Raw genomic sequence first — 47,777 nt, forward strand, 5'->3', positions numbered from 1 at the left:
GCGGCCGGTGTCGGTGCGGGTCATGGTGTGGTCCTCTCAGCGGTTCAGGAACGGGGCGACGCGGCGGATCGCTGCGCGGCGGGCGTGGGCGACGCAGTGGCGGAACGAGCCGCTGGTGATGCCGTGCAGCTGGTCGGAGTGCCACGCCTCCCAGACGCCGGACTTGCGGCGGGTGACGTGCACCGAGGGCATCGTCTTGGGGTCGGTGCCCACGACGCGGACGTCGACCGCGCGGGTGCCTCCGAGCGTGAGGTAGGTCTTCGTGGTGGTCTGCAAGTCGGTGGTGGTCTGCATGGGGTGGGTGCTCCCTCTGGCTGATCGTTTTTCTTTGCCTCTCCGGCGGGGAAAACCGTTTGAGTGGAGGCGGCGCAGTGACACCGATAGCGGGCGAAATAAGCCCGCAGGGCGCGTCCGCTATCGGTGGCACGGAGCCGGTGGAGCGAAATAGGTTGAAACCGCGGAGAGGTGAAGAATCTCAATCAGGTTGTCAACAGCGCCGAAGGCTCCTCCGGCCGGCTCCGTCCGGCTGCGACCGGTTGCTCAATGAGGGGAATCACCGGAGGGCGACCGTCACGTTCGATGGATGGCCGACCCGGAACGCATCGATCCGCTGACGACGATCGACGTGTAGATGCTTCCGTCAGCCATGCCACTACTGGATGCCCGCTGCGAGCGAAGCCAGAGTGAATTTCGGCGGGTCGGGAACCTTCGCGACGTCAGCGGACACTTCTCAGTGTGGACAGCATCAGTGACGAGGCGTATTGGGGCCAGGCCCTCGCTGGCGACGGGGGCGCGTTTGGGGTGATCTTCGACCGCCACCGGGATCGTCTGTACCGGCACTCGCGGGGGCTGGCTCCGAACTTGTCGGACGCCGACGACGTGGTGGCGATCACGTTGTTCGAGGCGTGGCGAAAACGTTCCGAGGTGCGATTCGTCGACGGATCGATTCTGCCGTGGCTTCTGCGCACGGCGACGTACACCGCCCGCAACCACACACGATCAGCGCACCGTTACCGGGCCGCTCTGAGCCGGCTTCCCGCGCAGGAGCATCAACCCGACCACGCTGAGGTCGGCGGAGACGGCGACGCGATGGTGGCGCTACGCGACCTGCCTCTCTCCGACCAGCAGGTGATCACCCTCTGCGTACTGGAAGGACTCGGCACCGACGAGGCTGCGCGCGTGCTCGACGTACGGCCCGGAACAGTGAAATCGCGGCTGTCCCGTGCGAAGACGAAGCTGCGCGCACGCCTCGACCACCCTTCGAACCCACTCCTGGAAGGAGTTCCCGATGTCCTCTGACACCGAGTACAGCCCTCGCGACGCGGAGTTGCGCCGCATGCTCGTCGCCTCTGCCACCGCCCCCCAGCCGGCTCCGCGGAAGCGTGGGGCACTGCTCGGACTCCTAGGAGCATTCGTCGCGGCGGGCGCACTCACGGGTGGCGCCGTCTCCGCTGCCGCCCTCAACGGTGGGGACCAGACGACAACGGTGAGTATCGAGGAAATGACGGAGCAGGTCGTCTACGACGACGCTCAGCTCTTCGGCACGCCGTTCGTGCTCAGCGGAGCCGGGAACACCGTGGTCGAGCTCGGCGCGATTCCGGAGGGCGCGGAGCAGATCGCGGTCGCCTTCCACTGCGTCGACCCCGGCAGCTTCGTCATCAACGTCGACGGGCAGCCGTACACCCAGGGCTGTGGCCGCCAGGCAACTACCGGCGCCAATGGCGGCGCCTACTTCTCCCCTGGCGCCGCGGGAGACCACTCGATCTCGGTGACGACCGGCCGTGACACCAGATACCTGCTGTGGGCCTCGTGGGCCACGCCGGCGGCTGCGCCCGAAGCGTCCGCAGAGCAACAAGCCGCGCTCGAGGATGGCACGGTGACGGAAGACGAGTACCGCGCCGGCTTCACCCGCTACGCCGCGTGCATGCTCGCCGCCGACTACCCCCTCTCCATAATCGACGAGAGCGGACCGATCATCGACTACACCAACAACGTCGACGCCGTCACCTCCGGCGTAGAGGGAAGCTGCTACGCAAAGGAATTTGGGCAGCTCGACATGGGCTGGCAAATCCAGCAGGAACCGCAAGGCGACCAGTAGACAATCCCCATACGGGAAAACGCTCATCTCGAAGCACTCACGCTGCGAGGAGAGGTGGCGCCGTGGTCGTCGCATGAGGGGCTTTCGGGGCGGTGTGCACTGTTGCAGGTTCCTCAAAGTTGGCCCCAAAAGGGGCCGGGGGTGTGTAGGTGCGGTCGTCTCGGAACATCGCCCAGATGACGTCGAGGCGGCGCCGCGCGAGGGCGAGGATGGCTTGCTTGTGCGACTTCCCCTCGCCGCATTTACGGTCATAGAAGACTCGTGATTCGGTCTTCTGCTGCACGCTGACCATCGCTGCGAGGTAGCAGGCACGGAGCAGCCGCCTGTCGTAGCGATGTGGCCGGTGGTGATTGCTGCTGATCTTGCCCGAGTCACGCGGCGCCGGAGCAAGGCCGGCAACGCCGGCGAGCGGTCGGCGCTGACGTAGATGCTGAGGTCAGCGCCGGTCGATGCGAGAAACTCGGCCGCGAGCAGCGGCCCGAAGCCTGGCATCGAGCGCAAGAGCTCGGCGGCGCGGCTGGTTTCGACCCGTGCGGCGATGAGCTGGTCGATCTCCGCGATACGGCTTTCGAGAGCGATGACACCGAGTGCGAGACGGCGGGCGAGTTCCGCCGCGATCGCCTGGCCAGGGAGCACGCTCTGCTGGCTCTTTGCGGCGGCGACGGCAGTGGCGGCGGTCGCGACCGCAGTCCGGCAGCCTTGCGCGCGAAGCCACCGTGCCAGGCGAGACTCCCCGTCACAGCGGCGAAAACACGGAAGCCATACCCGCCGTCCTCGGACGATCGACACACTACGACTGCGCCGAAACCGCCCGAGCAACAAGGTAAGGAAAACAGGTGGAACGGGCCGCATCGCGGCCTCCGACCCGCGGCGCTCCGTCGCCGCTGCGCGAGCCGGCTTGTGCCCGACGGAGGCTGGGAGCCGGCTACAGGACGGTGTCGGCGCCGAGGATGCGGCGGAGTCGCTGGCCGCTGTCGCGGATGCGTGTCTTGACCGTTCCCAGCGGCAGCTGAAGCGCGTGGGCTATCTCGGTGTGGCTGAAGCCCTGCACGTAGGCGAGGAACAGGATCTCGTGATGGATCAAGGGAAGCGCGCGGATCGCTGCGACTGCGGCGGCGTAGTCCAGTCGGACTTGAGCCCGCGCTTCCACGTCGGCCTCCGGCTCGGTGGAGAGTGCTGCGTACTCGTGGTCCCGCTGGCGGGACGCCTCCGCGGAGCGGACTCTGTCGATCGCTCGTCGTCGGGCCATGCGCATGAGGAGGTGACCCGAGGCTTGAGCGGGGTCAAAGGTCGCCGCTCGCTGCCACACCTCCAGGAACACCTCTTGCGTCACCTCGCGGGACTGCTCGGGGTCGCGAAGGACGCCTCTGATGACCCTGTACACATCGCGGGCAATCAGGTCGTGAAGGTCTGAGAATGCACGGGTGTCGCCCTCGGCGATCCTCGCTATGAGGAGACGAACGGCCGCCTCGACGTCGTCCTTCATGCTGCGCTCCGGCGGTACGGCGAGCTCGCCAGGCGAGGTCGAGCGATTGGCAGCACGTCTTCTGTTCGAAGCGGACAGGGACGACGGATGTTTCTCTGCCCTATGAAGGCAGACCGAGGGCGTCGCCCTCGGCTCACGGCGGACGGTGGTCGCGCCTTGACGGGATCCGGAGGCTGGCCGTCGTCGCTACCTCAAGTAAGGCAAGAGCTGAAGGAAGACGGTCCGCGCGATGACCTGGCGCAACTCGTTGAGGAGTTGCACGATGTCCTGCCCGTGTGCTGGCGAGTCGGGCTCATCGACAACGAAGTGAGATTCGGTCGAAATGGCGACGGAACCGAGGTCGGAGTCGTTTCTCCAGGCCATGATGACGTCCGTACCGATGCCGTCCACGCGCGCCATGCTGATCGTCATCTCGGACACATAGGGCATGTAGCCCGGTGAGACGCTGCGTGTACCGGAGGCAGCGGTTGAGAGGACATCGGAGCGGTGTCGGGTTGTGCGCGACAGGTCATCGAACCGAGCGAGCAGGTGCTGATCGGGGTTGCTCGGAGCCATTGCCCAAGGCTGAATTCTCATGATCTCGGCTTGCGCACCGGCAGGCAACAGGCTGATGCCGACGACCGGGCCCTTCGGCTGCCTTGTGGAGGTCGGGAACGTCACGCTCTTCTTCTGCGCTGCGGTCAACTGGCCCTGCTCGTGCAGAGCCAGGGCCTGCGCGAGCTGCTCGAGCACGGCGCTGAAGTGTTGAAGAACGTCCTGCACGAGGTCGCGCGCTCTGTCGGGCACACCTTCGGTGACACGAAGCTGGATCTCGGTCCACGCTCCCTTCTCCACACGATGGACCGTGACCGCGCGTGCATGCCACGCGTGGAACACCTCGACGAGCTCTTCGTACGCCTTCACCGCTCGGCCGTACCGGCGCATGAAACTCGCGTCTGCGAACTCCAGCTGCTGCGCGGCGAGCACTGCCTTCCAATCCGACCCACTCTTGACCATCGAAGCCCCCTGGACATGACCTCTCGATCCGAGAGTGGGCAAGACGATACAACGTCTGTGTGCACAGGCTGACGGTGACGTACTCAGCGCGCAGGGAAGGAAGGGGACAACCGCGGCAGCGCTGAGGACCCTGTCTGTGAGGAAACTGGCACACCGGACGCGCGCGGATTCGGCATCAACGATGGTGTGCAGCAGCGCGGTGACGAGCGCCGCGGCGATCGCGGAAGTGCGCGCAGCGATCCCGGAGGATCACGTCATCCTCTACGTGCTAAGGATCGCGGACGGCTCGGAGTAGGGGCTCAGACCGTTCCGGCGAGGAGTGCGACGGCCGCTGCGGAGAAGAGAACAACGGCCGCCAGGAGAGCGCCGCGGGCCCGGGCGCGCTTGTCCACCGCGACCTCGGAGACCTGCGCGGAGTGGAGCTCGGAGTCGCGATAAAGCGGCACGACACCGGCGACGACGAGCGCGGCACCCGTCACGGCCAGCAGCAGAGCGATCCCGTCCCACATGCCGACCAACTTACTCAGCCGCAGGGGCGGCACTGCGGCGGGCTACGCGCTGGGTGGTTGTGGTGACGACGGCGGTCGCGCGGGTGAGGTTGGGGCCGATGGCGTCGGCTTCGAGGACGCGGCCGGTGCGGCGGTTCTCGCCTTCGCCCCAGGCGACGGTGCGCTCGTAGCCGACGACGATCACGGCGTCTCCCTTGTGGAGGGAGGCGAGCACGTGCTCGCCGAGTTCGAACTTCGCTTCCACGTAGTGCGTGGTCGGGGCGTCGTGCGGGGTCCACTCCCCCGCGCGGTATTCGCCGGTGTTCTCGATGACGCGCAGCTTCACGATCTGTACGCGGCCCGCCTGCACGGCCTCGGGGTCGGCGGCGAGGTTGCCGGTGATGGTCCTGGTACTCATTTGCCTTCTCCTGCTGGTTCGGTTCGTGGGTCGTCCCGTCGACGTCGGCGGGATCTCGTCTGTGGCGTCAGCCGCGGGGTTGTCAGTGGGGCGCGGCTCTATGCCCCAGGACGCGAGAGCGTCGCGTCGGGTGACCTCGACGGGCGGCTCGGACAGCGCCCTGCGCTGTTCGAGCTCGGCGCGCGTCACGGCGTAGGCCGGGAGACGCCGCTCGTCGCCGTAGGCGAGGCGGTAGTACCGATCGGCCTCGTTCTCCGCCCAGTCGACCTCGCCCTGCCGGTCCGCGCGCCCGGCGAGATACCCTGCCCGGTACTCGTCGCTCTCGACGTTCGGGCCGGTCACGCTGCGTGCTTCTCGATGAGGTCAGGGCGGAACCCCGACCAGTGATCCTCGTCGCTCGCGACGACCACCGGGGCGGCGGAGTAGCCCAGCTCCTCCGTGACGTAGGCGAGCGCTGCGGGGTTCGTCGTGACGTCGACAGTCGTGTACTCGATGCCCTTCGCGTCGAGGGCTCGGTAGGTCGCGGTGCACTGCACGCACGACGGCTTCGAGTAGACGGTCAGAGCCATGAGGAATCCTCCAGATAGAACTCCATGTGCGCTTCGAACTCCTCGCGCTTCTCCTCGGCGCAGTGCGCGTGGATCCACCACCCGGCCGCGTCGCGGTCACCGGCCTTGTCGAGCATCTGCGCGATCACGTTGACCTTCTCGCAGGAGAGAGTGGGCGAGACGGTCATCGCCACGCGGAAATTCGCGAGGGCCGCGGTGTAGGTAGCGCCCGCGGTGAGGAACGCGGTCACCGCCTCGTCGTAGGCGTCCGCCGCCGCGAGATAGATCGTCACTGCGTCGGCCTTCGGCTGCTCGGTCATCGCTTCGCTCCTTCCGGGGTGTGCGCGTCGCCCTCGTCGTCGTCGGTCGCGTGCTCCGCGATCCACAGGTCGGCGGCCTCGTCTCGTCCGAATGCTCGCAGGAGTCCGGCCAACGCGTCGACCTCGCAGCAGCTCATCCGGACGGCCAGATCGTCGGCGGTGTCCCCGTGGGAGAACACGGACACGAACTCGGCCACCGCCTCCGGGAGGGTCGGTGTCTGCGGTTCGGTGGTGGCGGTGTCGGTCATGGTGAAGTCCTCTCGTCGTCGGGTCCCGGGCGGTAGTCCTGCCCTGCCCCTCCCCCTCGTTTTTTTGCCGTGATTCTCAATCAGATTTGTCAAGCCAGCGGGGGTGGTCTGGCCGGATCGTTCTTCCTTCTCTCCCAGCGTTTTTTTGCCTGGAAGGCACGTAGTGCCGAGCAGGGTCGGAGGTGGGAGCGCAACCCGGAGGGCGGAGGAGGAGAGGTTGTCGGCGCGATGGGAGGGAGCGCAGCGACCGCGTGCCGAGAAGCTCGGAGGAGCCGGCCGCGCAGCGGCTTGCGTGGACGCCGGAGGCCCGTACGCTGCCGAAGGCTTCCAGGCAAAAATTCGCGCAGCGCACGACACCGCGCCGGCCTGAGGTCGGCGTCCGCTTGTTCGCGATCTGATGCGCGGAATTGCGGCCGCTCGAAACGGTCCCGACGCTGGACGTCCTAGCGACCGCTCTGCAATGCAGAGTACAGTTGCTCTACACCACAGAGTGATCGGAGCATCATGTCGCTGACTCGCACGCCCTTAGAAGAACGGGTCCGAGACGCGCGGCACGTGTCATCACTTCCGCTGATCGTCTCCGGCGTCGGAGTGGTAACAGCCGGACTGCTGCCCCTGGCCGGTTCGACGCTCTTCACCGTCGGCTTCCTGATACCTGCCTTCACGAGCATCGCTCTCTGGCTCGTGTTGAGGGCTACTGCTGCTCACGCAGGTGTGGGAATGGGGCGCGAGCGCATGGGGCCGGTCGCGGCTGTCATCGCCACTATCTCGATCTTGACGTTTCTGCCCACGATGTTCGCCGGTCCGGCCTTCCTCGTTGAGTTCGTCGGTCCGGCATTCCTTGTCGGGGTGCTCCTGTTCGCGATCGGTTGGCGACTCGAGAATCGCAGCCAGTGGCTTGCTGGCCTCGGGGTGGCAGTAGTTTCCCCCTTCCTCTTCAACAGTTTCTTGCAGGGCGCCGCCGCCGAGAGCGGGTTGACCCCGGGTGATTCCTACGGTTCCACGCCTCTGTCGATCGATGGCGTCGTTCTCGCGATCGCCGGCATCACCGTCGTCGTTCTGGGTATTACTGCTTTCCGGCAGGAGACGGGACGTGCCCGTGACACCAGGCGCTGAGGAGTCGACCGACGACGAGTTCGCGTCCTTGGACGATGCCGTCCACCAACGAACACGTCTTGCGATTTTGACCATCCTTCACGAGGCTGGCGAAGCCGACTTCCGGTTCCTGCGCGCGACCCTCGACCTCACCGACGGCAACCTTGGGCGACACCTCGAAGTCCTACTCAGGGCCGGTCACATCACCACACGACGGGGCTACGACGGCCGCCGAGCCAAGAACTGGGTCGCTCTCACTCCTCAGGGCACCGCCGCCCTCAGCATCGAAGTCGAAGCACTGCGCGCGATTGTCGCGCGCGTCGATCGCGCGCAGAATCCCTGACCAGGATTACCCCGCAGCGAGGTGGTTCACCACGAGTGACGGTTGCCGATGCCCTCCCACGGATTCCCGCCAGCACCGAGACCACGAGCCGCCGACCCATCTGCGATCGTCCCTGACGCGAACGCGGCGGGCTCTGCGCCTGTGGGGTGATAGCTGGTCTGGTCGCGGAAAATTGCCCAGATGACGTTGATGCGGCGTCGGGCGAGTGCGATCAGTGCCTGCTTGTGCGACTTGCCCTCGCCACGTTTTCGCTCGTAGAACGAGCGAGAGACCGGGCAGTTCCTCGACGCGATGAACGCCGCTTGGAAGCAGGCGTTCAACAGCCGCCGGTCGTAGCGCCGTGGCCGGTGGTGGTTGCCGGAGATCTTCCCGGAGTCGCGCGGCACGGGAGCGAGGCCCGCGAAGCTGGCCAGCCGGTCGGGCGTCTCGAATGCGGCGAGGTCAGTACCGGTTGCGGCGAGGAAGTCCGCGGCGAGCCTGCGCCCAAATCCGGGGAGCGACACGAGCAGATCCGCAGAACTGCTGTCCTGTAGAACGGCGTCGATCTCGGCCTCGAGCTCGGCGAGTTCGTCGCGGATGCGGAGCAGATCGCGGGCGGACCGGCTCACCAGCCGGGCCGCGGCATCCTCCCCCGCGACGACCGAGGTCTGCTCGCGCGCGGCTTCCACCGCCGTCTTAGCGACGGCCGCGGACTTCCAACAGCCCTGCCCCTTCAACCACGACGCCAGACGGCTCTCCCCCGTCTGCCTGATCGCGGACGGCGTCGCGTACCGGGTGAGCAGCACCAGAGGTCCCCTGGTCGTCGCGTAGTTGAACGCTCCCTCGAGTGACGGGAAGTAGTGGACCAGGATGGCGCGTAGCCGATTTACGGCGCGGGTGCGGTCGTGCACCAGGTCCTCGCGCCGGGCTGAGAGCAGGCGCAGCTCCGCGGTGACGTCGTCGGCCTGCCGCATCAGCGTCACGTCTCGTCGGGTCCGGGCCTGGTCGGCGATGATGACCGCGTCCTTCGCGTCCGTCTTTGCCTCGCCTCGGTAGGCGCCCGAGGCGTGATGAACGACCCGGCCCGAGATGTAGAACAGCGGCTGCGCGTGGGAGCTGAGCAGCGTCTGCAGCAGCCCCGTTCCGCCGTGGTTGAGGTCCGTCGCCCACGCGACGTCGGTGCCACCCGGCAAGGAGGCGACGTCGCCCATCAGGGTCAGGATCGCTGACTCTCGGTTCTTGAAGCGCTGCGAGAGCAGCTTGGTTCCGTTGCCGTCGATGACGACGCAGTGGTGTTCGGTCTTGCCGGCGTCGATACCGGCCCAGAGTTGTGGCATGCAGGGTCCTTCCGTTGAGGGGTGCGGTGCGCGATGAACGACCTTGCCGGCATGTCCTTACGGGGCGATCTGGTCGCGTTTCTCAATGAGCGGTCCTGCCGTTGCGGGGTCCCGGGCGGCTAATCACGGCGTGCCATCAGTCGGCTGAAGGCGGTCAGCCATACCCGGGATCCCTGGCGCGTTCCGGAGCCTACAACTGCCCCGGATCCACGGAAATAACGGTAAGGAAGGCGGTTTTCCGCCTTAGCAACCGGAGGGCGCAGTGCAATCCGCAGGGCGAGGGGGGAGAGAGTTTCGGCGCGAAATAAGGGAGCGCCGCGACCGCGTGCCGAAAGTCTCGGAGGAGTCGGTGGCGCAGCCACTTGAACGGAGCCCGTAGGTAGCTACGAGCGCAGCGAAGCGGAGGGAGCCGCCGAAGGCTTCACGGCAAAGAAGCGTGAGCCCAACGGGCGAACATCAGCGGCCGGCACCGCCGGCCGAACCTCTGGGCGGCGCTCCGTCGCTGCTGCGCGAGTGCAGCTCGCGCCCCGGAACGGGATACCGGGGAGCGTGAGGGGTTACCCCTCATGGGGCGGCAACGCCGACCCTCCCCCACCGTCGACCGCGACATGCTGACTTGTAAACATGCCTACAAGTCAGCACGTGCTGTGGGGACTCGAACGTCCGTCACCACAGTTGCCGAGCCGTGGGTTCGAACAGCGCCGCCGCCACCGCGCAGGTCCCCCGGAAGATAGCGGCGCCGACGCGCAGTAGCTCGTGGGTCATCCGATCCCGCGTCTGCCGGCTGCTCCCAATCACGGGGTCACCGCGGATGGCGAGTGACGGCCTGGGAGGGCCGGACGGCCCGGTAGGCATGTAGGGAAGTTGACTTGATTACATGCTTACTTGTCATCAGCTTTGTGTCCCTCGTACTGGGCGAGGAGGAGTTGAAAGGCTTCCGCAGCGAGCACCTGTACGGGGACGCCCTGCTCGGCCGCCAGGATCTTCACCGCTCGGATCGAGTCCTGGGGGAGTCGGACGGAGAACACGGCGAGCTGGGTCGGCGGCACGAAGGTGCCTTCGCCCGCCTGGGCTCTCTTCGGTCGAGCTGCGCGGCCCGCGGCCGCAAAGCGGTTCTCGCTCACTTGACGATTCCCTTCAACTCCGCGAGCACGTTTCGGTACTGGCCAGGATCGGTGATCGGCAGGCCGTACGCCATCGCGAGAGCCTGCGCCTGCGGGATCTCGCTCGTCAGGACGGGGACGCCGAACGGTTCGAGCGCGTCGCGGATCTGCCCAGCGGCGACCGTGCGCTTGACCACTCGGGTGAGGAGGGTGAAGGCCGGCGCGTCCGTGAGGGCTTGAACCTGCTCGATGAGGTTGACCGTCTCCGCGTACTGGGAGAAGTCGCCGCTGGTGGGTTGGATCGGGATCAGGATCAGGTCAGCGGCTCGAGCTGCTGACGTCGTGATACCCAGGTCGCCCGGGGGAGTGTCGATGAGCACGTTCTGGTGGCTGCTGCTCAACCAGGGCTGCTTGTGGATCGTGTTGCGAGGCAGCCCGGTCGCGTCCCAACCGAGGGTGTTGGCCCAGTCGAGCGCGCTGCCCTGCGGGTCGCCGTCGACAATGAGCACGCTCTCCCCGGTCTCGCGAAGCGCTGCTGCGAGATGGATGACGGTCGAGGTCTTGCCCGACCCGCCTTTCAGGTTCACTACCGCTGTAATCATGATGACAAGACTACCAGTCTGCATGCTGACATGTAAACATGCTGACGTGCTGACTTGGGGGATGCGCGGTTACTGGGGCCGTCGCTCGACGGCGGACGCCCAGACCCACAGTCGGCGGCTGGCGTCGCGGTCCTGCCACTCGACCATGACGGCTCGGGCGGTCCAGGCGATAGCGAAGCCCTCAACGCGAACGGGGGTGCCGGGGTAGCGGACCCAAGCCCAGACGGGCAGGGGAGTGGCGGCCCAGGTGGGCCGCTGCCGGGTCTTGTCTAGCTCGTCGTCGGTCAGGCCGATGGGGTGGCCGCGGCCGGCTGTCTCTTCGATGCGTCGATCGATCTGTGCGCCGACGTGGCGCTCGTAGCGTCGGTTCGTTCCCACGCCGCCAGTAGAACATATGTTCGAACGCGTGCGGTCGACGTCATGCGGCGGTCGAGGACCACCAGAGCGAGCCGGGGGCGAGCATGCCGGTGCGTCCCCAGTGCAGCGCCTCGCGGTGATCGCCGCGGCCGGCGGCGTCGCGGGGGTAGAGCGGCCAGACGCGCTCGCCAGCGGTGCTGTCCTCGAACAGGGGACGGCTCGACACGTGTCGGCGTCGCGGGCGTTGCCTGGGGGAGGAGGAGCGGTGCGCGAGCTCGGCTTGCCACCAGGCCCACACTTCGCGCTCGACGTCGTAGCGGTGCGCTCGATCCGTCAACGCTCCGTCGACCCCGATCGCACGAGCGGCGGCGGTTCGGCGGTCACGCTTGGCCTGGGTCCAGCCGTTGGTGTGCTTGACGATGAGCCGGTGTGTGCGCAGGCGGGAGAGGGCGGTGGCGGCGGTGCGGGTGGTCACTCCCAGCAGGGTGGCTGCGGCGTCGAGAGCGAGGGTCCCTTCTCGGCGCAAGAGCGCGTACGCCTTGCCTGCCAGGTGTCCGAGGCCGGCGCGAGTGAAGAGGTCGTGCCGAGTGTCCGTGAGGTCCGCCTCGAGCGTGGTGAGCAGCATGGCTCGTTCGGTGAAAAGCGGCCCGGGGGGGCGGGGGTTATTAGTGGTTGTGACCGGACTTTGCAGGGAGCCTGTGGAAAAGTGCTCGGACAGTCGCCATTCGCTGGCGTTGGATCCGTCCGCGCGGACGACGAGCTGCACGTAGCCGTCCTCGCGCAGCGTCCGCAGGGCGCTTGCCGCGGTGGTGCGGCCCAGGCCGGCCAGGAGGGCCAGGTCGCGGATGGACGCGGCCACGGTGCGCTTGCCGGTGTGCAAGGTGAGGTAGGCCAGGGCGGTGAGGATCGTCTTCTCCGACGTCGCCCGCTCGGTCCTGCCCCACCGGCCCGGGCTCACCCGGAACCGGTCGAGGAGGGCGCTGACGGCGCCGACGAGGCTGTCCAGCTCCGCTAGGTCGCCCGGTTCGCGCTCGGGCGGGAGAACGGCGTGCAGCGCCGCGTACTGGCGGGCCCTCTCCCACTGCCGCGCCAGGCGCTCCGCAGCCTCGTCGCGGGCGCGGGGCCGGCGGTGGCCGCGCCCGGTGTTCTTGGTCCGGTAGTGCTCCATCCCGGGAGCGGTCCGGGCGGCGTGCTCGACGTCGGTGTCAGACCAGCCGGCGTGCGCAGCGGAGAGCAGGCACATGAACGCGGTCCACGAGGGATTCGCGCCGCCGCCGGGCGTGGCCATGTGCGCGGCGCCGGCAGCGCTGAGCGTCCGGTGCGTTTGGTGTGCGGTGGCGGTGGGTACTGGGGGAGTGGCGTCGACGCGCAGCGGCGGCCGGGACTCTTCCAGCGCGACCGTGACGGCATCGATGGCGGCCGCGGTGACGTTCGTATCCAGCAGCTCCTCCGCGCGGCCTCGGAGGACGGTCGAGAAGCTGCCGTCGCGGTGCGGGGAGAGCGGCGGACGGGCGGCGCCGGTGCGCGGGTTGCGGAGCATCCCGTGATCGAGGGTGCGGAAGTTTGCTCGAGCGGCGATCGCCAATCGGGCCACCTGCTCGGCTGGGGCGGCTTCCGCGAGAGCGACCCACAGGTGGCGGCCTCCGGTGCCGGAGGACTGACAGACGATGTGAGCGACCTGGTGGGCGTCGAGGACAGCGGAAAGCGCGTCGCAGTCGTCCGCGGCCTGCTCCATGAGCTCGGCGTCGACGCCGTGGGAGTCTTTGCCGTCGAAGTCGAAGCACAGCAGCCGGAACGCTCCAGCGTCATCGGTGAGGTAGATCGCCCACGGCGCGGCCGGCGCGACGGGGGAGACGGGGAACGCGGCCGGATAGGCGTTCTCGTCCAGGCGCCCGTAGGCGTCCGGGCGCATCGTGCGCACCGCGGCACGGGGGCTCAGCCGGCGCGTCAGCGTCCACGGCGCCGAGAAGAGGTCAACTTCGGCGTTTTGGGCGTGCGCAGACACAGCAATGTGGCTTACGATGAGGTCACTTCTCCTCCCTCGGGTGGGGATGACGAAGGCCCGGCCTGAGAAACCGGTACTTCTGGAACTGCTTCACACCTGTTAGCCCTGGTAAGCGAGGGTGTGAAGCGAGAGCTTCTAGGCCCGTCGCGTGAGCGGCGGGCCTAATGCGTTAAGTCGTGGTGATCGGCAACTCCTCGTTCGGCTCGGTCTCGGAGGTCCACCACACCGGCAGCCCTCGAGAATCGACCTCGATGCTCTCTACCAGGCGTTCGAAGAACACAGCCGACGACACATTGGCGTGACGCGCGAGCTGATCGAAACGGTCCTTCGCCGCGCGCTCGACCTTCCAGCCGGTCGCTACGGCGTCATTGAGCGAGCCGCGAGGTCGCCTGGGAGTAGCCATGCCTGAAAACATACCGCTGTCGCTAGCGATCGCGAGACGCGCTGCCCGGTGTGTCGCCGTCACAGGTCGAGCGAGCGTCGCGCGGCGACCACGAACGACGCGATCGAGTTGGGGTCGACGCGGAGATCTTCGCCCAGATGGATCAGGAGCCCCAACCGGTCGAGCGCTTCGACTTTGAGGCGCACCGCGGACGGCCGCAGGCGAGTAGCGCGCGCCAGCAGCTCCGGCGATGCCGCCGTGTCCGCGAGGAAGCTCAGCACACGGGTCATGTCCGGCTCGACAAGCGTCTGAATAGCTCCAAGCGCATCAGTGCCGTTCCCGGGGCCAAAGGCTTTAGTGCTCATCATCGATGCGCCCCCAAATCTGTCAACGAATATCCGTGCGGGTACTGGGCCGACCCCGTTACGCCTTGAACAAATCGCGGACTTGCGGGACGAGGGGCGCGCGCCGTGAGGCGATTCCGCACGCTCATTGCAGCAGCGGAAAGCGCCGAGACAAAGGCGTTGGTTCGAGGAAGTCCCAGCGCCTGACTCACACGCTTATCGCCAATCCATGTGCTGAGGATCAGCCGCGCGAAGGGGCGGACAGGCGTCGGCATAGTTGAGCGGATGACTCCGACTGTCCAGTCGGTCAACTCTTGCCCCTCACGCGACCAGGCAATCCGATCCTCCTCATAGGAGCGATAGAAGGAGTTTGCGGCATCTACGTCCTCTGGAACATTACTGAGCCCCATTGCGCGGCCAAGATTCGCGTAGAAGTCGATTGTTGCAACTTGCTCCGCCGACGTCAGCTCACGCCACCCATGCTTCTCTATCCACCGCATCGGTACTATTGCAAGACTGAAGAGAACATAGAGGAAATCTTCGCTGGGCGCTTTCACGTGGCGATGAGCCGAGACAAGTAGGTCGATCATTTCGAGCGCGCGATCTGACTGAAGTTCTCCGTCGATGAGTTCGTAGAGAATGAGCGCAGTGTCTACTGAGCGTTTTCTGGGTTCCGACTTGATAGCACCTGAACGGTGAAGCGTCCGAGCGATCGACGGGACAGCGAAGGACCGGTAGTAACTGAGCATCAGACCGATCTGCGCGTCGCGAGGCAGATCGAACATCACGAGCTGACGGTAGGTGTCGGCCCATGCCTCCCGCGGCGCAGCCGCGAGCGCACGGAGCCGTGCGGCGTGCGACGCGTGCATGAAACCACCCCCCGTCTGGCCGCTAACGACCAGTGTTGTACGTGTTCAATGAACCATAATGTGTCCGTGTGGTCAAAACCGGTACGCGCCCTCGTGTCGAGGGTGATGCTCGCTGCGAAGCTTCCGCGACCCCTGACCGCGGAGAGCCTGCTCGCCTACATGGAGGACCTTTGCGGAAGAGACATCGTGTTTCGTGACACGCCTCCCGCTCTCCTGCACGGGGGAGTGGTGAGCTACTGGCAGCGGACAAGTAGCAATAAGAACGTCATGTACATTCCCCACGACACGACGCGTCTACACCGCAAGCACAACCTGCAACATGAATACGGACACGTGCTGATGTGGTTCTTCCTCGATCAACAGGGGGTAACGATTGGAGTCGATCGGGAGGATCTAGCGGAGGCCATCGCAGACGCCCTCGCGAAAATTCAAGCGGCTGACGCGCTGGACCAGTCGATGCAACGCAACATAGGTTTCGGCGGAACGCTATGGTGATGATTCTCGAGTGGGTCATCGTTGCAGCAAGCGCTCTTCCAGTCATCGCCCTAATTGCGACACGAAATGCCTTCAAATATCCTTTGTTGACGATAGGGTGCGTGGGCTTTGCGATACTCCTTGCCCTAAAGAACACGCTTCTCTACACAGTCATCGATCAGGCTGTAGGCGGCCACAACCGGGCCGTTCTGCTAATGCACATGGCTGGACTCGTCGCAACCATCATCTTCGATGACATAATTATTCGTTCCGCCACTTCAACAAAAATCCGGACGCGCTTGCGGTTCACCGTCTACTTGCTTGGTCTGACGGGCGCGTGCCTACAGGTGGCGGTCTTTATGGCCAGCAGCTGGCCTATTACCGATGTCGAGCTTATCTACTATGACCGCGAAACGTCGGCGCTCGCGTTCAAATCGGTGCTTTGGCTTTCTCTCATCACGACAGCAAGTATGGGGCTTGTTGCCTGCCGTAGGAACATCCGTGTTCACTTCGGTTTTCATCGACGGCTGCCTATCTACTTGATCGCCATCGGTTGTTTCGGAGTGCTGCTAGTGACTCTGCTCGTTGCTAGGGGCTGGGTAGATTCGGTCCACATCTCCAAAGGGATGGATCTGGCCCTGTCGCTGGCGGGCGGGGCTTTCCTCGCGGCCGGCTTCAGCTACGCACCGATTACTGACCGGTGGCGGGCTCGTCAGCAGCACCAGCGCGAGCGATACCATCTGGTCAGACTGAGGCCGATCTGGACGGACCTCATGACGCAAATTCCGGCGGCGCGACGCCGGAACGGTGGCCGTGATGATGATGATTACAGCGAGCTGTATGGCTACCTCTCCGAGTGCGAGGACGCCCTATTACTTCATGCGAATCTCTCTGGCGACCAGTACAGAGTGTTAGAAGAAGCCCGCGCCTACGTGCACGAACGACAGGGAGTACCTCATGACTGATTCCGAGTCAGGAGCGGGCACCCCAACGAGCCCCGGTGGGATCACCGTCTCGAAGGAGGAGCTGGCGCAGCGTCTGCGACTCGCAACCGACCGGTACGAAACCATGCACGGGCGTCAGCCGTCCTGGGCCGTGGTGGAGGAACACGTCAAGGCCGCGGGGGTCGACCTCTCTCGCACCAAATGGCACTACATGCTGTCCGGCTCTCACGTCCTCGCAAAGGACATTAGCGTGTTCGAGGCGCTGGGCGATCTGTTTGACGTCCCCTCCACCTTTTTCTATCGGGCCGAAGAAAATGTGCCGCCGCAGCTTCAAGAGGCTATGCCGGCCGTCCTCGACCTTCGGAGAAATCGAGTCCGAAGAGAAATGCGCTCTATCGGGGAGATTTCACCCGAAGCAGAGGCGGCAATGGAACGCATCCTTGCGGAGCTTGAAGCGGAATAAATGTGCTAGGGCGTGTGACTGCTTTTGATCCACGATGTGAAGCCGTCGAGTACTTCATCGAATCGCTCGGTGTCTATCGAGTACATGACCGATACCCCGCGACGTCCACCGGGTGGAAGATGAGTACTCACGCGGACGATACCGGCACTTTCGAGCGTTGAGAGACAGCGCGAGAGCGATGCGTCGGTCATATCGACGGAACGTTTTAAATCTCCGAAGTACATTCCGGTTTCGCCCCACAATGCGCGGATGACTTCGCCGTTTTTCTTCGCCAGAACGGCTTGAGTCAACAGAACCTCCGGTGGCAAGGCAGGCACATCGGGGGTGCCGGGCTCGGAGGTCATCACAACATCATGGCGTATGGGGTCCCCGCCGAGACATCTTCGGGTATCGATGCGCAAGTAAGACTGCACCGGCTGAGTTCCGGATGTCAACTCATGCAATCATGACCCCAAAAAGTGATATCTTCGAGGTGTGGGGGTGGCTGTCGCTCCTGCTCATCTCGCAGGGGGCACAACTTGAGTGCAGTTCACCAGCGGACCGTAAGCGAGCGGTGCGCACGCGCATGGCTGCTTGGGGTGTCCGTTTCGATCGCAGGACTCCTCTCGGCCTGCTCACCACCCGCTGCCCCTCCGACTGCTGAGAACTCGCAAGCTCAGACGCCGGCCGTCTCGACCAGTTCTGATGCCGCCGAGGGTTCGCCGGCGCCGGCCGCATCAGCGACCGAGGCGGCGCCGGTCGACGCCGAGCCGGCTCCGGCTCCGAGTGTCGAGGCCGACACTCTTGCGACCGCCACGGCCGCTGTCACGGCGTTCTGCCGGCCCTCCCTGGATTACGACACGTGGATCGCTGAGCTGTACCCGTTCCTCAGCCAGCAAGCGGCGGTCGCCTACGAAACGGTCGACCCTGCCAACGTGCCCTGCACGACCGTCATTGGTGCCGCGTCGGTCCGGGACGGGGACGGCGCCTTCACGATGCGGATCCGGGTTCCCACGGATGCGGGGGAGTACTCCGTGTACGTCCACCGCACCGTCGAGACCGGTCCGTGGGCTGTCGAGCAGATCACCCCCTTGGCGTCGGAGTAGCCCGGTGGCGAAGGGGGGAATGGGGGTTCTCGCGGCGGTCCTGGCACCGCTTCTCGCGATTGCACTGCTGTTGTGGCTGCTGTTCTTCGGCGCCGCTGAGGATGCGGCCGCAGCATGCCTGCCTGGCGGCGGACCGGTGAACGTGTCCGCGATCCCCGCGGACGCGAAGGTCGGGGCCTACGGGCACGACCAGCTCGTGAACGCTGCGCTGATCGTCAACGCGGGCGCCGCGAAGGGCCTCGGCGCCGATGGGCAGACGCTCGGCGTGCAGACGGCGATCGGGGAGTCCTCCCTGGTGAACATCAACTACGGGGACGGAGCGATCAACCCGGACGGTTCGGTCGCTGACTCGATCGGCCTGTTCCAGCAGCAGTCGAGCTGGGGCACCGTCGAGCAGCGCATGGACCCGACGACCTCGGCGGGCTTCTTCTACGACCGCCTCGTGGCTGTCGAGGGCTGGCAGGCGATGGAGCCGTCCATCGCGATCAACAGGGTGCAGCGCAACGCCGACCCGAACCACTACACGAAGTACCGCGCCGACGCCGTGGCGATCATGACCTACCTCATCGGCCTCGGCAGCAGCACGACCGCGACGACGACGGTGGCACCGGTGAGTGCCCCGTCGACGCCGATCGGCACCGCGCCCGCCTCACCGGCGCCGGTCGGTGGATGCGTCGCCGTGTCCGGCGATGCGCAGGCTCTCGCAGCGAACCTCGTCGTGGCCATGGACGCTGGCAACCTGACCCTTCTCGAGGACCGCTACGCGCAGCAGATCCGCGACATGGCTGCGGGCACCCCCAAGGAGAACTGCGCGATCGATGTCCGCATTCTCCAGATCATCACGATCGCCCTGAACACGTTCGGGAAGATCGGCGTCTCCGACCTCAACCGCCAGTGCACCGGGAGCCTGCTCGGCGCAGGCACCGGTTCCTCCCACTGGATGAACGGCGGCGGGAACGCCGTGGATTTTTACAGCTTCGCCGGCACCGCCACAACCGGCTGCGACCCCAACGCCCTCCAGCTCCTCGACGTCCTCGACCCTCAGGTGCCCCAGGGCTCTCGAGCCGGCCAGATCCAGTGCCGCTCGACCACGTATCAGCACATCACCCAGTTCGGTGACACCCCGAACCACCTGCACTTCGACGTCGCCTACGCCGACGGCCCGCTCACCACCGGATAACCGGACCCTTTCGACGTCGCACCCGCGGCGCCGATCACCCCGCACCACCCAACACAGAAAACGGAGCACACCATGTCTGCCCTGCTCGCAGCAACCACCGACATCCTCACCACCGCGGGCGCGCTCGGCGCGGTCGTGCCGGACCCGGGTCCCGGCGGCATGCCGCCCGGGTTCGAGGCCTTCACCACGGTCATGGGCTGGGCCAAGTGGGTCGGCCTCGGCGTCGCCGTCGTCGGCCTGATCATCCTCGGCGTCACCATGACCGTCTCCGCCCGCCGCGGCGAAGGCGGCGAAATCGGCGGCTGGCTCGGCCGCCTGCTCATCGGCGTGATCATCATCTCCGCCGCCTTCACCGTCGTCGGCTTCCTGATGGGCGCGTAGCGTCCCGGGAAACCACCACGACACCACCAACAGGAAGGCAAGGGACGTCATGAACGACTCCGAACCGCGCAACCCGTTCACCACGAAGGGCTTCATCATCGGAGCAACCGTCGTCGGAGTACTCGCCCTCTCAGGCATCGTGCTCGGCGTGACGTCCCTGGACGCCGGGGGAGGCGGAACCACTACCGCCGACCCCGGCGTCTCCACCCCCAACCCCAGCTCCACCCTCTCGGCGGAGGCCGAAAGCGTTTGTGGGCTCCCCGGCTACGAGGAGACCGGAACGCTTACCGCCGCCCCGACAACTGAGTGGACCATCGTCGGCACGATGGCCGCTCCTGAGTCAGCGGTCGTCGGTCCCGGAATTACCGGCACCGATGGGGTGCGCTCCTGTTACGCCCACACGCCTGAGGGAGCCCTGTTCGCGATTGCCAACGTCTGGGCAATGGGAACTGACGCCCGCCTGTCCTCGTTGGTGACCGCACAGCTCACGGTGCCAGGTGCCGGGCGAGACGCAGCATTGGCCAAAGACACAACCCAGAGCAACACGGGTTTGAGCGCGCAGATCGCCGGGTTCAAGCTGCTGTCCTATTCGGGTACAGATGCGACAGTCGACACTGCTTTCCAGGTAAGCAACGGCTCTCTCCTCAGCTTCGCCTACGCGTTGAAGTGGGTAGAAGGCGACTGGAAGATCGTCCTCACCGATGAAGGCGATCCCACCTTTCGCCCTGTCGCCCTGCAAAGCCTGGGCGGTTATGTGACGTGGAGTGGCGTCTCGTGACCCCCGCACCTACTGGCGAGCCTTGCAGCCCCGCGGACGTCTTCTGCTGGACCGGCGCAGCTATCGGCAACGTCGTCTCGAAGGCGTCGAACGACGCCCTGCAGCAGTTCGTCAACAACATACTGGAGGGCTACGGCAAGGCCATCGCCTCGCTCGGCACCGTCTGGATGAACGTGCCCTCCCCGGTCACGGTCGTGGACCAGGGCGGCGGCGTCAACGGCGGCGGCACACCGCCGCTACCGGAGGCGTTCGAGACGATCCTCGGCTACGTGACGTGGGTCTCCGCGGGCCTGGCCGTCATGTCCCTGATCGTCGCTGGCGTGATGATGGCGAGCCGTCGCCGGCACGGCGACGGCGAAGCTCACATGGGCCGCATCGGCGTCATCCTCCTGGCCGTACTGCTGCTGTCCTCGGCGTCGGCGCTCGTGACCGGGTTCCTGCCGCTGGCGATGCACCTGAACGAGTCCTCCTCGGTCGTCGGCTGGGTGCAGGGGCAGTTGCAGTGGTACACCGGGGGCCTCGCGATCCTCGCGATCCTCGTCGCGGCGGGCCGCATGGTGTGGACGCAGCGCGCTCTGCCGCTGCGCGAGCTGGCTGGGTCCGTCATCACGCTGATCGCTGTGGCCGGCGCGGGCCTGGTCGTCATCCGCCTGGCGACGCAAGCGGGGGATGAGTTCTCGATCTGGATTCTCAACAACTCGACCGACTGCGACGTGTCGCAGCAGGGCGAGAGCAACTGCTTCGGCACCAACGTCTTCGCGATGATCGCACTCACCGCGACCTCCGGAATCGGTCTGATCGGCCTGTTCTTGCTGGGGATGCTCGCGGTGTTCATGACCTACGTGCAGATCGCGCTGATGGTGTTCCGTGGCGCGATGCTCGTCGTCCTGGCCGGGATCTTCCCGCTCGCCGCCTCGTTCACGAACACCGAGATCGGTCGGCAGTGGTTCAAGAAGGCGATGGCCTGGACCCTCGCCTTCATCCTCTACAAGCCCGCCGCGGCGATCGTGTACGCGATCGCCTTCCGGATGACCGGCACCGACCTGTTCAAGTCAGACGGCACGGGGCTCTTCCAGATCGTGACGGGCCTGGCCCTGATGCTGATCGCGCTCGTGGCCCTGCCCGCGCTGATGCGCTTCCTCGTGCCGGCCGTTGCGTCGGTCGGCGGGGGCGGTGCCGCGGGCCTGCTGCTGGGAGCTGCGGCCCTTTCGGCCGCGGGTGACGTCGCGACGGGCGCGATCCGTGCCAGCAACAACGGCGGCGGGGGAGGCGGTGGCGGTGGCGGCAACAGCTCGTCTACGGACGGACCGACCGGCAGCACATCGTCACCGGGCTCTCCCGCGTCATCCCCGGGCGCTGACCCTTCCGGGTCGGCGGCAACGGCGGGTAGCGGCGCGGGTGCGGGTGCGGGAAGTGCCGCGACCAGTGGTGCAGGAGCCGGAGCGTCGAGCGGCGCCGGGGCAGGCGCAGCAGCGGGCGGGGCGGCGGCTGCCGCCGGTCCGATCGGCGCCGGGATTGCCGTCGCGACGAAGGCGGCGGAGGGCGCGAAGCATGCCGCGCAGGCGGTCAAGGCGGGCACCGAAGAGGCGACCGGTAGCAACGAGAACGGGAGCTAACCCATGAGCAACGCAACTGCCACCGATCCGGTGAAGGCCCGCACCTACGGCAACTGGCGAAAGCCGCAGACCGCCGGTCTCGGCGGGCTGGGGCAGCTCGCCACCCTCGTGATGTTCGTGGGCATCGTGTCCTCGATCATCGCGTCCATGTTCTCCGGCCTGGGGCCGGCTCTAGTCGTCGCCGGGATCTTCGGCGGCATCCTCCTGAGCGTCTCGGTCAAGGACAAGCACGGGCAGTCAGCCCTGGGAAGGACGGTGGTCCGCGTGAACTGGTGGCGCACCAAGAGCAAGGGAGCGAACATCTACCGCTCCGGACCCATCGGCCGCGCGAAGTGGGGAACGTTCCAGCTCCCCGGGCTCGCGGCGGCGTCGCAGCTCACGGAGCACGAGGACTCCCACGGCCGCCGGTTCGCGCTGATCAGCACGCCCGCCACGCGCCACTTCACGATCGTGCTCGCGACCGAGCCGGACGGCGCCGCGCTGGTGGATCAGGAGCAGATCAACAACCAGGTCGCGGAGTACGGCATCTGGCTCGCGAACCTCGGAGACGAACCGGGCATCGAGGCCGCGTCGGTCACGGTCGAGACGGCGCCCGACACGGGTACGCGCCTGCGCGGTGAGGTCGAGGGGTCGATGGACCCGGACGCCCCGCTATTTGCTCGAGCGATGCTCTCGGAGGTCGTGGAGACCTACCCGGTGGGCTCCGCAACGATCCGCGCGTACATCGCGCTCACCTTTACCGCGAATGCTCGGATTAATGGGAAGCGCCGCAACGCACAGGAAGTCGCCTCCGACCTCTCCGCCCGCATCCCCGGTTTGACGTCTTCCCTCGCCGCCACCGGGGCCGGCGCAGCCCGCCCGCTCGGCGCGCAGGAAATCTGCGAGGTCATTCGCACCGCCTACGATCCCGACGCGGCCGTGCTGATCGATCAGGCGCGCGCGGAAGGGGAGACGGCCGATCTGTCGTGGACGGATGTCGGCCCTGCCGCCGCAGAGGCGCACTGGGACTCGTACCGGCACGACGGTGCGGTGTCGACGTCGTGGACGATGACGGCGCCCCCGCGTGGCGTGGTTCAGGCGGGCATCCTCGCTCGTCTGCTGGCACCGCACCGGGATATTGCTCGCAAGCGCGTCACACTGCTCTACCGCCCCATCGACCCCGCCCGCGCCGCGGCGCTGGTGGAAGCGGACCTCAACGCGGCGCAGTTCAACTCCTCCGCGTCCACCAAGCCCACGGCGCGCTCCACCCTCTCGACGCGCTCTGCGCAGGCCACGGCCGCGGAAGAAGCCGCCGGAGCCGGACTGATGAACTTCGGCCTCATCGTCACGGCCACGACCATGCAGCGCACACAGGAGCCGGAGGCTCGCGCGGCAGTCGACTCGCTGACCTCGGCCGCCCGGCTGCGGATGCGGCCGGCGTTCGGGTCGCAGGACTCCGCGTTCGCCGCGGCGCTGCCGCTGGGGCTCGTTCTGCCGCGGCATCTGCGCATCCCGAACGAGGTCCGGGAAGCCCTGTGACGATCGCCACCGCATCCGGGACGGCACTGGACGAGTGTCCGGTGCCGTCCCCGGTTAAGCCCCTTTTTCCCGCCTCGATCACTGCCGGAGGTTCCCAGTGAGCATCACCACCAAGCTCTTCTCCCGCCACCGCGACGAGCCCGACCCCGTCGACGTCCCCGCTGCTGTCGACGGGGACGAGCTGCCCACCGGCGCCGTTGACGTCGACCAGGACGCGGAGGCTGTGGACGTCGACGCGATCGACACGGCCGTGCCCACGGGCGCGGTCGGTGCCCCGTCGACGGCGCAGGCCGCGGCGGCGTCGACGGACAGCCGCGCCGGGTCTCGCCGCGCGCGACGGGTGCAGGAAGAGGCCGCGGCCGCACGTGCGGCCGCGTCACCGCTGGCGCGCGAGAAGCCCTCGAAGCGGTCGCGGAAGAAGCGGGCGATTCCGCACCAGGGCGGGAAGCAGAAGATCGAGAAGGAGCCGACGCCTAAGCGCCCGCTGCGGCCGACGTCGACGGGATGGCTCGGCCGCGGGGGAGGGCAGGCCGTGTCGGTCCAGCCCGCCGATGAGTTCCGCGCGACCACCGTGCAGGTGTGCGGGCTGTACCCGTTCTCGGTCGGCACCGGAACACCCATGATCGGCGTCCCGCTCGGGAAGAACCTCGCCACCGGCGCGTCGGTGCTGTGTGACCCGATTTCGTGGTTTCAGCGGGCGCAGCTCATCTCCAACCCCTCGATGTTCGTCCTCGGCAAGCCGGGCCTGGGGAAATCTTCGCTGACCCGCCGCATGGCGACCGGCCTCGCCGGCTACGGGACTCTGCCGCTGGTCCTGGGGGATTTGAAGCCTGACTACGTGGACCTGATTCGCGCGATGGATGGGCAGGTCATTACCCTCGGCCGCGGCCGGGGGTATCTGAACATCCTCGATCCGGGAGAGGCGACGACGGCGGCGCAGCGTCTCCGCGAGGACGCTGACCGGGCGCTCGCGCGCGCGGCGGAGCTCGACGCCCGCGGGGAGGACTCGAAGGAGGAGCGCAAGCACGCGGTGAAGTCGCAGCGCCTCGCATCTCAGGTGCTCGCGGACGCGCACGGCCGCCGGCACACGATGATCGCAGCGCTACTGACGATCCTCCGCTCCGAGCCGCCCTCGGACCGCGAAGAAACGATCATCGACCGGGCGCTGAAGTACCTGGACGAGACGCACGAGGGCATCCCCGTCCTCGCGGACCTCCTGGCCGTGATCCAGGCGGCGCCGGAGGAGATTCGTCAGGTCGCGCTCGACCGCAACGACCTCAACCGGTACAAGGCGATCACGGAGAATCTCGAAGCCTCGCTGATCGGTCTGACGACCGGTGGCCGGCTGGGGGAGATCTTCTCCCGCCAGACCACTACCCCGATGCGGCGGGACCGGCCCGTGGTCTACGACGTGTCCTCGATCGATGACTCTGAGGGCGATCTGCAGGCCAGCATCCTCCTGGCGTGCTGGTCCGCCGGGTTCGGAACCGTCAACGTCGCGTCCGCTCTCGCAGAGGCGGGGTTGGAGCCGCGCCGGCACTACTTCGTCATCCTGGACGAGCTGTGGCGGGCGCTGCGCGCAGGCCGCGGCATGGTCGATCGCGTCGACGCGCTCACCCGCCTCAACCGTGCCCGCGGTGTCGGCCTGGCGATGATCAGCCACACCATGAGCGACCTCCTCGCCCTGGCCTCGCAGGAGGACCAGATGAAAGCCCGCGGGTTCGTGGAGCGCTCCGGCATGGTCATCTGCGGAGGCCTGCCCGGTGCGGAGATGCCGCTCCTGACCTCCGCCGTCCCTCTGTCGAACGCGGAACAGAACATGCTCACGTCCTGGCAGGACCCGCCCGCGTGGGACCCGGTATCCGGACACGAGTCGGAGCCTCCCGGCCGGGGCCGGTTCCTGATCAAGGTGGGCGGCCGGCCCGGCATCCCGATCCGGGTGCAGCTCACCGCCGCCGAGCTGGACGTCAACGACACCAACAAGCTCTGGCACACCACCTCCCGCGCGGGACGGGCGAACGAGCCTCTGGCGACCGATCCGGTGGTCGTGGAGATTCTGCCGTGAACATCCTCACTGAGTCTTTCGCGATCCCCGCGGCGATCGGGGGGACATGCATGTTCGTGGGCTCGGCCGGGAATGTGATCCTTGACGTGATCAACCTCCGCGAAGAGGTCACGAGGGAGCATCTGCTGCACGGGGCATCCGCGCTGCTGCTGGCCGCCGCGTCAGGCTGGATGGCTTTCGCCGCCTGGATGGTGATCACCGGATGACCTGTCCCTCAACGGTCGTCTACGACGGTTACCTCTGGGGCTGCTCGATGACGACGATGCGCCCGCACAGGGACCACATGACGGACCTTCCGTGCGAGTACGCCGACAACGGCCAGGCCGTCCTCACCTGGGGTACTAGCTGGCAGGCGGCACCCGCCGACACGACGCCCCGCTATGACGGGCCGATCTATGAATGCTGCGAGCCGCGCCGGTTTCTGCCTGCGCCCGTTCCGCTGGCGGAGCTGGTGACGTCGTGACCATGCCCCGCACCATCGCCGCTCTCCTGCGGGGGCCGCTCGGTCAGGTCGGCGCGATCGCCGGGCTCCTGGCCGTCGCGGTCCTCGTGGCCACCGCCGCCTCGTTCGCGTTCACCGCGGCCGTGGAGCACGCGATCCCCGCTCGCGCCCCTCTCACTACAGCACCGACCGAAGGAGTCACGCCATGAGCCCGTCGAACAATCGCAAGCGCGAGCCGGGGCGATCCGGCACCCCGTGGTGGACATACCCGGTGGCGGTGGTGTTCGTGGGAGCGATCGCTCTCTTCGTTGCCGTCCGGTACGGGTCCGAGAAGGACGGCGTGAATCCCGATATCGGGACGTTGGAGCCGCTGGGCGTCATCGTGGGCCTGTTTGACGGAACGGTGGTGTGGCCGCCCACCGCAATACTGATCTGCGCAGTGGTGGGCGCCGTGGTGGCCCTGTTCGGGACGCTGTTCCTGTGGGCACGCCTGTCGGGCCGGAAGGAGCGCCGGGCGCGAGCTGTCGCCAACCGTGCCGCTAGTCACATGGCCACGGAGGGCGACCTGGAGCACCTGCGGGTGAAGGAGGCGACCGCGAAATCTCGACGGTTGGGCGTGAAGAACAGCCCCGGCATCCCATTGGGGACGATCGCTCCGGCGAACAGGAAGCAGGTGTTCGCGTCGTTCGAGGACATGACCACCCTCATCGCGGGTCCTCGCGTGGGGAAGTCGACCAGCTTCGTCATCCCCGCGGTGATGGCAGCTCCTGGCGCGATGGTGACCACCTCGAACAAGCGCGACGTGCTCGATGCGACTCGCGACGTGCGGGCCGCGTTCGGTCAGGTGTGGGTGTTCGATCCTCAGCGCGTCGCGCGGGAGGAACCGACCTGGTGGTGGAATCCGCTCACCTACGTGACGGATGACACTCGGGCGGCGAAGCTCGCCGGCTACTTCGCGGCCGGCAGCCGCAAGGCCGGCTCGTCCGGTGGCGACAACGCGCACTTCGAGGCCAACGGGAAGCTGCTGCTGGCGAGCTTCCTGCTCGCCGCGGCCGTCTCGGGCCGGCCAATCCGGGACGTGTACACGTGGACCACGGAGCCCACCAACGAGGAGACGGTGCGCATTCTCCGCAAGGGCGGCTACCCGTTGCAGGCGGACGGGCTGCTGGGCCTGTTGCAGTCGGACCCCAAGCCGCGCAGCGGCTACTTCGTCACCGCGCAGGAGATGGCGTCGAGCTTGCAGAACACGTTCGTGTCCGACTGGATCAATCCTCGAGAAAATGAGACGCGACCGGAATTCAAGGCCGCCGATTTCGTGCGTGGCCGGAACACCCTCTACAGCCTCTCCAAGGAAGGAGCTGGCACCGCCGGCCCCCTGGTCACCGCGCTCACCGCGGCGACGCTGGAAGCGGCGACGGACCTCGCGGACGTGTCCGCGGGCGGGCGGATGCAGACTCCGTTGGTCGCGATCCTGGACGAGGCCGCGAACGTGTGCCGGTGGCCGGACCTGCCCGACCTGTACTCGCACTTCGGGTCCCGGGGCATTCCGATCATGTCGGTGTTCCAGTCCTACTCGCAGGGCGTGGCCGTGTTCGGGAAGGAAGGCATGGAGAAGCTGCGCAGCGCGTCGAACGTGTTCATCTATGCCGGCGGTGTCCGGGAGAACGACTTCTTGAAGAACCTCTCTGAGCTGGTCGGCACCTATGACCGGGAGGCGTCCACGGAGAGCTTCAACAAGGGCGTGCGGTCCACGTCGACGTCGTTGAAGCGTGAGCCAATCCTGGAAGTGGACGAGCTGGCGAACCTGCCTCGCGGCTACGCGGTCATGCTCTCTTCCGGCGCGCGCGCGGCGATGCTGCGCACGATCCCGTGGTTCAGGGGACCGAAGAAGCAAGTTGCCGCGATCAAGGCCTCTATCGCCGCGCACGACCCCTCCAAGCAGCCTGCCGTGGTCGAGGAAACCGCCCCGGCTGCGGCGGCCGGCCCCACGGCAACCGAGCCCACCGTGGAGGACACCGCAACCGCCGTGGTCGAGGACTCGACGGTCACGGCCGCGGGCGAGGACACGTCGGCCGCGGCCGACAGCGAGAACGTCGCTCCGGCAACCGCGGCGGCGGCGGGCGCTCCGGCCGCGGAGGGCGCAGCGCTGCGGGACCTTCTGCGGACGAAGGACGCGGACACGGCGAAGGACCGCGCTGATGCCCCTGCCTGACCCGTTCGATGAGGAAGACCCGTTCGCCGGAGGCGAGACGCCCTCGACCACCGAACCGGACCCGGCACCCACTGAACCGGCGCCGACCGTCGCCGCTCCGGTGCCGACGACGAGCGACGTGTCGGCACCGGCAGAGGAGCCGGGGGCGGAGCGGGTGTACGGATCGGTGGATGAGTGGCTGCGGAAGTACTGGCGGTTCTCCTACCGCCGCCGCGTGTCCGCGAAAGGTCCCGCTACCGGACGGTGGAAAGCCGAGTGGTGGAACAGTGACGAGGCCGTGCAGCGGTTGGAGACGTTGTGGCTGAGTTGGGAGGACGCACGCCGGGAACCCGGTCTGCCGTTGAGCGCCTGGTGGCTGAACCACGCTGGCCCGCACATGGCCGTGCTGCTGTCTCACGATGGGCCGTTCGCCGGGTCCACGGACGAGAACGAGCCTGGCGAAGCACTGCCGTACAGCCGGCCGCCGGATCACCTGTTCCCGCCGGACCGACAACCCGACTGACCCGGGGCAAAATGAGAGGGAGGGCAGCGCATGATGCGCTGCCCTCCCTCTCGTATGTGCAGCCGCCTATCGGGGCTGTGGACGCTGCTTCGCCGCCTACCGCCACCGGCTTACCGCTGTTCTCTCCGCACAACCGACGAGCTGGACAACTTGAACCGGAGTGAGGGTGCGCCCTACGCGTCGTCTTCTCCTGCTGGTCGCGCTCGGCGCTAGGCTCCGAGGCATGGAAGCAGCCCGTCATTTCCGAGTACTGGCCTCAGCGGTAGGAGTGGCAGTGGCGCTGTTCTTGTCTGGCTGCGCTACCGCCGAGGATCCCATTGCAAGCTCTGCTTCCGCGACCGCGAGTCCTACTCGGTCTGCGACTCTGACTCCGACACCAACACCAACGCCGACGCCGACGCATGTGCTGACCGAGTCGATGGTCGGCGGCTTTATCTATCAGTTCAAGTGCTCGGGTGCGTCGACGATCTTCAATTCGCTTGAGGAGGTTTGGGCCGCTGGGACAGAGTTTTCATACTGTGAGACTATTCGCGTGAGCGGCGTAGCGCCGTCCGAGGCACAAAAGAGCATCTTCACATATGACTTCGATAATGCGGCATACGACAAGCTTTTAAAGGATTACTACAAATACTGCACCTCTTCGACACTCGGATCGACTGATCCGGCCGCTTTGAGCAAAAGCGAGTACGCTAATCGGCTTATTGCAGTGAAACTTTGCCCCAATAATCCAGGAGCTGCTCCGTACGCGCAGATTGTTGCCGGCGAAGAGCAGGCCGAGAGAGACGCAGCCTCGGCGGCGGCTGATGATGCTCGCTTGCGAGCCGAAGGAAGGCGAGTCGGAGACGGCACGTACCGGGTGGGGGAACCTGTGCTTCCAGGGACTTATGTGAGCGAGGGAAGCATTAGCAACTGCTATTGGGAGCTCCTCGACAGCGCCGGAAATATCATTGACAACAACTTCGTGTCTTCAGCGCTTCGCCTGGAAGTGGTCGTAGTAAGTGACGCCTATTCCTTCAGCTCCAATGGATGCGGCACATGGGATTTACAAGAATAGTGAACTAAAAGCAGTTCAATAGAAGTAGGGCGCCGCCATGGTGCATGTGGCGTGCTCGAACAAGCAGAATTGCCTATGGACACTCACCAAAATCGCCACGGCGAGACATGGTATCCCGTCGAGATTTGACCCCCGAATGAGGATTTGATCCAGGATGCAGATGTGCCTACAGTGCGAGGAACTCATGACTGTGAGCACTCGAAATTAGGGGATTTCCATGCACGCACGACGTAAAGCCGCTTCACTACTCGGAGTGGCCCTCTTCCTGGCGACAAGCCTGATCGCATCAGGGCCTGCGCAAGCCGAGACAAGCGCCACCACTAGCACGCTCTCGCCCGAAGTACTACATGACACGAAGATCGGTGATTCTCTGATCTTTTCCGACCCGGCCGCGACACCTGCTCAAGCGACGCCCTCATCCTCGGGGCAAACGTCACTGCGCGCTGCGTCCTTCACCATCACCTGCACGGTCGACGCGCAGAACCCGCACATCTCCGAAGGCGCCCGCAAGAAGGGCCAAATCTATGTGATCTACAAGACCAACGTGAAGTGCACCGGCACCGGCTCCTACCCCCCTACGGCCTCAGTCAGAGTGAGAAGTGGCCTGATGTGGGACAGCGCTTCCTACAACGGAGACACCAGCAACGGTGTGAACTGGCAGCAGGTAAAATCGAACGACGAACCGCGCACCGTCAAGGTGAATGGCTCCGGAAACGTCTTCTACACGCCTGCAGCCGATAAAGCCGGCTCCACCTTGACGGGCCACTATCAGGGTTCATCGACCATCGAGATCATTACCCCCACAGGTCAGAAAACTGGATCCGACATATCGTCTCCTGTTTTTTGCAAGCCGACGACTCAGACGGCAGTCTGCTCTTAGCCGATCCGCTCCATAACAACTTCCGGGGGCGGCGTCAACCAGATCAACGTGACGCCGCCCCCATCCTCATCAAAGCGAGCCGCAACCGAAAATCCGCCGTCTGACGCATTTTTCTTTGCCCACTCTAAAGCCTCTGAAGCCGATCCTCCATCGAGATTGAAGGCGCTGATGCGCCGCCCCGGATTTACAATCATAATCCGGTAACCACTTGCTGTCATTTCCGTCGAAGAATCTCTTTCATCTACTGAATAAACATTCATTTTAGATAAACTGTTTCCAATCGCTAATAGCAAGATATTTGGGCGTGCGCTTCAAGATGCCTTGCGGCATATCGGTGTTAGTAGTATCAGCCCGAATGGTAGCAACCTCATCAGCTGGGACCACGCGGGTTTCGTTCATCAGACCGGCGAAGTATTAGAAGACCTTTCCTTCTGACGTGTCGGGCTGCGTACAGCTCCTAGAAACTCTGCTCCGGTGTCTGCCGGGAGCGGTTTGCCGTGCGACTCGGAGTGGTCTGCGGGACGTTCACCTTGTGCGCTCCGGGCGTCGCGGGAACCGCTTCGGACACGGGCTTGCCCTGTGCGATCGTCGCGCGCATGCGCACGTCGATGGCCTCTTGCGGGATGCCGTGGGCTTTGAGTTCAGCGGCCATTGCGGTGCGGTGCTCGGCGCTGTCGTACGCTGCGGCGCCGTGGTTGCGCTCAGCGCTCGCGCGTCCCTGATCGGACGCGGCGGACGTCTCAGCGGCGCTCCTAGCGGCCGGCGCGGCCATAGCCGGCTCTGCGGTCGGGGTGGGGGCTTCGTCGCGGTAGAGCTGCGCCTGGGAGCGGGCATCGGTAGCCAGCTCTCGCAGCTCGTCGGGCGTGTGAGCGCTGGTGCCGCCCTGCTCGGCGGTCACGTCGTACTCGCGCGCCTGCAACTCCAACGCCGCCGCCTGATCGATGCGGAACTGATCAGGCGTCGGAGCATCGGTGACGGTGGGTGCATCGTCGGCGCGGGCGAGCGAGTTGTCTGCTCGATCATCCAGCCGGTTTGCTTCGCGCACTGCGTCAACCGCGTCCACGAACTCCACCGCAGCGGAGCCCCGCTCGCTCGTGGACAGGTTCTCCGACGCCGCCTGCTCCCGGTTCAGCTCCGCACGCGCCAGAGCCGCACGAACGTCTTCCGGGGCGGCTCCGGGACTGTTCACGTCGACGCCGTACCGCTCCTGCACTTCTCGAGCGATCGTCTCCGACGCGGCCTCGGCGCGCGGGTCGAAGTCCTTCCACTGCTGAGCCGTCTCGTGCATGCGCGCGATCTGGTCGACGTTCGCGCGGTCCCAGAACTCGGGACGCTCGACCAGTGCGAGCCGGTTCGCGGCGACGTCCCGCTCCCCCTCGAACCGGAGCTGCAACCCGCGCTGCTCTTGCTCGCTGCGCCGCTGCGCTTCGCGGGCCATTTCCTCGCGGGCGCGGGCGAACTTGTCCGCCATCTGCGCGGCGACCGCGATCGCCACCCGGAGCGCCTGCCCGGTGTCGTTCATTACCTCGTCGTGTTCCTCGGCCATGAGAGCCCCTTCCCCTACCTCTCCAACTCGTCGCGCTGCTGCGCGGGAGTGTTCGACAATCCCGGACCTGTCGTCGTGGTCGGCACGACCACCGGCCCGCTCGTGCGCGGCGGCAACGTCGTCGGCACCGGCGACCCGACACCGGAGCGGCCCGCGGCCAGCGCGGCGCGCTCCGCGGTCGCACGCTGCTCCGGCGACAACGAGGCCAACACGTTCGTGTGCTCCTGCGCCGTGTAAGCGTCACGAACCTTCGTCAACCGCTCACGCAGCGCCGCGGACAACTCCGCTGCGCGTCGCGCGTCGCCGGCGGCCTGCGCGGCACGGCGAATCGAGTTCGTCGTCGTCGCGAGCTGCCGGAACAGCAGCGCCTCCGCGGTCGCGTTCTTCCCCTTGGACACCTGCGCGAGGATCAGCGCTGTGGTGTTGCTCATCGACGGCATCGCCACCGGACGCGGCCGGCTCTCGGACGGCCGCAACTGCGCCGACCGGGCGAGCGTGCGCGCAGCATCCGCGAGCGGCCCGGGCGTCGTCTCCAACCGCTTTGACCATGCCGCGTAGGCGCCGGCCGTCTCGCGGGCGACGTGCGCCCACGCCGCGTGATCTTCCGGCGGAATCGTCTTGATGTACTCGTGCAGCCGCGTCATATCGCGTGCGTACAGGTCGAAGAACTGCGGGTTCATCTCGGCCTCTTCCCGGCCCGGATTTACCGGCCGGTACTGCCACGGGTTCTTGCTCGACGCGCGCCACTCTGCGACCGCTTCGGTCGCGGATTCCGGGCGGTCCGGCCAGCCCTTCCGAAGCTCGGGGAGCGACAGGTCACGGGCGAGCCGGAGGCCGCCGTGCCACACCGGCTGCTCACCCTTCGCGGGGCGCAGCGCCACCGAGTAACCGGTCACCACATCGTCTCGCCCGGCGGCGAAGCGGGGACGGATGAGCACACCTTCTCGCTTCATCCGGCGCACGAACTCACCCTCATCCACCGACGCTGTAGCCGCGGCCCGCACCGCCCTCTCCAACCGCTTCGCATCGACCTCGACCGCACCGCGCCGCCGCGCCGCCTCGCGCGCCGGCCGGCGCTCTTCGCGCTGCAACAACTCCGGCTGCTGCGCCGCGATCATCGGCGCCAGCTTGTGCTCGTGTTCCAGCTCACGAACCACCTTCATGGCCCGGTGGAAGTCGTTATGCGTCGACGCTTTGGTTCCGTCCTCACGCACCAGAGACACCGCCAGGTGGATGTGATCGTTGCCGTTCGAGGACACGCCGTGACGCACCGCGACCCACCGGCACGCGGCCTTCCCGCTGGCCTCCGTGAAACCCATCCGGTCCACGAAATCCTGCGCGATCTGCCCCCACTTCTCGTCGGTGAGCTGACCCTCCTCCGCCGCAAGAGACAGGGAGCAATGCCACACGTTCGCCTCCTCGCGAACCTTCACCACCTCGCCCGTCTCCGGGTCACGCTTGGACACCTGGCGCAGCACGTCGACCTCGAAATGCTTGCGCGGCTCATCGATGCTCTCAGCGATCGCCAGAGCGGTCGCGCGGTCCAACTCGTCGTACCCGTACAGCGCCATGATCGCCGCATCCCCCGCGACCAGGTGCGGCTCCGTGTGCTCGTTCGCAAACCCGCGTCCCGCGAGGTACGACATCAGCCCACTCATCTGCGCGCCACGGGTCACCTTCGCGATCACGTGCGGTTCACCACCGACAGCGCCTCGGACACCAGACCCGCCACCCGCCGGTACTCCGCCGTGACCTCCACGGCCTCCGCAACGTAGCGGCCCTCCGCGTTCGCGAACCGGGCAATCTGGTTGACGTTGTTCGACGCGTTGGCCATCTCGCGCTGCAACTTGAACAGCATCGCGACAGCCTCTTTCCGCTCCTTCGCAGTTACCACCTTCGCGTCCATCGCGGACTCGAACAACAGCCGCGCCACCGTCACATCTCGGACCTCCGCCCGGGCACGCAACTGTGCATCCTCCTCGGCCGTGACCTTCACCACGTATCGCTTCTCCCGCCGGCCCTCCGGCACGTTCGGACGGCGCTTACGCCCGAAGATCGGCCGCTTCTCCTCCGACTCGGACACGAGAACCACCATCCCTTCAAGGCCCAGCGCAGCGAACCCGCCAACCGGCGGGGACCATACGACCAGTATGCCCCGGTCCTCCACGCAGCGGAAGGGACGCGTGCGACATGGGGCACCCATGTCTATTGCTTGCTGACTCTGAAACTTCACGAACCGGACCGCGAAGCGGTAGGCCGGGTCCCGATCCGCGAAGCAGGATCGAGGACTGGCAGACGACGGCGGCGCCCGATAATCTGACGGTATGCCTGAGAAGACGATCGATCCCGAATCCGCCGCCACATCAGCCCGAGCCCTCCTCGAGAGATCCGTCGAGGATCGTGTAGCTGCCGTGCGGACTCTCGTCGCCGCGATCAACGACGTCGATACCGCTGATGCCGCCGCCCGAGACGCACGCGACGCTCACTCGAAAGCATGGGACGCCGCCCTCGCTTCGGGATGGAGCGACAAAGACCTCCGCGCCACAGGAGCCCGCGCACCCGGCCCCGCTCGCGTCCGCAAGTCCCGACCGCGAGCGACGACACCGCGCCAGGAATCTCCCCAGACAGAGCAGCCGAACACGGGATCCTCCGGGGACTCCCACCACGAGCCGCAGGAGTGACCCTGCCCCGCCACGCCGCATCCTTTCGGGAGAGGATCGCGCCCGAAGCGCTGGTCCTCCTAGAGGAGCTGAACCTCTACTACCCACCTCGCTTCCGCGAGGGCATCCCCTTCACCGGAACTGCAAACCGTCGACGTCAAGACGCGGTGTTCGTCGACCGCATGCACGATCCGCAGCTCGACCTCCACCCGGACACCGCCGACCGCGCAGCGAACAGCAGCGCCGGGTATCGCGGCGACCGTCGACCCGCCTGGCTTATCGACGCAATAGTCGCCTCCTCCTACGACCCCGAGCGACGCGAAAGAGTGTGGGCCGACGTGCGTAACATGCGCGCCTACACCGATGACTTCGGACCGGTTCTCCGAGATGAACAACGACGACAGATCGACGCCACCTACCGCAAGCAACACCGCATCGATGATCTGGCCTGGACGCCCGTTCGACTCCTCGCCCTCAGCAGCGCCGCCGTCATCCTCACAGTCCTCGCGTGGACCGTCTTCTCTACCTTCACGATCTTTCCGCCACACCCATACGCCGTCAGAATCCTGACGCTCTTTGCAGTAGCCGTGTTCGTGATCGCAGCGCCCGTCTACTTCTACCTCGCCGGGCGACGCCGTGACTACCGCAAGTGGTACTACAGCAGTGACAGTCGCTACGAAACGTCCACCGATGACGAGGACGAGCACGACGGTTCGAGCGCCGCAGCGTGACAACGCACGTCACGTCCGGCCGTCCCTCCGACCGCTCCACTCTGGCCTTCGTGACGAGGGCGTCAAGAGCGCTCCGCGTCCCCTTCGGGGATGCCCCAGAGGGGCACTCCTGACACCCTCCTCCCTCCGGCCGACGCTCTGCTTATCGGAGGGAAGGCCTCACCCTGGGGCACCACTAGCACCCCGGCGAACGGCGCAGCGGGGAGCCGGCCTCGGTCGGCATGCCGACGCATGACGGCCGCCGTATGCGGAAGTAGTCTCTGTCGCATGAGCGCCGCGCAACCGCTGTCAACATCCACCGTCACCCTCGCGATGGACTACGGACAATTCACCATCACCAGTGGCATGCCTGACTCCGACGAACTCGCGCTCCTGGAAGATGCACTGACCACACCGCCCTCGGCCGGCGACGGCCAAACCGTGCTCGTCACATCCCCGCACCAGAACAACTTCCAGACGGCGATCGCCATCGAGCGGTGGGCCACTCGACCCCAGTCCGACACCGACGACTGGGAACAGATATCCGTCGAAACGATCACCCTCACCGCACCAACCGTGCGACTCGACAGTCCCACGATGACCGGTACAACTTTCGAGCTGGCGAAAGGAAGCTACTGGGTCGAAATCAGCGGACGCGGCTTCGTCAACTACGGCTGGCCAGGCTCCACCACACCAGGAGACATATGGCGTCTACGATTCTGGCCCAACACCGGCCCCACCGACCGCACACGCAAACTCTGGGACATGCCCGGCTTCGGTATCCCAACCTCTTCACTGCCGAAGAAATGGGCGGCCATTACGGCCGCAGCGAACGACCCGACAACCTATCCCCCGACTCCCGCGACCGCGCAGCCACTCGATACACCGCCGACCGGCGGACAGTGACGTCACGCCTGAACACTCGGTGCGTGCTCAGCCCCGAGAGCGCAGCTCCGCGGCACGTACGGCCAGCTCCTCGCGGGGCTGATGGGCAGCTCACAGATCACGGCGTGTCGCTGCTCGGGCTCGCTACGGTCAACCCATGACGACTCTTGGCCAGTACTCGCTCCTCAACCTTCTCACCCTGCAACTAGCAGCCAACCCTGCCGCGGCAGTGACTCCAGACGAAGTGCTCGGTGCGATGGAGGAGCGCCGACTCTTCTCGCTGCTGCGGGACACCGCCGAGAGGGTGGGCGCCGATCCGTCCCTCATCGCGTCGCTCGCCACTGCTGAGGAGGACGTGGCCGACTACCTCTCCTCGTGGGCGAACGTCGCTGACCTCCTGCGGAAGTACTCGGGCGACCTGACCGACGACAGCTCGCAGGGGTGGCTCGTTTTGGGGTTCGCTATCAACGACATCGTGCAAGATCGTGGCCGCGACGTCGACGCGACTTGGGACCGTTCGTAGCAGTCCTGCCGCGAGGCCTGGTGCTCGTGCCGCTCACCTTCAACCAGCGACGGAGCTAGTAGTCGTATCCCGCATGGGTGGCGATGCCCAGTCCCGGCGGCGCCGCCACCCTGCCCGCCAACCTGAGGTACACCCCAACCGGACGTCAGGCACCATCGCCGAAGCGCGTCCGAATAGGGCCATGTCGGGCCTTGTCTGACACTTGCACCTGCGGCTCTTAGACTTCAACTGGACAAGTAGCGGTCGGAGGCGGCATGTCGGGTCAGAGGGTCGGGTACGTGCGGGTGAGCACGTTGGATCAGAGCACGGTGCGCCAGCTCGACGGCGTGACGCTGGATCGAGTCTTCGAGGACAAGGCCTCCGGCAAGGACGTGAACCGTCCGCAGCTCGAAGAGATGATCGGGTTCGTCCGCGACGGAGACACGGTGCTCGTGCACTCGATGGATCGGCTCGCAAGAAACCTCGAAGATCTTCGCCGGCTCGTGCGCAGACTGACGGACAAGCGGGTCCGGGTCGAGTTCGTGAAGGAGCAGCTCACCTTCACCGGTGAGGACAGTGCGATGGCGAACCTGCTGCTGAACATGATGGGCGCGTTCGCAGAGTTCGAACGCGAACTCATCCGGGAGCGTCAACGCGAGGGCATCGCCCTCGCCAAGCAACGCGGCGCCTACCGCGGGCGCCGCCGGTCGCTCTCCCCGACCCAGATCGCCGAGCTACACGAACGTGCTGCCGCTGGCGTGCCGAAGACGACGCTGGCGAAGGAATACGGCATCAGCCGAGAGACCGTCTACGCCTACTTGCGTACCAGTGAAACGCCCTCCGCCTAGGCTGGCGCGGTGCTGGCTACCCTGGCCGGGTGGACTTCATTGGGTTGACGCCCCAGCACTTTGACACCGCGCTCGGCGAGGTACTGACCACAGCCATGCAGGCGCAGGGCTGGAGCGCACAGAAGGTAGCCGTGTTCGCACGGCTCCGACCGCGCACCGTCCGACGCATCCTGACCGGTAAAACCTCGGCCGGCACCGTACAACTGCATCGCCTCCTGCGAGTCCTGCAACTCGACCATGACGCCACGATGCGCACCGTCTACATCGAAGCGCGAGTCGCGCAGCTCGCCGCGGACACCGAAGCGGCCGAGGACCGCGACCGCACCCGGGACATGCTCGGATGATGACCGGCAACGACCTCGCCGTTCTCCTCAACCCGTTCGTCATCCTCGGCGCCGTCGTCATCGTTGCGGCAATCCTCGGCGGGCCGTGGCTGCGCGACCGATACATCTTCCGAGAACTCAACCGCGACACCGGCGTCACCCGACACCAGCCCACCGCCCTCTTCACCCCGGGACGCACCGGCAACCCGCCGCTGGTGTACTTCCTGGAACTGCACTACGCCGAACGCCTCGCCACGGTACTGATGCTGCACCGCATCGGCGCCATCGCGAGCCTCCACGACGGCTCCATGACCATGCACGACCGCGCCGGACGCCTCCTCACCCACCTCAGCGCACTCGACGTCGCCTACTATCGCCGCCTCAACGACACAGCCCCACAACCACCCGACCCGGAGTAGACAACCTGGGCCCCGCGCCTCGTTTCACGCCCCCTCAGCGGAACTGCTAACGGCCGGGTCAAACGAGACGACACCCCCAGCGCCACTGCGCGGCCCCACAGCCGACTTGCGCGCGACCGGTCAACGACCCCCTAATGGGACACCGCCAGACGTCAGTGCTCATGGGCCCAACCGGACGGGATCGCTAATGGCCGGTCCGCCCCCTCCCCTACAGGACGGGTCCAGCTACGGTCTCCCCACCAGACGGGTCATCTGCCGGCGAGAAACCGGAGCACGGGCGCTGCAACCGAGGCCGTGAAGCGCGGCGTGGCTAACCAGACCATGCTCGAAGACCCGCGCTTGCCGTCAGGCAGGAGCCCCTGGGCAGACTACGCTCCGGTGGCCAGATCACCCGTCCGTACTTTCAGACCGACGAGTTACCCGACCGCCCTCGATCCACGTCTCGATCACTCTCTGCAGGCGCTGAGATTCCATCCGCACGCAGTTGCTCGCCAGGAGCCCAACCGAACGCACTCGACTGGACCGCACCGGCGTCGGCGAACGGTCGCGCGACGTTCCGCAGTCGGTCACCTCTCTTGAGGACCAAAATTCGTACAGCGCGTACGGCGACACCGATAGCAAACAAGACCCAAAACCCAATCTGAACGACGTTGAGCACTGACGACACCGAAAAAAGACTTGACGCGCTGGCCTCAATCATGGTCTCCTGCTCCTACGGGGTTGGGGGCGAACCTCGCCGACGAGTGAATCTATTCTAGATCACTAAGGTTGTAGTAGTCCATATGTTCAATGGGGAACGAATGCGCACTCGATTCGCGATGACCGCAGCTACATGTCTAGCCGCGGCGCTCATCGCAACGTCATCGCCGGTCAACGCGGCCGAAACGATAAGCACAGGAAACACAGACTCTGTTTCGCAATATCTCGAAGAGCATCCCGATATCGTCATCGCGGATGATGCAGTTCTCAGCTCCGATTCAGTCATCGTCTTCGGCTCGAAGGGTGAAACCGTCGAGGTCATCGGAGATGACGCTCCAAGTGAGGCTCGAACTTCCGGTACGGCCGGAAACGAGTCCGCTCAGGTCGCCGCAGCGTGCAGCTACCGAAACGCCTCATTCGTCAACGTGTCGGGATGGGTGGAATCCACTGACGGATGCGGCATCATCGGCTATGACTCAACTGCTCGGTGGAGCTATTCCTGGACACAGGACAAGTTCGCCTTCAACAGCGGCCCCTCTTGTGTGCAGGGCCGTGGATACTCGGTAACGCCGAGCGTCTCGACGCCGGTGTGGTACACGGCCGGTTGCGGTGGCTCCGGCTCAGCAAACGCCCTCATCGGGAACCGCGCGACCGTGGCCAAGATCCGTGGGTATTCGAGCGCCCCGGGAACAATCGGGTACGTCCGCTGGAAGTGACTCACTCCATCGCGACGAGGCTGCTGGCCGCTTCGGTCAGCAGCCTCGTTGTGGCGTGCGCCCTAGTCGGATGCGCCGAATCTTCAAGTACAACTAAGAGCCTGACGACGAGCGACATTGGCGAAATTGCCAGCAATAACGCATGTTCGAACCCTCACTTGATGGGCGGAGACCCTGACTATTGGGGATCGGCAGCGGGGTTGTACTGCCTACCCGAATCCGGGACTGGCGTTGTTCTAAGAATTTATGATGAACCGGACGCCACCCTCAAGCTTATTGACGATTGGTCTGCCCTCATTACTGAGGATAACCAATTAGTCTACGGCGATTACTGGTTTGCGACAGGTCCCGCAACGACGCTCGAAACTCTCTTCGGTGAATTTAACCCTCGCGGGCCTCAGACATTTGCGCCGGCCGGTACAAAGCCAACCTCCGCTGAAGCAAATTTGGCCTTGTGTTCTTCTATCAGTTACGGCGTCACAACACAGTATCTACACACTGGCGACACTGTCGACCTCCAGCAATATTACGCCAGCTACCCGGGTCTACATGACCTCGTTTCGTCTGTGGCATCTAAGGCCACTCGCGACGGGGCGGAAGCCGCCATACAGGATGACCTACTTCTCACAGCCGCACTGACGAAGTATGATTCCGACATCAAGTCATTTTGTGCAGAATCTTTTGGCGCTAAGCGGAATACTGCTAGCACGGCGCATAATCCTTAATCTTCATCTTTCCGGGCTGCGCGTCCGACGAAGTGAACGGATCGACGAGCATCTGTAGCTTGCCAATTTTCGAAATGACGTACTACAAAAGCTCCCGCAATGAAAGAGTACCCAATTCCCTCAGCTATGCGAGTAAGAACTGGGACCGTTGAAAGAATTTGGCTGATTGTAGGGGACCCGTCAGCTTGATAGGGAGCGATCCAGATCGGCACTATCAATCCGAAAAATAAACCTAACGATATGCCGCCGATGCCAATCCAAAACATTGCGGTTGATGAAAGTGCTTTAATCATGAGGCTCCTTCGCCTATAGCTTAAAGTGTCGTTGGAATCATCGCACTCGGTTGTGGGCGTTGGTATCACCCGGCAGCCGATCAGGCCGCCTGCGTTCCACTCAGCGCGCTCGCCTTCGCGCGGCAGAACCAGCGCTGACCTCCCGATCAGGCGTGGACGTTCCCTTGGCGCCTGCTACACCATTCCCACACCGCTCTGAGCATGTCGGAGGTCGGAGCTACCATCTGCGACATGTCTCAGTGCACAGCGCCCGTACGGGGCCACATTCGCGGCGGCGGCGCCGATTGCCCAGTTCACGGTCGCGGCGGCGGCTACAGCTACTACGAGCAGCCGCGGCCCTACCGGCCGCACACGCCTCCTGCGGCTCCGGCGCCCGTGCGCCGGAGCGGGAGCGTGTCTGGCGGCGGCGGGCGCAGTGCTCGTCCGTCGTGGCAGCCGAGGACGTCGACCGTCTCGTACACGCCGCAGCAGGTCCGCGACCTGGAGCCCGTTCGTCAGGCAACAGTCGTGCGCACGGTTCAGCAGAACGATGTGTTCCTCTGCCACGCGTGGCCGGATCGTCAGGCCGACGCACAAGACGTCTACGAGCAGCTGCTCGCGAACGACGTGACGGTCTGGTTCAGCGAGGTCAGCCTCCGGCCTGGTACAGACATGCGCGTCGCGATCGATCGTGGTCTGGTCAGTTCTCGGATGGGCATCGTACTGGTCACGCCCGCGATGCTCGAGAAGCTGCGCACCGATCGGAGCATCGCGAGCAACGAACTCAGCGCCCTCCTCCGGCGGAGCCTTCTGGTGCCAGTGATGCACGGCGTGACGTTCGAAGAGCTGGACCAGGTGACGCCGACTCTCGCGTCGCGAGGCGGGTTCAGCACGGCGGAGGAGCCGATGGAGAGCATCATCGTCAAGATCGCCGAGCTCGTCGGAGTCCTCACAGAGGAAGAGGCTGACGAACTCAGCATGACGTCCCGCCGCTGGTAGCTCTCGCCCCTAGTCGAACGACAGCAGCACTCGACCAGCCCCGCTACGTTCATCCCATGGCAGAGACGATCACCTTGACCCTGAATCTCGGCCCGAACGCGTCCATCGCCGCGCTTGGGGCGGCGGTCGATGATGTGAGGCGTGTCCTCGAGTTCGCGAGCGCCCTGCAGCGCCGAACAGATCGAGGCGCGCTCATCGCTGCGCGAATGCGTTCGCGACGGCGCGGACTCGGCCGCGCTGGTGACCTTGCCTGGAGCGATGGCTCGCTCTTCTTCGCGGCCCTGGAACCCGTAGACCTTCCTCAGCCGATCGACGAGTTCGAGCGCATCGCTGGCCGCGAAGCGGACGCAAACGCTCAGATCACCGTCCAGAGCCTCCGGTACGAGAACCCGCTCGAACTGGTGATCCTCGCCGGCGGAACCGTCGTCTACGCGCTGCTCCGCCTACTCCGTGACTGGCCTGACCGTCAACAGCTCAACCGAGCGGCAGTCCGCGAGTACGAAAACGGCATCATCTTCCGCGAGCGTGTCCGCGCCCGCGTCCTCGAGCAGATCGATTCCGGGGATCTCCCACTGGCCCCGGAACTGATCGACTCCCTGCTCACCAATGATGTTGCAGACGCCCTCGGTGCCCTCGGCGATGGACCGCTGAAAGTGCTCGGCCTTTCGTCGGGCTCAGCCGCTTCGAAGCCGACCACCGAGAGCTGAGTCGAGCACCGTCCCGTCTACCCATCCCTCATCGGACGGTCGCGCGTTGAGCTGCGCAACGTCAGCACGGGAAGATGGAGGCATGTCGAAGAAGATCGAATCCGCCTACCGCAAGCTGGCCGACGCGCTGGAGAAGCACGCTGAACTTGTGGAGCTGCTGGCTGGCACATCGTGGGCAGCGGTTTGGGACCTTGATGCGCTGAAGACTCAGATCGCAGCCGAGTACAGCTACCCGCAATCATCGCCGCGAACGACGACGGACCGGTAGGCGAGACCTTCAGGCGGGGGTACCTTCGCCGTATGACGGGTGACCCTGGTGCTGTTCTGGCGAGCTTCCGCGAAGCAGCGGTTGCTCAACTCTCTGCGAGCTGACGATCTGAAGTGCTCCCGCAGCGATCGCCGCAAAGGCGATCGTCAAACCTGTGAACGGCAGGGTGTCGGCCACGTCCCAGGGGACAAAGAAGAGTCCATGGTCGGTCAGCGGATTGATCAGCATGAGGAGCACTACCCCGATCAGCGTGATGGGCTGCTTCGGGGAGAAGAGGAACGCGCCGACGATGGCGAGAGGGAAGGTGATCACCCAGAGAACGGACATCGCGACCCAAGGGAAGTCGGACTGGGTGGCGGCGTAGCAGCCGTCCGTCAGGCCACCGAAGCACTGCCCCCAGTGCAGCAAGAAGGCGGCAGCGCCGACGACTCCCGCCGAAATGAGGAGCGTTCCGACGGCCCGTGAGTAGCTCCTGAGTCGCGTCATGGCCCCACCTTACGTTCAGGCCGTGAACTGTCGGTGAACTTTTTCAGGCAAGCTTCCTCTGAGCGTCCTTGCCCTCCACTCTGATGTCTCAGACGGCAATGCCGCCGTCGAGACTCAAAGTTGGGGGACTTCCAGATGTCAATTTCACTCGCTCGTCACGCCGAAACGACACGCAGCAAGCGGTTCATGGGACGCGCTGCGATCGCCGGTGTAGTGCTCGCACTCCTCGCGACCGTGGCACCGGCCGGGGCCCAGGCCGCTCCGGCTCCGGCGCCTGAGGGCTCATCCGCGGTCGGCTACCTCACCACCGACGAGGGATTCACGACCGAAGTTCCGGCCGCGTACCTTCAAGAGGGCGCACCCGAGTGGATCGAATACGACGAGGGCATGTCGGCCGCAGCGGTGGGCGGAACCTGCACGAAGCCGCTGTGCGGCCGGATCGTGAACAAGGGGTCCATCTCCTTCCGAGTCTCCACCGACTACACGACCAACGGGCAGGTCGCCGCGGGTGCGGTGCAGAAGACGATCGCACCCAATGTGGAGGCCGGCGCTCCGTACGACTGGGATGCGGTGCTCATCCCCGCGGGTTACTGCGGCACCTTCTACACCGGAGCCGGGTACTACTTCCGCAGCACCGAAAGCCGCGTCGGACAGGCATCCAGCCGGTGGCACAAGATCGATGACGCGGGCGCCCACGCGATCGTGAAGCAGGGAAGCTGCGCCTAGACGTCTGGCAAGACGGCAAAGAAGGGGGGAGGGGAAGCGCTCGCGCTTCCCCTCCCCCCTTCTTTGCCGTTCCGCAGCTAGACACTCAATCAACCATTCCCATACGAGACGGTTCCGATCTGTTGTTGCGCTCGAGAAGAGACTGCAATGCGTGGCCCGTTGGGGCCGATGGACGATGATGATGTCGCGATGCTAGAGGCCACTGCAACAGATTAGTTCCAATCAAGAAAATTTGTTGCAATGGGTTGGGGTCGCTTCTTGCCAGAAGCGGCCTCGACTATGCGGCCGCTCGGAAAGAATAAAAGACAGCTACGTTATCAATTTGTGACCGGCCGTTCGCGTCGCGTTTGATGATTTTGGGATATTGTCTACATCAGGGCTCATAGGAGATACCTATCACAGCCTTGGGGGGACAAACCATGCGACTCGTCACAACTCGAAAGATGACCATGGCAGCGGCGGCCGGTCTTCTGGCCGGCGCCGCTCTCTTCGCGACGGCGACGCCGGCCAGCGCCGTGCAGTACAGCGGAGGGTACTTCCCTACATACTCCGCCTGCCGTGCCGAGGTTCAGGCCTATCGTGCGGACGGGTGGACGATTCTCAAGAACTGCCCCTACGTTCCGGGGTACGGCTACCTCGTGGACGCATCGAAGGGTTAGGCCATGCGGAAGGCCCGGGTCGCTCGCCTCGGCGATCGGCTCGGGCCTTCCGCATGACAGGATCAGGCCGGGTCGCTCGCCTCGGCGATCGGCCCGGGCCTTCCGCATGGCAGGATCAGAGTGTGGATTCCCGAAGAACGACACTCTGCACCATCGCCACAATTGCAGCGACGATTGCGATCCTCTCTGGCTGCACACCCAGAGACGTCACGTCCGACTCGGCATCGGCATCCGCCCCGGCCTTGTCATCGGCAGCTCCCGAGGCGACTGCGACTGCTTACGATCCCAGTCAGAGCACCGATCAAAATCTGGCCGTCTTCAACTCGGTCAACGAGCGAACGGTCGCGTCAGTCGGCGATCCGAACGGGACGGACTTAGCACAGGCTCTGATCAACAGCGGGTTCGACCAGACGCAAATGGAGACGACTGTCGAAACGACGACCGCGGGCGAAACAGCTGACGCGATTTTTATCGCGGTTAAGTCTAATGGTTCCTGCTTCGTCGGTCAGTATCGTCACAAAGCTTCCGGGGAAGACGGCGACAATAAATATGTCGGGGCGCTGTTCCAACCCATCTCGACGGGTAAATGCCTCATTGGCAACTCGCTGCCAGTCGAGTGATCATCTGGACCGCGTTGCCGTCCGCGGAGTTTTAAGTTGACCAAGTAACGCCCCTATCGGACGCGAGACGACCCGCTACCTAGACCGTCGGCCGGCGGCGGTGTTCGCGTCGAGCTGGCGATCAATGTCAGCGACGATCGCGCGAGCACGCTCGGCCTGCCCGCGGGGGTCGCGACCGCGGACCGATCGGCTGACCGTTGTAGCGTGCGCTCTCCTCCTCGTTCTTGGCTTGGTTGTCCACCTCGCTGGCGAACTCTTGTAGTGCTGCGGCTGTCGACGGCGATCGTCACCCGCGACTCGCATTTGGCGCCGGGTGAGGTCCAAAACCGGATGCCGGCGTGCACCACGCCGGACGGGTACGACGACTGGCTCGGTGGGCACCTGGACGTCGACGCTTTGAAGGAGCTGCTCGAGTAGAAGTCGAGCGCGGTCGCGTTCGACCTCGAGCACTACGAGGTTTCTCGAGATGTGAACAGCGTCCGCGACAACGGACCCCACCTGCTCGACCCGCTCCCCTGGGCGTCGTCGTGTTGGCACGTCGTGTCTAATGGTGCGGTGCGGTCGAGAAGTGGGGACTTCGTTGACGCCGCGACGGCCATACCGGTGCAAGGGGCTCCGGTGCCGCCCTGCTCTCGGCCGCGTGCATGGCGCGGCCGAGAGCAGCACCCGCGACGCAGCTTTCCGAAACCTGGGTTGCCGAGAATGAGGCCATGTCTAGAGGCGGTCCGACCAACCCGATGCCGGGCCAGCACATGCGCTTCGTGCGGTACGTGAGCACTCGTGACGGGTGGACGCCCGAGATCGTGCGCGGCGAAATCGAGGACCGCACGGACGCCGGCTGGCGGGTGCGGGTCATCGATGACGTGCGCGAGCTCCCGGAGACGGAGTGGTCGATCTACTACCCCTGACCGGGGCCTCTCGGCGGGGTGAGCGCGGACGCCAGACACTCGCTCATGGTGCGCCGCCTGTAAGCGGCTGGCTGGTAGAAACAGAGCGATCACTGATTCCCTCTGCTTGGAGATACCCGATGGCACAGAAGCTCTCTCTGATCGATGACCTGGACGGCTCTGCAATTGAGGGTGACGGTGGAACCGTCACCTTCTCGATTGACGGCGCGAACTATGAAATCGATCTATCGGCGAAGAACACGGCCGAGCTGCGCTCCGTGTTCGAGAAGTACGTGGACGCCGGCCGTCGTGTGCGTCGAGACGGTAACGCCGGCTCCTCGGCTCCCGCTCGGGCGAAGAGCGACCCGGAGCGGTTGAAGGCGGTCCGGGAGTGGGCGGCGAAGAACGGGCACAACGTGTCGGATCGCGGCCGCATCTCTGCTGAGGTTCAGAAGGCGTACGACGACGCCCACTAGGGCGGCGTCACCGTTGACGCTCGGTGGAGCGGCGCCGCGGGTAGCCCCCGGCGGGCCGCGAAACGGAGTGCGCGCCGGGGGCTACTGGCGGTCCCTCGGCCAACCGGGGCGAATGGCGGGGTCCGCGGCAGCGGAGCCGGGACGTGCGGTCCCGCTCGACGCCGCCTCGTCAGCGTAGAACGCTGCCCGCTTTGGGGGCAGTCCCAGTCGCCGGTGTCACAGTGACGCCATGGCCACTCCCCGGAATCCCCTGGCGCGTGCGGCGCTGATCAGCAACGGCATGGTCTGGTTCGGGTTGTCGCTGATGTTCGCGAGCATCGCCGGGGGGCAGACGTATGCGGCATTCACCGGGCAGTGGTTCAACGTCCTCGGCTGGGTGCTCCTCGTTGCGGTGGCGATCGGCCTGGCCGTCGTCGGCGTCATCGAGAACCGGAACATTCGCGCGGGAAAGACGCGCAAACCGCGGCCCCGCCGCTGACCACCGCTCGAGCGCGAATGGCCGGTCCACGCGTGTGATCGGGGGGGTCGAGGGGGGTCTCCCCCTCGTGCGGGCCGGCCCGTTTCGGGTCGACCCGCAGGCGCGTGCTCAGAGCATGTAGAGGTGGTATCCGACCGCCACGCCCTCGCGGAGCGGGCCGAAGGTGTCGGCGTAGTCCTGCGTCTCGTGGCTATTCGTGATGAGGTCGAGCGCGACGCGCTCCTCGTCGCTCTCGTCGCTCATCTCGTCGGGCTCGTCCTCCCACTCGCGGAGGACCCGATGCCCCGCGTCGGTGACGCGGCAGAGCGCCCAGTATCCGGAAAACGTGCCGACGCTCTCGCGCTTGAACACGAGAGCCGTGGCGGTCGGCCAGGCGTGCCGGGCGGCAGCGGTGAAGAGCACGCGCACCGCGGCGTGCAGGGCGCGGATCTCGCCAGTCTGGGCGGCAGCGTTCACGGCGTCTTGCGCGGCGCGCAGCTCGGCGGTGTGTCCCCACTCGTCGACGTCGGGGGCGGGGGTCGTGGTGGTGGTCATGGTGGGCCTTTCTGCAGAGT

The 47,777-nt window shown here is 65.7% G+C and carries 60 protein-coding genes and 1 pseudogene; 36 read left to right on the plus strand and 25 right to left on the minus strand.

Annotation, left to right across the window (positions count from 1 at the left end; all coding sequences use genetic code 11):
- Nucleotides 1–36: 36 nt before the first annotated feature.
- Nucleotides 37–294: a hypothetical protein gene (locus C5C56_RS13710; RefSeq protein ID WP_104319791.1), complete on the minus strand. Its 258-nt coding sequence runs from the start codon at nt 292–294 to the stop codon at nt 37–39.
- Between the two features lie 441 nt (nt 295–735).
- Here C5C56_RS13710 and C5C56_RS13715 point away from each other — a divergent pair, with 441 nt between their 5' ends.
- Nucleotides 736–1,299 (plus strand): RNA polymerase sigma factor, encoded by a 564-nt coding sequence (locus C5C56_RS13715; protein ID WP_104319792.1) that lies wholly within the window; start codon nt 736–738, stop codon nt 1,297–1,299.
- Entirely contained in the window at nt 1,289–2,098 is an 810-nt protein-coding gene (locus C5C56_RS13720; RefSeq protein ID WP_104319793.1) for a hypothetical protein, read from the plus strand. Before C5C56_RS13715 ends, C5C56_RS13720 begins: the two co-directional genes overlap by 11 nt.
- 37 nt (nt 2,099–2,135) lie before the next feature.
- On the opposite strand, the pseudogene C5C56_RS18510 reads toward C5C56_RS13720, so the two are convergent.
- The 8 genes and pseudogenes from C5C56_RS18510 to C5C56_RS13760 all read right to left on the minus strand — a co-directional run.
- Nucleotides 2,136–2,516: pseudogene (locus C5C56_RS18510) on the minus strand (transposase); the annotation flags it as partial.
- 507 nt (nt 2,517–3,023) lie between these two features.
- Nucleotides 3,024–3,584, minus strand: coding sequence for a sigma-70 family RNA polymerase sigma factor (locus C5C56_RS13730; protein WP_104281172.1), 561 nt, complete (start codon nt 3,582–3,584; stop codon nt 3,024–3,026).
- Nucleotides 3,585–3,770: 186 nt separating this feature from the next.
- Nucleotides 3,771–4,580, minus strand: coding sequence for a hypothetical protein (locus tag C5C56_RS13735; protein WP_146082477.1), 810 nt, complete (start codon nt 4,578–4,580; stop codon nt 3,771–3,773).
- Nucleotides 4,581–4,879: 299 nt separating this feature from the next.
- Nucleotides 4,880–5,089, minus strand: coding sequence for a hypothetical protein (locus C5C56_RS13740; protein WP_104281174.1), 210 nt, complete (start codon nt 5,087–5,089; stop codon nt 4,880–4,882).
- 10 nt (nt 5,090–5,099) lie between these two features.
- Nucleotides 5,100–5,828, minus strand: a complete 729-nt coding sequence (locus tag C5C56_RS13745) for a single-stranded DNA-binding protein (protein ID WP_104319795.1) — start codon at nt 5,826–5,828, stop codon at nt 5,100–5,102.
- A complete protein-coding gene (gene nrdH / locus C5C56_RS13750) occupies nt 5,825–6,055 on the minus strand; it encodes a glutaredoxin-like protein NrdH (protein ID WP_104224209.1) in 231 nt (76 codons plus the stop codon). The genes C5C56_RS13745 and nrdH overlap by 4 nt, the downstream gene beginning before the upstream one ends.
- Nucleotides 6,046–6,354, minus strand: a complete 309-nt coding sequence (locus C5C56_RS13755) for a hypothetical protein (protein WP_104256210.1) — start codon at nt 6,352–6,354, stop codon at nt 6,046–6,048. The genes nrdH and C5C56_RS13755 overlap by 10 nt, the downstream gene beginning before the upstream one ends.
- The gene (locus C5C56_RS13760; protein ID WP_104224211.1) at nt 6,351–6,602 is read right to left on the minus strand and encodes a hypothetical protein; all 252 of its coding nucleotides are present in this window, start codon (nt 6,600–6,602) and stop codon (nt 6,351–6,353) included. Before C5C56_RS13760 ends, C5C56_RS13755 begins: the two co-directional genes overlap by 4 nt.
- A 504-nt stretch (nt 6,603–7,106) precedes the next feature.
- On the opposite strand from C5C56_RS13760, the gene C5C56_RS17535 reads away from it, so the two are divergent.
- Together C5C56_RS17535 and C5C56_RS13765 are read left to right on the plus strand one after the other, a co-directional pair.
- Complete coding sequence (locus C5C56_RS17535) at nt 7,107–7,718, plus strand: hypothetical protein (RefSeq protein ID WP_146083192.1); 612 nt, start codon at nt 7,107–7,109, stop codon at nt 7,716–7,718.
- Nucleotides 7,696–8,040: a transcriptional regulator gene (locus C5C56_RS13765; RefSeq protein WP_258063703.1), complete on the plus strand. Its 345-nt coding sequence runs from the start codon at nt 7,696–7,698 to the stop codon at nt 8,038–8,040. Before C5C56_RS17535 ends, C5C56_RS13765 begins: the two co-directional genes overlap by 23 nt.
- A gap of 26 nt (nt 8,041–8,066) precedes the next feature.
- On the opposite strand, the gene C5C56_RS13770 is transcribed toward C5C56_RS13765, so the two are convergent.
- The 8 genes from C5C56_RS13770 to C5C56_RS17545 all read right to left on the minus strand — a co-directional run bounded on the left by C5C56_RS13770 (nt 8,067) and on the right by C5C56_RS17545 (nt 14,937).
- Nucleotides 8,067–9,356, minus strand: a complete 1,290-nt coding sequence (locus tag C5C56_RS13770) for an IS110 family transposase (protein ID WP_258063702.1) — start codon at nt 9,354–9,356, stop codon at nt 8,067–8,069.
- An 881-nt stretch (nt 9,357–10,237) separates the two neighbouring features.
- Nucleotides 10,238–10,480: a ribbon-helix-helix domain-containing protein gene (locus C5C56_RS13775; RefSeq protein WP_104256212.1), complete on the minus strand. Its 243-nt coding sequence runs from the start codon at nt 10,478–10,480 to the stop codon at nt 10,238–10,240.
- On the minus strand, nt 10,477–11,061 hold the full coding sequence (locus tag C5C56_RS13780) for an AAA family ATPase (RefSeq protein WP_181072910.1): 585 nt from the start codon (nt 11,059–11,061) through the stop codon (nt 10,477–10,479). The genes C5C56_RS13775 and C5C56_RS13780 overlap by 4 nt, the downstream gene beginning before the upstream one ends.
- A gap of 69 nt (nt 11,062–11,130) precedes the next feature.
- The gene (locus C5C56_RS13785) at nt 11,131–11,439 is read right to left on the minus strand and encodes a hypothetical protein (protein WP_104256214.1); all 309 of its coding nucleotides are present in this window, start codon (nt 11,437–11,439) and stop codon (nt 11,131–11,133) included.
- Between the two features lie 40 nt (nt 11,440–11,479).
- Nucleotides 11,480–13,423 carry a hypothetical protein gene (locus tag C5C56_RS13790; protein ID WP_104256215.1) on the minus strand — a complete coding sequence of 648 codons (1,944 nt, stop codon included), beginning with the start codon at nt 13,421–13,423 and terminating at the stop codon, nt 11,480–11,482.
- A 169-nt stretch (nt 13,424–13,592) separates the two neighbouring features.
- The gene (locus C5C56_RS17540) at nt 13,593–13,826 is read right to left on the minus strand and encodes a hypothetical protein (protein WP_146076972.1); all 234 of its coding nucleotides are present in this window, start codon (nt 13,824–13,826) and stop codon (nt 13,593–13,595) included.
- 59 nt (nt 13,827–13,885) lie between these two features.
- The gene (locus tag C5C56_RS13795; RefSeq protein WP_146083193.1) at nt 13,886–14,170 is read right to left on the minus strand and encodes a hypothetical protein; all 285 of its coding nucleotides are present in this window, start codon (nt 14,168–14,170) and stop codon (nt 13,886–13,888) included.
- Nucleotides 14,170–14,937, minus strand: a complete 768-nt coding sequence (locus C5C56_RS17545; RefSeq protein WP_146083194.1) for an oxygenase MpaB family protein — start codon at nt 14,935–14,937, stop codon at nt 14,170–14,172. The genes C5C56_RS13795 and C5C56_RS17545 overlap by 1 nt, the downstream gene beginning before the upstream one ends.
- Before the next feature lie 348 nt (nt 14,938–15,285).
- On the opposite strand from C5C56_RS17545, the gene C5C56_RS17550 reads away from it, so the two are divergent.
- Genes C5C56_RS17550 through C5C56_RS13810 form a run of 3 tightly spaced genes read left to right on the plus strand, consistent with a single transcriptional unit; the run spans nt 15,286 to nt 16,899 of the window.
- Nucleotides 15,286–15,513, plus strand: a complete 228-nt coding sequence (locus C5C56_RS17550) for a hypothetical protein (RefSeq protein WP_146083195.1) — start codon at nt 15,286–15,288, stop codon at nt 15,511–15,513.
- Nucleotides 15,513–16,457 (plus strand): hypothetical protein, encoded by a 945-nt coding sequence (locus tag C5C56_RS13805; protein ID WP_146083196.1) that lies wholly within the window; start codon nt 15,513–15,515, stop codon nt 16,455–16,457. Before C5C56_RS17550 ends, C5C56_RS13805 begins: the two co-directional genes overlap by 1 nt.
- Entirely contained in the window at nt 16,450–16,899 is a 450-nt protein-coding gene (locus C5C56_RS13810) for a hypothetical protein (protein ID WP_104256219.1), read from the plus strand. The genes C5C56_RS13805 and C5C56_RS13810 overlap by 8 nt, the downstream gene beginning before the upstream one ends.
- A 5-nt stretch (nt 16,900–16,904) precedes the next feature.
- Here the strand turns inward: C5C56_RS13810 and C5C56_RS17555 are convergent, their stop codons facing one another.
- Complete coding sequence (locus C5C56_RS17555) at nt 16,905–17,243, minus strand: helix-turn-helix transcriptional regulator (RefSeq protein WP_146083197.1); 339 nt, start codon at nt 17,241–17,243, stop codon at nt 16,905–16,907.
- 234 nt (nt 17,244–17,477) lie between these two features.
- On the opposite strand from C5C56_RS17555, the gene C5C56_RS13815 reads away from it, so the two are divergent.
- From C5C56_RS13815 to C5C56_RS17570, 14 genes are all read left to right on the plus strand, one after another.
- Entirely contained in the window at nt 17,478–17,984 is a 507-nt protein-coding gene (locus C5C56_RS13815; protein ID WP_104256220.1) for a hypothetical protein, read from the plus strand.
- A gap of 19 nt (nt 17,985–18,003) precedes the next feature.
- Nucleotides 18,004–19,164, plus strand: a complete 1,161-nt coding sequence (locus C5C56_RS13820) for a hypothetical protein (protein WP_146083198.1) — start codon at nt 18,004–18,006, stop codon at nt 19,162–19,164.
- A gap of 72 nt (nt 19,165–19,236) precedes the next feature.
- Nucleotides 19,237–19,545, plus strand: a complete 309-nt coding sequence (locus C5C56_RS13825; RefSeq protein WP_104256222.1) for a hypothetical protein — start codon at nt 19,237–19,239, stop codon at nt 19,543–19,545.
- A 49-nt stretch (nt 19,546–19,594) separates the two neighbouring features.
- Nucleotides 19,595–20,323 carry a hypothetical protein gene (locus tag C5C56_RS13830; protein WP_104256223.1) on the plus strand — a complete coding sequence of 243 codons (729 nt, stop codon included), beginning with the start codon at nt 19,595–19,597 and terminating at the stop codon, nt 20,321–20,323.
- Nucleotides 20,320–21,939 (plus strand): hypothetical protein, encoded by a 1,620-nt coding sequence (locus tag C5C56_RS13835; RefSeq protein WP_104256224.1) that lies wholly within the window; start codon nt 20,320–20,322, stop codon nt 21,937–21,939. Before C5C56_RS13830 ends, C5C56_RS13835 begins: the two co-directional genes overlap by 4 nt.
- A 3-nt stretch (nt 21,940–21,942) precedes the next feature.
- Nucleotides 21,943–23,457, plus strand: coding sequence for an SCO6880 family protein (locus C5C56_RS13840; RefSeq protein ID WP_181074617.1), 1,515 nt, complete (start codon nt 21,943–21,945; stop codon nt 23,455–23,457).
- A gap of 382 nt (nt 23,458–23,839) precedes the next feature.
- Nucleotides 23,840–25,522: an ATP/GTP-binding protein gene (locus C5C56_RS13845; RefSeq protein WP_374953325.1), complete on the plus strand. Its 1,683-nt coding sequence runs from the start codon at nt 23,840–23,842 to the stop codon at nt 25,520–25,522.
- The gene (locus tag C5C56_RS13850; protein ID WP_104256225.1) at nt 25,519–25,728 is read left to right on the plus strand and encodes a hypothetical protein; all 210 of its coding nucleotides are present in this window, start codon (nt 25,519–25,521) and stop codon (nt 25,726–25,728) included. Before C5C56_RS13845 ends, C5C56_RS13850 begins: the two co-directional genes overlap by 4 nt.
- On the plus strand, nt 25,725–25,985 hold the full coding sequence (locus C5C56_RS13855; protein WP_104256226.1) for a hypothetical protein: 261 nt from the start codon (nt 25,725–25,727) through the stop codon (nt 25,983–25,985). Before C5C56_RS13850 ends, C5C56_RS13855 begins: the two co-directional genes overlap by 4 nt.
- Nucleotides 25,986–25,987: 2 nt before the next feature.
- On the plus strand, nt 25,988–26,173 hold the full coding sequence (locus C5C56_RS13860) for a hypothetical protein (protein ID WP_104256227.1): 186 nt from the start codon (nt 25,988–25,990) through the stop codon (nt 26,171–26,173).
- The gene (locus C5C56_RS13865; RefSeq protein ID WP_181074616.1) at nt 26,170–28,176 is read left to right on the plus strand and encodes a type IV secretory system conjugative DNA transfer family protein; all 2,007 of its coding nucleotides are present in this window, start codon (nt 26,170–26,172) and stop codon (nt 28,174–28,176) included. Before C5C56_RS13860 ends, C5C56_RS13865 begins: the two co-directional genes overlap by 4 nt.
- Nucleotides 28,163–28,678, plus strand: a complete 516-nt coding sequence (locus C5C56_RS13870; protein ID WP_104256228.1) for a DUF4913 domain-containing protein — start codon at nt 28,163–28,165, stop codon at nt 28,676–28,678. Before C5C56_RS13865 ends, C5C56_RS13870 begins: the two co-directional genes overlap by 14 nt.
- A 274-nt stretch (nt 28,679–28,952) precedes the next feature.
- Nucleotides 28,953–29,732 carry a hypothetical protein gene (locus C5C56_RS17565; protein ID WP_146083199.1) on the plus strand — a complete coding sequence of 260 codons (780 nt, stop codon included), beginning with the start codon at nt 28,953–28,955 and terminating at the stop codon, nt 29,730–29,732.
- Nucleotides 29,733–29,985: 253 nt separating this feature from the next.
- A complete protein-coding gene (locus tag C5C56_RS17570) occupies nt 29,986–30,612 on the plus strand; it encodes a hypothetical protein (RefSeq protein WP_146083200.1) in 627 nt (208 codons plus the stop codon).
- Here C5C56_RS17570 and C5C56_RS13875 read toward each other — a convergent pair.
- The 5 genes from C5C56_RS13875 to C5C56_RS18350 all read right to left on the minus strand — a co-directional run bounded on the left by C5C56_RS13875 (nt 30,609) and on the right by C5C56_RS18350 (nt 34,644).
- Nucleotides 30,609–30,872: a hypothetical protein gene (locus tag C5C56_RS13875; RefSeq protein ID WP_104256229.1), complete on the minus strand. Its 264-nt coding sequence runs from the start codon at nt 30,870–30,872 to the stop codon at nt 30,609–30,611. The genes C5C56_RS17570 and C5C56_RS13875 overlap by 4 nt on opposite strands.
- A 197-nt stretch (nt 30,873–31,069) precedes the next feature.
- Nucleotides 31,070–32,158 (minus strand): hypothetical protein, encoded by a 1,089-nt coding sequence (locus C5C56_RS13880; protein WP_104256230.1) that lies wholly within the window; start codon nt 32,156–32,158, stop codon nt 31,070–31,072.
- Nucleotides 32,159–32,172: 14 nt separating this feature from the next.
- Nucleotides 32,173–33,846, minus strand: a complete 1,674-nt coding sequence (locus tag C5C56_RS13885; protein ID WP_104256231.1) for a relaxase/mobilization nuclease domain-containing protein — start codon at nt 33,844–33,846, stop codon at nt 32,173–32,175.
- Complete coding sequence (mobC, locus tag C5C56_RS13890) at nt 33,843–34,253, minus strand: plasmid mobilization relaxosome protein MobC (RefSeq protein WP_104256232.1); 411 nt, start codon at nt 34,251–34,253, stop codon at nt 33,843–33,845. Before mobC ends, C5C56_RS13885 begins: the two co-directional genes overlap by 4 nt.
- A gap of 268 nt (nt 34,254–34,521) precedes the next feature.
- On the minus strand, nt 34,522–34,644 hold the full coding sequence (locus C5C56_RS18350; protein ID WP_258063701.1) for a hypothetical protein: 123 nt from the start codon (nt 34,642–34,644) through the stop codon (nt 34,522–34,524).
- A 191-nt stretch (nt 34,645–34,835) separates the two neighbouring features.
- On the opposite strand from C5C56_RS18350, the gene C5C56_RS13895 reads away from it, so the two are divergent.
- The 10 genes from C5C56_RS13895 (at nt 34,836) to C5C56_RS13935 (ending at nt 42,891) form a co-directional block, all read left to right on the plus strand.
- A complete protein-coding gene (locus C5C56_RS13895; RefSeq protein ID WP_104256233.1) occupies nt 34,836–35,549 on the plus strand; it encodes a hypothetical protein in 714 nt (237 codons plus the stop codon).
- Nucleotides 35,550–35,816: 267 nt separating this feature from the next.
- The gene (locus tag C5C56_RS13900) at nt 35,817–36,434 is read left to right on the plus strand and encodes a hypothetical protein (RefSeq protein WP_181074614.1); all 618 of its coding nucleotides are present in this window, start codon (nt 35,817–35,819) and stop codon (nt 36,432–36,434) included.
- Between the two features lie 136 nt (nt 36,435–36,570).
- Nucleotides 36,571–36,936, plus strand: coding sequence for a hypothetical protein (locus C5C56_RS13905; RefSeq protein ID WP_146083202.1), 366 nt, complete (start codon nt 36,571–36,573; stop codon nt 36,934–36,936).
- Between the two features lie 254 nt (nt 36,937–37,190).
- Nucleotides 37,191–37,763, plus strand: a complete 573-nt coding sequence (locus C5C56_RS13910; protein WP_104256235.1) for a recombinase family protein — start codon at nt 37,191–37,193, stop codon at nt 37,761–37,763.
- A gap of 29 nt (nt 37,764–37,792) precedes the next feature.
- The gene (locus tag C5C56_RS13915) at nt 37,793–38,107 is read left to right on the plus strand and encodes a helix-turn-helix transcriptional regulator (RefSeq protein ID WP_104256236.1); all 315 of its coding nucleotides are present in this window, start codon (nt 37,793–37,795) and stop codon (nt 38,105–38,107) included.
- On the plus strand, nt 38,107–38,505 hold the full coding sequence (locus C5C56_RS13920; protein WP_104256237.1) for a hypothetical protein: 399 nt from the start codon (nt 38,107–38,109) through the stop codon (nt 38,503–38,505). Before C5C56_RS13915 ends, C5C56_RS13920 begins: the two co-directional genes overlap by 1 nt.
- A gap of 818 nt (nt 38,506–39,323) precedes the next feature.
- On the plus strand, nt 39,324–39,920 hold the full coding sequence (locus C5C56_RS17575; protein WP_146083203.1) for a hypothetical protein: 597 nt from the start codon (nt 39,324–39,326) through the stop codon (nt 39,918–39,920).
- Nucleotides 39,921–41,169: 1,249 nt separating this feature from the next.
- Complete coding sequence (locus tag C5C56_RS13925) at nt 41,170–41,916, plus strand: toll/interleukin-1 receptor domain-containing protein (protein ID WP_104256238.1); 747 nt, start codon at nt 41,170–41,172, stop codon at nt 41,914–41,916.
- Nucleotides 41,917–41,972: 56 nt separating this feature from the next.
- Nucleotides 41,973–42,623, plus strand: a complete 651-nt coding sequence (locus C5C56_RS13930; RefSeq protein ID WP_104256239.1) for a hypothetical protein — start codon at nt 41,973–41,975, stop codon at nt 42,621–42,623.
- Between the two features lie 82 nt (nt 42,624–42,705).
- Entirely contained in the window at nt 42,706–42,891 is a 186-nt protein-coding gene (locus tag C5C56_RS13935; RefSeq protein WP_104256240.1) for a hypothetical protein, read from the plus strand.
- A 9-nt stretch (nt 42,892–42,900) separates the two neighbouring features.
- Here the strand turns inward: C5C56_RS13935 and C5C56_RS13940 are convergent, their stop codons facing one another.
- Nucleotides 42,901–43,377, minus strand: a complete 477-nt coding sequence (locus C5C56_RS13940; protein ID WP_104256241.1) for a hypothetical protein — start codon at nt 43,375–43,377, stop codon at nt 42,901–42,903.
- 120 nt (nt 43,378–43,497) lie between these two features.
- Between C5C56_RS13940 and C5C56_RS13945 the strand changes: the two genes are divergently transcribed.
- The 5 genes from C5C56_RS13945 to C5C56_RS13960 all read left to right on the plus strand — a co-directional run bounded on the left by C5C56_RS13945 (nt 43,498) and on the right by C5C56_RS13960 (nt 47,223).
- On the plus strand, nt 43,498–44,103 hold the full coding sequence (locus tag C5C56_RS13945) for a hypothetical protein (RefSeq protein ID WP_146086490.1): 606 nt from the start codon (nt 43,498–43,500) through the stop codon (nt 44,101–44,103).
- Nucleotides 44,104–44,884: 781 nt separating this feature from the next.
- A complete protein-coding gene (locus tag C5C56_RS17580; RefSeq protein ID WP_146083204.1) occupies nt 44,885–45,382 on the plus strand; it encodes a DUF6993 domain-containing protein in 498 nt (165 codons plus the stop codon).
- Nucleotides 45,383–46,092: 710 nt separating this feature from the next.
- Nucleotides 46,093–46,290: a hypothetical protein gene (locus tag C5C56_RS17585; RefSeq protein WP_146083205.1), complete on the plus strand. Its 198-nt coding sequence runs from the start codon at nt 46,093–46,095 to the stop codon at nt 46,288–46,290.
- A 119-nt stretch (nt 46,291–46,409) separates the two neighbouring features.
- Nucleotides 46,410–46,745: an Lsr2 family protein gene (locus tag C5C56_RS13955; RefSeq protein WP_104256244.1), complete on the plus strand. Its 336-nt coding sequence runs from the start codon at nt 46,410–46,412 to the stop codon at nt 46,743–46,745.
- Between the two features lie 229 nt (nt 46,746–46,974).
- Nucleotides 46,975–47,223, plus strand: a complete 249-nt coding sequence (locus tag C5C56_RS13960) for a hypothetical protein (RefSeq protein ID WP_146083206.1) — start codon at nt 46,975–46,977, stop codon at nt 47,221–47,223.
- A 108-nt stretch (nt 47,224–47,331) separates the two neighbouring features.
- Here C5C56_RS13960 and C5C56_RS13965 read toward each other — a convergent pair.
- On the minus strand, nt 47,332–47,777 hold a 446-nt coding region (locus tag C5C56_RS13965), incomplete at its 5' end, for a hypothetical protein (RefSeq protein WP_219813901.1).

Origin of the sequence: Rathayibacter sp. AY1D1, assembly GCF_002932635.1 — a bacterium.
Taxonomy (GTDB): domain Bacteria; phylum Actinomycetota; class Actinomycetes; order Actinomycetales; family Microbacteriaceae; genus Rathayibacter.

Excerpts from the sequence above, each read along its gene's own strand:
- C5C56_RS13710 (WP_104319791.1), bottom strand. The coding sequence starts at position 294 with ATGCAGACCACCACCGACTTGCAGACCACCACGAAGACCTACCTCACG.
- C5C56_RS13735 (WP_146082477.1), bottom strand. The coding sequence starts at position 4,580 with ATGGTCAAGAGTGGGTCGGATTGGAAGGCAGTGCTCGCCGCGCAGCAG.
- C5C56_RS13780 (WP_181072910.1), bottom strand. The coding sequence starts at position 11,061 with ATGATTACAGCGGTAGTGAACCTGAAAGGCGGGTCGGGCAAGACCTCG.
- C5C56_RS13960 (WP_146083206.1), top strand. The coding sequence starts at position 46,975 with ATGGCCACTCCCCGGAATCCCCTGGCGCGTGCGGCGCTGATCAGCAAC.
- C5C56_RS13820 (WP_146083198.1), top strand. The coding sequence starts at position 18,004 with ATGGGGGTTCTCGCGGCGGTCCTGGCACCGCTTCTCGCGATTGCACTG.
- C5C56_RS17575 (WP_146083203.1), top strand. The coding sequence starts at position 39,324 with ATGACCGCAGCTACATGTCTAGCCGCGGCGCTCATCGCAACGTCATCG.
- C5C56_RS13770 (WP_258063702.1), bottom strand. The coding sequence starts at position 9,356 with ATGCCACAACTCTGGGCCGGTATCGACGCCGGCAAGACCGAACACCAC.
- C5C56_RS13900 (WP_181074614.1), top strand. The coding sequence starts at position 35,817 with ATGAGCGCCGCGCAACCGCTGTCAACATCCACCGTCACCCTCGCGATG.
- C5C56_RS13925 (WP_104256238.1), top strand. The coding sequence starts at position 41,170 with ATGTCTCAGTGCACAGCGCCCGTACGGGGCCACATTCGCGGCGGCGGC.
- C5C56_RS13805 (WP_146083196.1), top strand. The coding sequence starts at position 15,513 with ATGATTCTCGAGTGGGTCATCGTTGCAGCAAGCGCTCTTCCAGTCATC.
- C5C56_RS13825 (WP_104256222.1), top strand. The coding sequence starts at position 19,237 with ATGTCTGCCCTGCTCGCAGCAACCACCGACATCCTCACCACCGCGGGC.
- C5C56_RS13910 (WP_104256235.1), top strand. The coding sequence starts at position 37,191 with ATGTCGGGTCAGAGGGTCGGGTACGTGCGGGTGAGCACGTTGGATCAG.
- C5C56_RS13720 (WP_104319793.1), top strand. The coding sequence starts at position 1,289 with ATGTCCTCTGACACCGAGTACAGCCCTCGCGACGCGGAGTTGCGCCGC.
- C5C56_RS13865 (WP_181074616.1), top strand. The coding sequence starts at position 26,170 with ATGAGCCCGTCGAACAATCGCAAGCGCGAGCCGGGGCGATCCGGCACC.
- C5C56_RS13875 (WP_104256229.1), bottom strand. The coding sequence starts at position 30,872 with ATGAATGTTTATTCAGTAGATGAAAGAGATTCTTCGACGGAAATGACA.
- C5C56_RS13810 (WP_104256219.1), top strand. The coding sequence starts at position 16,450 with ATGACTGATTCCGAGTCAGGAGCGGGCACCCCAACGAGCCCCGGTGGG.
- C5C56_RS17535 (WP_146083192.1), top strand. The coding sequence starts at position 7,107 with ATGTCGCTGACTCGCACGCCCTTAGAAGAACGGGTCCGAGACGCGCGG.
- C5C56_RS13905 (WP_146083202.1), top strand. The coding sequence starts at position 36,571 with ATGACGACTCTTGGCCAGTACTCGCTCCTCAACCTTCTCACCCTGCAA.
- C5C56_RS13840 (WP_181074617.1), top strand. The coding sequence starts at position 21,943 with ATGAGCAACGCAACTGCCACCGATCCGGTGAAGGCCCGCACCTACGGC.
- C5C56_RS13920 (WP_104256237.1), top strand. The coding sequence starts at position 38,107 with ATGACCGGCAACGACCTCGCCGTTCTCCTCAACCCGTTCGTCATCCTC.
- C5C56_RS13940 (WP_104256241.1), bottom strand. The coding sequence starts at position 43,377 with ATGACGCGACTCAGGAGCTACTCACGGGCCGTCGGAACGCTCCTCATT.
- C5C56_RS17550 (WP_146083195.1), top strand. The coding sequence starts at position 15,286 with ATGTACATTCCCCACGACACGACGCGTCTACACCGCAAGCACAACCTG.
- C5C56_RS13855 (WP_104256226.1), top strand. The coding sequence starts at position 25,725 with ATGACCTGTCCCTCAACGGTCGTCTACGACGGTTACCTCTGGGGCTGC.
- C5C56_RS13740 (WP_104281174.1), bottom strand. The coding sequence starts at position 5,089 with ATGTGGGACGGGATCGCTCTGCTGCTGGCCGTGACGGGTGCCGCGCTC.
- C5C56_RS13730 (WP_104281172.1), bottom strand. The coding sequence starts at position 3,584 with ATGAAGGACGACGTCGAGGCGGCCGTTCGTCTCCTCATAGCGAGGATC.
- C5C56_RS17555 (WP_146083197.1), bottom strand. The coding sequence starts at position 17,243 with ATGACCTCCGAGCCCGGCACCCCCGATGTGCCTGCCTTGCCACCGGAG.
- C5C56_RS13830 (WP_104256223.1), top strand. The coding sequence starts at position 19,595 with ATGAACGACTCCGAACCGCGCAACCCGTTCACCACGAAGGGCTTCATC.
- nrdH (WP_104224209.1), bottom strand. The coding sequence starts at position 6,055 with ATGGCTCTGACCGTCTACTCGAAGCCGTCGTGCGTGCAGTGCACCGCG.
- C5C56_RS17540 (WP_146076972.1), bottom strand. The coding sequence starts at position 13,826 with ATGGCTACTCCCAGGCGACCTCGCGGCTCGCTCAATGACGCCGTAGCG.
- C5C56_RS13760 (WP_104224211.1), bottom strand. The coding sequence starts at position 6,602 with ATGACCGACACCGCCACCACCGAACCGCAGACACCGACCCTCCCGGAG.
- C5C56_RS13935 (WP_104256240.1), top strand. The coding sequence starts at position 42,706 with ATGTCGAAGAAGATCGAATCCGCCTACCGCAAGCTGGCCGACGCGCTG.
- C5C56_RS13955 (WP_104256244.1), top strand. The coding sequence starts at position 46,410 with ATGGCACAGAAGCTCTCTCTGATCGATGACCTGGACGGCTCTGCAATT.
- C5C56_RS13930 (WP_104256239.1), top strand. The coding sequence starts at position 41,973 with ATGGCAGAGACGATCACCTTGACCCTGAATCTCGGCCCGAACGCGTCC.
- C5C56_RS13860 (WP_104256227.1), top strand. The coding sequence starts at position 25,988 with ATGCCCCGCACCATCGCCGCTCTCCTGCGGGGGCCGCTCGGTCAGGTC.
- mobC (WP_104256232.1), bottom strand. The coding sequence starts at position 34,253 with ATGGTGGTTCTCGTGTCCGAGTCGGAGGAGAAGCGGCCGATCTTCGGG.
- C5C56_RS17585 (WP_146083205.1), top strand. The coding sequence starts at position 46,093 with ATGTCTAGAGGCGGTCCGACCAACCCGATGCCGGGCCAGCACATGCGC.
- C5C56_RS13795 (WP_146083193.1), bottom strand. The coding sequence starts at position 14,170 with ATGAGCACTAAAGCCTTTGGCCCCGGGAACGGCACTGATGCGCTTGGA.
- C5C56_RS13870 (WP_104256228.1), top strand. The coding sequence starts at position 28,163 with ATGCCCCTGCCTGACCCGTTCGATGAGGAAGACCCGTTCGCCGGAGGC.
- C5C56_RS13880 (WP_104256230.1), bottom strand. The coding sequence starts at position 32,158 with ATGGCCGAGGAACACGACGAGGTAATGAACGACACCGGGCAGGCGCTC.
- C5C56_RS13755 (WP_104256210.1), bottom strand. The coding sequence starts at position 6,354 with ATGACCGAGCAGCCGAAGGCCGACGCAGTGACGATCTATCTCGCGGCG.